We start from the raw sequence: 51,075 nt of genomic DNA on the forward strand, positions 1-51,075 counted from the left end.
AACCGTACTGGGCACGCGAGCGCAAGAGCGCCCAGGGGCTCTATCCCTACCTGATGCTGGTCGCGCGCGGCGCGCAGGTGCCCGCGAGCGAGCGCGCGAAGGAGCTCGGCGTGAGCCTGCCCGCGGCGTTCGACGCCTGGTTTTCCCGGGCCACCGCCCTCGACCCGAGCACGCGCTTCGACGGCTCGGTGACCATGGTCGCGGCGCTCGCCGACGCGTTCGACGTCAAACCCCCCGCGGCCTCGGCCCCGCCGCCCGGGACACGCGCGATCCTGCCTTCGATCGTGCTCGAACCGGCGCGCGAGCTGCCCCTCTCGCAGCCGCCGCCCGCCGACGCCGCGATCACCGCGACCGCGCCGCCCGTCTCCCCGCACGTCGCGGCGATCGAGGCGAGCGGGGCGTCGCCGCTGCCTTCGTCGCTGGAGCCCCCGAGCGAGTCGACCTCGCCCGGCGCGGATCCGTCGGCGCCCGCGCTCACGCGATCGAGCGGCGAACCGCTGAGCTCGCCGTCGGCGCCAACGAGCAAGCGGCGTTCGTCGGTGTCGCCCGTCCTCGCGCTGCTCTTGCTCGTCGTGGGCGTGGGGGCGGTCGGCGCCGCGCTCGCGATCTGGCCGAGAGGCGCCGCGCCCTTCGCGACGCTCCCCACCGCGGCGCCGGCGCCGACGCCCGCGCTGACGGCCTCGTCCCCCGCGCCCGCGGCCGTCCTCCCGGCCGCGCTCTCGAGCGCCGAGCCGATGACGCCCCCGGAGCCTGCGGCGTCCGCGTCGGCCGCGCCCGCGTCGGAGCCTGCGTCCTCGTCTTCGGCGGCGACGCCCGCCGCGTCGGCCGCGCCGACGTCCTCGGACAAACCCGTCTCTCCGCTCCCCTCGACCAGCGGGTGGAACCGCGGCAAACCCGCGGGCATCGGCACGTCGAAGACCCCACCCAAGGGGAAAAATCCGCTCGATGAATATTGAACGTCCGATCTCGGCGACGCGAAAACGAGCGTTCGCCGTTTCCGTGCTGCTCATCGTCTCGGCGTGTCCCGGGCGCGCGCTCGGTGAGGACCAACCGCGGGATCCCGCGGCGGCCGAGGCGCTTTACATGAGCGGCCGCAAGCTCGTGAACGACGGCAACTGGGACGAGGGCTGCGCGAAGTTCCAGGCGAGCATGGAGCTGAACCCCGCGGCGAGCACGCTCATCAACATCGCGAAGTGTCGCGAGCACGAGGGCAAGCTGGCGCAGGCGGTCGTCGACTACCGCCGCGCGCTGCAGCTCAACCAGGACACGCTCGGCGAGGAGCGCAAGAAGCAGCTCGAGCAGGTGGCGAAGGAGGGGATCGAGGCGATCGAGCCGCGCCTGGCGCACGTCGAGCTCGTGGTGAACACGCGGCCCGAGGGGCTCGAGGTCGAGCGCGACGGGATCCGCCTGCCGCTCGCGGCGCTCGGCGAGACGATCCCGCTCGACCCGGGCAAACACATGTTCGAGGCGAGCGCGCCGGGGTACGAGAAGATCGAGAAGCCCGTGGAGCTCGCGGAGGGCCAGAAGGCGACGGTGGAGCTCGCACTCGTGCCCGCGGCGGCGACGCCGAAGAAGGCGCCGCCCCCGGACAAACCCAAGCCGGCCCCGGCATCGGGCGGCGTGCCGGCGTGGGCGTACATCGCGGGCGGGCTCGGGCTCGCGGCGGTCGGCGGCGGCGTGTACTTCCGCTTCGATCAGATGGCGGCCGAGGAGCGGATCCAGACGAACTGTCCGGGCACGCCACCCGTTTGTGATCCAACGAAAGAGTATCGGCCCGACGAGGACAACGCGCGCAAGGACCGGAGTTTTTACCTCTTCGTGGGCCTGACGGCGGCCGGCGCGGCGGGGATCGGGGCGGCGGTGTTCGGCATCGCGCGCGGGCTCTCGCAGAAGAAACCGCAGGCGCAGAGCATGCACGTCGTGCCGTACGTCGGGCGCGGGAGCGGCGGGCTCGTGCTCCAGGGAGCGTTCTGACGATGGCGAGAGGGCACTATCAAGGGATCACGCTCGCGCTGCTCGGCGTGGCGCTCTGCGGCTGCCCGATCGAGGACGCGCAGGTCGGAGAGACGAGCTCGTCGAGCAGCGGCAGCGGCGGCATGACGGCGTCGTCGTCGAGCTCGGGCAGCGGCGGCGCAGGTGGTGTCGGCGGCGCGGGTGGAAGCGGCGGCGCAGGTGGTGTCGGCGGCGCGGGTGGAAGCGGCGGCGCAGGTGGTGTCGGCGGCGCGGGTGGAAGCGGCGGCATGGGCGGCGGTTGTCCCGTGGAACCCGGTTTGCCCGGGAGCTGCGACGCGCCTGGTTGCCCCGCGTGTCCGGCGCTCGTGATGTTCGCGATCGGGACGCAGGGCGGCATCACGAAGCGGTTCCAGTCGAAGGACGGCTGGACGATGGAGTCGACCCTGACCGAGAAGAGCACCGACGCGCCAGCGTTCGTGATCCTGCCCGGCCAGAAGGCGGGCGTCGCGCTCCTGCGCAGCAGCGAAGGCGCGACGAAGGATCGGATCCGCGCATCGACCTGGACCGAGGTGGGCGGCTTCGGCCTCGTGACGAACGTGGGGGGGGCGAGCGTGACGACGCGCGCGACGCCCGGGATCGCGGCGTCGAGCGCCATGGCGCACATCGTCTACCAGGACCTGAGCAACAACCGGTACTGGTACGCCGCGTACACGCCGGGCAGCGGGTTCTCCCCGACGAACGAAGAGGTCAAGGTCGGAGCCGACACGTACAGCCTGGGAGATGCGGCCGCGGCGATCACCGTGCTCGGCATGGATCCGGTGATCACGAACGACGGGTGGAACGATTCGAAGCTGTACACGCAGCGCCGCGCAGCAGGCACGTGGGAAGCGGTGACTCCGCACGACGTGGGGGTCGACGACAGCACGCCCGCGATCGCGGCGCTCACGTCGGCGCAGGGCCCGGAGCTCGTGATCGTCTTCTCGCGCGCGGCGGACAAGCAGCTCTCGTTCCTCACGCGCAAGGGCGGGACGTGGAGCGCGACGCCGGTCGACATCACCGACGCGAAGTCGACGGATCCCGCGCTGCTCGCGTTGCCTTCGGGAGGCGCGCTGCTCGTGTTCCGCGAGGTGGCGACGGGGAATCTCCGGTGGTCACGCTTCGACGGCGCGACCTTCACGCCCGTGGAGAACCTCGGAGCGAAGGCCCTCGGCAGGCCCGCGCTCGCGCTCGGCGCGGGCGACGCGGAGGCGGAGCTCGTCTACGTGGACACGACCGGCAGGGCGCAGCACGCGCGCCTGCAGAGCGGCGCGTTCACCACGCCCGTGCTCGTCGGCGGGACGAACCTCGTAGGCGCGGCGATCGCGACGAACCTTTGAGCTGAAAGCGTGGAGGAGGGGAGGGGGATGCGGAGCGCATCCCCCTTTCGGAGGCGGACCGTTCAGGGGACGAACGGATCGCAGCCGACGAACACGACGTCGGCCTTGCTGCGCGGCATGAGCTTGAAGTTGTTGAACGAGTAGCCGTGGACCCCGGTGATCGAGGTGAACTGCGAGCCCACCGCGCACGTGTTGTTGAGGCCCATGTTCAGCGCCGCATCGGTGATCTGGTCGTCGATGCGGAGGTTGCCGGTGACCGTGAACTCGTCGTAGTCGCTCGGCGCGTCCGAGTTCACGACCGTGATCGCCACGTTCGCCACGCGCACGAGCATCGACTCGTAGCCCTCGGCGAACATGCCGTTCGTCGCGATGGTCGCGGGCTCGGTGACGTCGATCGGGCCGAACGGCAGCGTCGTGCCCGGGTCGTCGACGGTCACGATCGCGTTCGTGATCTCGCCGAGGCCGAAGTACTCCTCGTACTTGCCCGTGACGCTGACGCGGTTGCCGAGCTGGACCTGCGGCGCCGTGCTGCCCGTGAAGACGAAGATGCCGCTGAAGGGCTTGAGCGACGTATCCTGCACGTAGAAGCCGCGGCTGTTGCCCGTGTTCGGGCGGATCGCCGTGACGTAGACGTCCTTGATCGCGACGGTCGAGCCCGCGGCCGGGTGCTCGGGGTGCGCCGGGTTCCTGATGACCTCGATGAGCGTGGGCTTGGGCGGGCAGACCGGCGTGCCGAAGTTCGGCTCGGCGCACGGATCGCAGACGTCGCCGTGGCCGTCCGCGTCCGCGTCGGCCTGATCGGCGTTTGCGGCCTCGGGGCAGTTGTCGCCGCCGTTCGGCACGCCGTCGGCGTCGATGTCGTTCGCGTCGAGCGCGGTGCAGGCGTCGTTCGCGTCGAAGGGACACGCGTCGCAGACGTCGCCGATCTTGTCGCCGTCGATGTCCGCCTGCGCGCCCTGATCGAGCGGGCGGATCGGGTTGAAGATCTTGGGGCAGTTGTCGACGTCGTTCGTGATGCCGTCGCCGTCGTCGTCCTCGGCCGTGATGCCGTTCGCGTATTCCGTGCGCCAGGGGACGCAGCTCGGCTCGAGGCTCGGCGTCTGGTCGTTGCAGTAGAAGAGCGGGTAGAACGCCTCGCCGGCCGTGCGGATCTGGTTCAGCGTGATGCCGTTCAGGTCCTTCGCGACGCACGCGCGCTTGTCCCTCCCGCAGACGGGCAAGGTCTCGCAGTCCGCGCCCCCGACGCCCGGATCGGCCACGAGCGCGTCGTCGCCGTAGAGCGCCTTGCCGCCGCGCATGACGAGCACGACGTCCTCGACGCCGGCGCCGATCACGGCGCGGTGATCCTTGCGATCCTTGCCGTCGAAGATCGTGACGTCGGCGACGTAGCCGGGCTTGAGCATGCCGACGATGTCACCGGCGCCCGCGGTGAGCGCGGCGTTCGTCGTGACCATGCGCCAGAGCTCCCAGTCGGAGAAATGGCCGTCGTAGTGGAGCGTGTTGAGCTCGTCGGCGCAGCGCAGCTCGCGCAGGAGGTTCATCGATCCCGAGGCCACCCAGTCGGTGCCGAGCGCGATCGGCACGCCGAGCGTGTCGAGCAGGGTGACGCTCGCGGTGTTGCCGTAGAGATCGATGTTCGAGCGCGGCGACCAGACGACGGTGCTGAAGTCCTTGCGCATCTCGCCGAAGTCCTCGGCGAGGAAGCCGATCGCGTGAACGATCGACGTCTGGGGCTGGACGATGTCGTTCGTGCCCGAGATCTGGCAGGTGATCTCGTTGTGCGCGGCCCGATCGATGCCCTCGCTGACGTGCGGCACGTACGCTTCCAGATCGGCGATCGACGCGGCGGACGTGGGCGAGGGGTAGTTGCAGCCCGACTCGAGCATGAGGCCGCCGCTGTCGCCGAGCGGGAACGTGTCGGAGTCCGCGGGCGGGATCGGGAGGCCTTCACTCCGGCCCTGCACGTCGAGGTTGCGGAGCAGGCCCGCCTGACCGCCGGCGCCGAGCGTCGAGGTCGCGCCGCTCATCAGGAAGCGCAGCTCCGCGAAGCGCACGACGTCACCGCTCGCGCCGCCGGCCACCGAGATCTTCGGCAGCCCCGGCGCGCCCTTCCGCCATTGATGGCGGTGCGTGTAGCGGATGCCGTCGTGCGTCTTCGGCGGGTTGTTCGCGAAGCCGATGTGATCGTGCGCGTTGATGAGCCCGGGCGAGATGACGCCGTCCGCGCACTCGATGATCGTGGGATCGGCCGCGGCGGGCGAGGCGCTGCAATCGCAGTCGACGCAGGCGATGCTGCCCGTCTTGTCGATCGCGAGCTCGCCGCGGTGGAACGTCTGATCGGGCGCGAGCACGGTGCCGCGGAAGATCGTGCCCGTGGTCCCCTGCTTCACGACCGCGCACGTGCCCGCGGCCGGCGGCGTGAGCGGCTCGCCCGGACACTCGATCACGACGCCGCTCGGCGCGCCTCCGCCGCTGCCCCCGCCGCCTTGTCCCCCTTGCCCGCCCGCGCCGCCCTGCCCGCCAACGCCGCCCTGCCCACCTGCGCCGCCCTCGCCCCCTTGCCCGCCGACGCCGCCTTGCCCACCTGCGCCGCCCGTGTTGCTGGTGCTCGTCGTGTTCGTACTGCTGTTGTCGTCGCCGCACCCGGCTGCCATCGCGGCGAGCGGGAGCGTCAGGGCCAATGTGCAAAGGAAGATCGAGGGGCGGGCGTGCGGCGGTCTCATGCATGCATCTTACGCGAAAAAAAGCCTTCCGGCTGCACGTCCGCGCGTCCTGACGAACGGTGTCACGCGTTCGTTACGCCGGATCGACGCGGCCGTCGTGGGCGGCGCGCTCACCATCGCTCCGCTATCGACGCGCCGCGCCGCGCGCGCTAAGCACCCCGGCGGAGAGCGTGCATGAAGATCTTCATCGACTCGGGTGACATCGCGGAGATCAAAGAGGCGCAGGCGATGGGCGTCATCGACGGCGTGACGACCAACCCCTCGCTCCTCTCGAAGGGGGGCAAGCCTACGAAGGTGGCGATCGCGGAGATCTGCGAGGTGGTCGATGGCCCCATCTCGGCCGAGGTCGTCGGCGTGGAGGCTCAGGAGATCCTGCGTGAAGGGCGGGAGCTCGCGAAGATCCACAAGAACGTGGTCGTGAAGGTACCGCTCATCGACGAGGGCCTGAAGGCGGTCCGGATCTTCGCGGCCGAGGGCATCAAGACGAACGTGACGCTCTGCTTCTCCGCGTCGCAGGCGCTGCTCGCCGCGAAGGCGGGCGCGACGTACATCTCGCCGTTCGTCGGCCGGATCGACGACATCTCCGGCGAGGGCATGGACCTCATCCAGCAGATCGTGCAGATCTACCGGAACTACGAGTTCAAGACCGAGGTCCTCACCGCGAGCGTGCGCCACCCCGTGCATTTCGTGCAGGCGGCGTTGATCGGCGCGCACGTGGCGACGCTGCCGCTCAAGGTGATCAAGCAGCTCCTCAAGCACCCGCTCACCGACATCGGGCTCGCGCAGTTCCTCGCGGACGCGAAGAAGATCCCGCAGTCGTAGCCGTGGCGACCAAGAAGAAGGGCAAACCCGCCCCGCCCGCGCCCGCGCCGAACGTGGTGGAGGTCGCGACGCGGGGGGGGCCGTTCGAAGGCGCCTCGCCCGTCGTGCTCCGCCGCCGCGCCGGCAAGATGCTCGATCACCTCGGGCTCTCGGGGGTCGAGCTCAGCATCGCGCTCGTCGACGACGCGACGATCCACGAGCTGAATCGTTCGTACCGGCACAAGGACAAACCTACGGACGTCCTTTCTTTTCCGCTGCACGAGCGGCCGCGCGGGTGGAAGCCGAAGGGGGCGAAGGGCGCGGAGATCGGCGCGGGATGGCCCCATGAGGGGCCCCTCGGGGACGTGATCCTGTCGATTGACACGGCGCGGCGACAGGCCGCGGATCAAGGCCGCCCGCTGCTCGCCGAGCTCACGATGCTGCTCGCGCACGGCGTTTTGCACCTCGTCGGGTACGACCACCGGACGGATGCCGAGGACCGCGAGATGACGGCGCGGACGCGGGAGCTCGAGGCGGCGGCGAGCGCGCGGGTCGCAGGTGCCCCCCGATGACGTTCGCGAGATTTTGCCTTGCGATGCCACTCTTCGCCTGTTAAACGGTCGCCCGCTCGCGTCCAGGACGTGCTCGGACAGAGCCATTTCATGCGGTCGTCACCGATATCGGGCGGCGATCCAAGAGGAGGGCAGGATGCCTCTTAGCAAGCTGACGAAAGCCCAGATCACGGCCGCTCTCGCCGAGAGCACCGGCCTCGACAAGAAGGCCGTGGGTGGCGTCCTCGACGCGCTCTCGGCGCTCGTGGCCAAGCAACTCGGATCGGATGGTCCGGGCGAAATCACGATCCCGGGGCTCGTCAAGCTCAAGGCGAAGGCGACGCCCGCCACCGCCGATCGGCAGGGTGTCAATCCGTTCACGAAGGAGCCCATGACCATCAAGGGCAAGCCCGCGAGCCGCAAGGTCCGCGCGACGCCGGTCAAGGGCCTCAAGGATCAGGTGGGCGCGTAACCGAATCTTCGGTCTACGTATCCGCTTCACCGGAACCGGCGCGAGCCTCATCGCTCGCGCCGGTTTCGTTTTTCGAATCCGACTTGCGACGTGATCGCCAAACGAACGTGGCGATCGCGGCCACGAATCCGAAGCGGAGCGGTTTGTCCCCAAACCGACCGTAGATCGTGAGGGATCCGTCACGCAGCGTGGGCGTCGCGACGAGCGTGGAGGGCGACGAGGACGCGTCCCGCGCGACGACGACGCCGCGCGCGTCGATCCACGAGAGCACGCCGAGGTTCACGGCGCGCACGAGATCCAGTCGATGCTCGATCGCGCGCAGGGCCGCGAGCCGCGCGTGGAGCTCGGGCTCCGCGGTGCCCACGAACCAGGCGTCGTTCGTGACGTTCACGAGCAGGTTCGGCTGGAGCGCGCGTGTGATGCGCAAGCCGACGCCCGGGAGCGTGTCCTCGTAGCAGTTGAGCACGCCCATGCGCACGAGGCCGTCCGCGTGGGGAAGCACGAGCGCCGTCGGCTCGGTGCCGGGCACGAGGCCGCCGCTCGCCTGGAAGATGCGGCGCAGCCAAGGGAGGTAGGCGCCGAGCGGGACGGTCTCGCCGAACCAGAGGAGCTTGAGCTTGTCGTACGAGGGCTGGAGCGAGCCGTCCGGCAGGACGAGCGTGGCGGAGTTGCGGCTGTTCGTCTCGACGATGCCGGGGCTCGTGGCCGTCGGCTTCTCCAGCATGATGAGCCCGAACAGGATCGGCCCGCGCGCGCCGTCACCGTGAATCCCGCGTGGCCCGCGCGGCGCCTGCGTCGTGCCGTGCATGAGCGGGTAGGGATAAGCCGCCTCGGGCCAGACCGTGAGGTCGACGCCGCCCGCCTCGGCGTCCTTCGTGAGGCGCCGCAAATCGCGCAGGATCCCCGCGTGGTTCTTCGGATCCCAGCGCTCCTTTGGGCCGACGGCCTGGTTGAGGAGCGCGACGCGGACCGTGCGCACCACCGAGGGCTGCGTGGAGAGAAAGCGCATGCGGAGCGCGCCATGGATCCCGAGCAGCGCGGGGATCGCGACGGCGATCGCGAGCGGCACCGTGGTCTTCCTGCCGAAGCGCGCCTTCGTCGACGTCGCGCCCTCCGCGAACATCGCCTGGAGCGCACGCGCGAGGAAGGCCGCGGAGACGGCGAAGATCACGGACACGCCGCGTTCACCGACGATGTCCGCGAGCTGCACGAGCGCAGGCCACGGGCTCACGAGGCCGGCCGGCGTCCACGCGAAGACCGAAGGAAGCGAGACCGCGACGAACACACCGACGGCAAACGCGAGGACGAACGGCGCGCGCGCGCGGCGATGGACGAGGTGCGTGGCGCCCGCGCCGATCGCCCAGATGAGGGATTGCCCCGCGGCGAGCAGGACGAGCGCGAGGTACGAATTCGCCGAGCCGAGCGACGTGAAGCGCTGGACCACGCTCGGCACGAAGCGCAGGCCCACGATGCCCGCGGCCGTCGCCCACGCGGCGCCGCGGCCGAACGCGCGCCACACCGTCGGCGCGTCCTCGAGCGACCACGCGAGCAGCGCGAGGCCGAGGAACACGGCGGGATAGAGGTCGGTCGGCGGGGAGGTGAGGGCGAAGAGGATCCCCCCGGCGATGGCCAGGAGGAGGGCCTTGGGGCGCCGCAGTCGTTGCATGGTGGAGAAGCGGCCCGGCGAGGAGAGAGGGCCGGGCCGCGTGGAGAGGATCTAGCAGCGGCGGGGGCCGCGCGCCGGGAGGCCGGCGCGCGCCGTCACCACCAGAAGGTCATGCCGCCGCGGAAGAGGCCGCCGCCGGAGGTGTTCGTCGTGCGACCCGTGTTCGGATCGACGAACTCGGCCGGGCCCGTCTCGGCGTTGTCGTCCGTCCGCTTGCGGATGAACGCGAGCGCGTCGATGTTGAGCGCGAGCCTGCGCGAGACGCGGAACTCGAGGCCGATGCCACCTTGCCCGCCGAAGTAGCTGTACTCCGCGGAGAAGTTGTTGCCCTCGGGGTTCGGCGACAAACGCGGGTCCGCGTCCTCCGACTGCACCGTCGCGCTCGACCAGTTCACGCCGCCGGTCAGGTAAAACTGCGCGCGGCTGCGCGGGTTCACGTAGAGAATGCCGTTCAACGAGAACGGGGTCTCGACGCGATCGAAGCCGTTGAAGTCGGTCCCGCCGATGATGTCGAACGAGCCCTCGATGGCAAACGCGGGCACGGGGCGATATCGCAGGCCGAGCCCGAAGCCGCCCATCCCGGCGTCGGGATGCGCGCCTTGTTGTCCGTTGTCGCGGCGGTCGTGATCGCCGCCCATCATGATGCCCTGCAGGCGCAGGTTGAGGCCCCACTCGGGCTGCCAGCGGCGCTTCGCGGGCGCCACGATCGGCGTGCGCAGGCGCGCGGGCGCGGCCATCACGCGGGCCGGCGGCGGAGGCGGCGGAGGCGGCGTGACGCGAACGGCCGGATGGTGCCGACGAACCACGTGCGTCCGGGCACCCGGCGCGACGATGATGATCTGCGTCTGCGCCGGCTGCTGCTGCACGACCTGCGGCTGCTGCGGCGCGGGTTGATAGATCACGACCGGCGGTTGCGAGCGACGAACCTGGGGCGCGGGCCGCGCGGGCGGCGGCGGAAGCGCCTCTTCTTCTTCGATCACCTCGACGGCGGGCGGCGGAGGCGGGAGCGTGTCGACTTCCGCCGGAGGCTGCGCGGGAGCTTGCGCCTCATCCGCGCAGAACCACGAGCCCGGCGGGCAGTCCGCCAACGCGACGGCGGGTTGGCTCAGTGCAGCGGCAGCCACGATGAAAGCAGGGGTCAAGCGGCGCATGGGACGACTCCTCGTTTGTGCTTGCAGCCTAGCAACCAGAGTGCCATCGGCCAGCACGCTGAGAGAGACGGTTCACGCGAGATCTCGGTGCACTCGCGTGCATCGTCCGCCACGGCGGGCTGTGATGAAAGGTTCACACAGTGGCCAAGCGACTGCCTACAGGAAAGAATACCCCAGCCCGTCGCCCATCGGTACGCCTTCCGAGGGGGGCGGCCTTCATTCGTTCGACCGGACACGCACCCGGAGCGGCACGCCCATGAACGCGCGCGCGAGATCCGCCAATGCCCCCGCCCCGAGTCCTCCGCGCCCCGAGGCGCGTAGGTCAGGGTCCCCCATCCCCGTCGTCACCCTCAAGCCGGGCCACGTGAGGCCCGTCTGGACCGGACACCCCTGGGTCTTCGCGCAGGCCATCGCCCGCATCGAAGGCGGCGCCCTCCCCGGCGACGAGGTCAAGGTCATCGACCCCCACGGCGCGACCCTGGGTCACGGCCTCTACACCCCCCGATCGGCGATCCCGGTCCGCATCTACACCCGCGACGACGCGCCCATCGACGGCGCGCTCTTCCGCCGCCGCATCGAACGCGCGATCCAGCACCGGCGCGATCTCGGCCTGCCGAACCACATCGCGGGGCACGAGACCACGGCCTACCGGCTGATCCACGCCGAGGGGGACGGGCTGCCGGGGCTCGTCGTCGACCTCCTCGGGGACGTGGCCGTGGTGCAGATCGGCACGATCGGCGTGAAGCGGCGCGAAGGTATCGTGTTCGACGCGCTCTCCGAGATGCTCTCGCCGCGCGCGATCGTCGACCGCACCTCGGTCGAGCTCGCGAAGAAAGAGGGCTTCGAGGCGTCCGCGGGGGTGGTCCGCGGAGACGCGAGCGTCGACAGGTTCTCGTTCCTGGAGCGCGGGCTTTCGTACGAGATCCCGCTCGCGCTCGGGCAAAAGACGGGCTTTTACCTCGATCAACGCGCGCTCCGGGCGCGGGTCGAGCAGCTCGCGCACGGGCGGCGCGTGCTCGACGCGTTCTCCTTCGTGGGGACGTTCGCGATGGCGGCGGCGCGCGGAGGCGCGAAGGAGGTCGTCGCGGTCGACGAGAGCGCGCTCGCGATCGAGGTCGGCGCGGAGTGCGCGCGGAAGAATGGGCTGCTCGGGCGGATCCACTTCCAGCGCGACGACGCGCGTCAGGCGCTGTCACGGGCCTCGGCCGAGGGCGGCTTCGACATCGTGCTCTGCGATCCGCCGAAGCTCTCGCCCACGCGCGGCGCGAAGGAAGGCGCGCTCGGCGTGTACAAGGCGCTCGCCTCCGCAGGCTGTCGAGCCACGAAGGCGGGCGGGATCCTCGTGCTCAGCTCGTGCTCGAGCGCGGTCTCGATCGACGACCTCACGCGCGCGCTCGCCCTCGGCGCGCGCGAGGCGCGCATGCACGCGGTCATCTTCGATCGGCACTTCCAGGGCGCGGATCACCCGGTGAGCGCGGCGTTCCCGGAGGGGCTCTACCTGAAGAGCGTGATCGCGCGGCTCGAGGCGCTGTGACGGCCGGGCCGACCTCGACTTCGCCGCTCGGGCTCGCCGCGATGCCACCGGAGGAGGCGCGCGGGCTCGCCGCGCTCGTCTTCGATCTCGATGACACGCTGCTCGATCACGGCGAGCTCACGGAGGTCGCGTATGCGTCGCTCTTCCGGCTGCGGGAGGCGGGGATGCGGCTCGTCGCGTGCACGGGGCGGCCCGGGGGATGGGCCGAGGTGCTCGTGCGGCAGTGGCCGCTCGACGCGGCGATCGCCGAGAACGGCGCGGTGGCCCTCGTCAAAGAGCGGCGCCCCGCCTCCGCGGCTCGCTTGCGCCTTGTGTTCCCGACGGAGCTCGCGGCGGCGGGATCGAGGCGCGCGGAGCTTTGGGCCCTCGCGGAGGAGCTCTGCCGTCGTTTTCCGACCGTGGCGCTCGCGGACGACAACCGCGCTCGCTTCACGGACGTGACCCTCGACATCGGCGAGCACTGCCGCGCGCCGGCCGAGGACGTCGCGGCCATGCGCGCGGAGGCCGAGAGGCGCGGCGTTCACACGCTCGCGTCGAGCGTGCACCTGCACCTCTCCTTCGATCCGGCCGACAAGGCCACGGGCACGCTTCGCCTCCTCGAAGCGGCCTTCGGGGAAGACCCTACGCGCGCGCGGGTGACCCACGCGTTCGTGGGCGACAGCGGCAACGACGCGGCGGCCTTCGCGGCGTTCACGACCACGATCGGTGTGGCGAACGTGCGCGCCTACTTGCAGACGCTGCCCGTTCCGCCGAAGTATGTGACCCAGGCCGCCATGGGACGGGGGTTCGCCGAGCTCGCGACAACCCTCGTGGATCTCCGCGTTCATCCCGGTTGAACGTGGGAGGTTGGCGCATCAATGTGAAGTTTGTCACGCGATCCGGGGGATGGAACGTGGGATGGACCAACAACGGCGCACAGGGACGAGGAGGCGGAACGAAGAGGCCCCCACTCTCTCCGAGATTCGCTATCTTGGCATCCGAAGTGGCTCTTTGCCCTGGGAGACGGGTATCGTAGCGGCTCTGCCTCGTGGCGGGGCCTTGGGCCGAACCCCGAGGCGAGACCATCTGGATCCGAGCATGTCCACCGGCTGAATGGCTTCTCGAACCCCCGCCCCCGGCGCGATCGTCGACAACAAGTACCGCCTTGCAGAGCGCATCGGCGGTGGCGGGATGGGCCACGTCTTTCGTGCGGAGAACGTGCTCGCCGGCCGTGCCGTCGCGATCAAGTTCCTCCACCCCGAGCTGTCGGAGAACACCGAGCTCGCGCAGCGCTTCTTTCAGGAGGCCCAGGCGGTCAACCGCATCCGCCACCCGAACATCGTCGACGTGATCGACGCGGGCGTGGGCGAGATGGGCCCCTACATCGTGATGGAGCACCTCGAAGGCGAGGGCGTGGGCTCCGCGCTGCAGCGCCTCGGGCGCTTCGACGTCGACGCCTCCGTCGCGACGTGCATCCCCGTCCTCGAGGCGCTCGACGCCGCCCATCGCGTGGGGATCATCCATCGTGATCTGAAGCCCGAGAACGTCTTCGTCGCGTTCGACGCGGGGCGAGGTCAAGCGGTCGTAAGGCTTCTGGATTTCGGCATCGCGAAAGTGCTCGACTCGAGCGGGCCCTCGCCGCGCACGCGCACTGGCGTGGTGTTCGGGACGCCCGACTATCTCTCGCCCGAGCAGGCCACGGGAGATGCGCCGATCGACGGACGAAGTGATCTCTTCGCCGTCGGCGTGCTGCTCTACGAGCTTCTCACGGGCACGCGGCCGTTCCGCGCGCCGACGGCCGTGGCCACGGCGTTCCGCGTGGTGCACGCCGAGGCGCCCACGCTCGCCGCGGCGGGCGTGCACGTCGAGCCGCGGCTCGAAGCCGTGGTCGCGAAGCTCCTGCAGAAGGATCCGATGAAGCGTTACGCCACCGCGGGCGAGGTGGCGCGCGAGCTCGAGCGCTTCTCGTCGGATCCGATGAAGCGCTCGATGGCGCTCGGCCGGATCATCAACCTGCCCCGGCGCGTCGCGCAGGCGAGCGTGGCGCAATCCCAAGGAGCGCCTCCGCCCCCGCCGCCGGCCACGATCCTGCCCGAGCCCGATCGCATCTCGACGCCGCTCCGGGAGCCGCCGACCGCGCCGCCGATCCGGCCGAGCGTGCGGACGAGCTACGGCGATTCGGGCGCGTCGTCGATCCCGTACGCGCCGACGCGCGTCGTGCCGAGCATGGGGAGCTCGAGCCGCACGAGTGATCCCGGGCCTCCGCCGCGCGGCGACTACATCGCTTCGCCGCGCAGCATCGAGCCGCTCGTGCCTCCCGCGATGCCCAAGCCGCTCGGCGTGGCGCGGAGCGCGGCGTCGAGCGCCTCGAGCGCGTCGGCGGGCTCTTCCAGCGCGGGCCCGCCGTCGCGCTACGTCCAGCCGCGCGCGGCGTCGCGGTTTCCCGGGATGTACCAGGTGCGCGGCGCGGTGCTGCGTGCCGTCGACAAGGCCCTCACGGAGGACGCGGGGCCGCGCGTGCGCGAGCAGGTCGTGGCGCAGCTCCCGCAGCGCTACGCCGAGGACTTCCTGAACGACTCGATCAACGCGCTCGTCGCGTACGATCTCGAAGCGCTCGACGCGTACATGGAGATCGCGACCGCGATCTCGCTGCACGAGCCTTCACGATGGCGCGCGCTCGGCCGCCTCGCGATCGGCGGCGAGCTCCACAACACGGTGCGTAGCGTGCTCCGGCCCGCGCCGGATCTGCAGATCGCGATTCGACGCGGGATCTCGATCTGGTCGCGGCTCTTCAGCTTCGGCGCGTGGAAGGTCGGCGCGAGCCAGAGCGGGAAGGTGGTCCTGCAGATCGCGGAGTTCGAGCCGGCGTCGCTCGCGCTGCGCCTGTGGGTCGTGGGGATGGTCGAGGAGACGGCGCGACGCGCCGCGAGCTTCGACGTGCGCGTGGCGATCACCGCCGGCGAGGTCGGGTTCACGCCCGAGCTCACCTGCGAGATTGCTTGACGATGGGGGGCCGCGCGGCATCGCCGCGCTTTGCCCCCCAAACCCCCCGGTGCCTGGTGGGAAACTTCAGGACGGCTTTTCAGCCTGGAAGCAAGCCCGGCAGTAGACCTTCTGGCCCTCGGCCGGCTTGAACGGGACGGTCGCCGCGACGCCGCACGCCGCGCACGTGATCGGGAAACCGCGGCCGCGCGGGCCACGCGGACCGGACGAGGTGCGCGGACCTTGCGCGCGATCGTGGCCGCCGTCGCGCGGGCCTTGGCCTCGCTGCGGGGAGCCGCCGCCGCGATGCCCTGGCGCGGCGGGGCGGCCGTACGACGGGTACATGGCGAAGTGCGGATCGGGCATCGGGCTCCGGTATTCGTTCACGTCGCCCGTGTAGCGGCCGGGGCGCGCGGCGGGCTCGTGCCTTCGACCTTCGCGTCCGTGCGGAGCGCCGCGGCTCGGGCCTTCGCTACGGCCCGCGCTCTTCGATCGCTTCTCGCGCCAGCAGGGCTTGCACAGCGTCGGCGGGGACGAAAGCCCTCGCTCGGCGCGCGCGGCCGCGTCGGTGGCGGAAAAAAGGAACGACGAGCCGCAGCTCGCGCAGTTGATCTGCTCGTCTCGATGCTGCTCCATGGACACTCCGGAAACTCTTCGCAAAGGGCGCGGGTGAAAGGACCCGTGTGCCCGCGTGGTGTGCTCGGCACGCCCCTGATTTCACGGCAAAAACGCCCGCCCTTTGCAGGACGAGCGCTCGGAGATCGTGGAGAGCAAGGTGACATGCAGCCCCTCGGGGTCAAGGCGCTCGTGCCTCGCCTCCACGCGCTGTCCGCGGTCCGCCTCGGCTGTGCGCGACGCGCGAAGACGCGAGGGGATATCACCGCGTTTTGGCCAGTGCTACAAGGGGAGCCACGACGCCATCCGCCTTCGCAACGCGCCACGCACGCGACGCTCGTTCGTTCGCGCGCGAGTCGCGGTTCCGCAGAAGAGCGCACCTCGAGCCAGAGCGATGACCCACGCCCCCTTGCACCTGACCGACAGCGATTTCGACGCCTACGCGCCGGAGAAGGCCACGTCGAACGCCTACTCGCGACCGCGCCTCGAAGTGAAGCAGCGCGCGCTCGCCTGGGCGCGCGGCGTGATCGCGCGCCTCGCGGATCTCGGAATCACGGTCGACGTGCACGGCTCGGACGAACATCCGACGCTGCGCAACAAGAAACGCGTGGAGTGCCAGTGGGTCTTCTTCTGGCGCGACGCGGCAGCGCGCGAGGAGCTCGAACGGCTGCTCGACGCGGGACGATCGATCTCGGCCGCGATCGATGATCCGAGCCCGTACGGTCGGCACGCGTTCCTCGCGCTCCGGATCGACTCGCACAGCGTCGAGGTTTGCTTCGCCGTACACCCCGAGGCGAAGGTCGACATCGACAACCTGCGCGCGCGGCTCGCGGCGAAAGATGGGACCGGACCGGCGCTCGCCGCCGAGCTGACGGCCGCGCTCCGCGCGCTCCCCGAGCAGTTCGCCGTGGGCGTCGGCGCCGATCGCGTGGCCGCGAGCGCGGCGAGCCCGGAGGCGATCGAGGCGATGCTGGAGCGCGCGGCCGAGGGGCAAGTGCCGCTCTGGATCGGCTGGGCCGTGCCGCGCGAGGTCGCGCTGGAGCACGCGGAGATCCTCGACGAGCAGCTCGAAGACGCGCTGCTCGCGCTCGCGCCGATCTACACGCTCGTCGCGTGGTCGCGGAAGAACGATCACATCGCGCTCGATCGGCGCCTCGAAGGCATCGAGCGCGAGCGCGCCCGGACGCACGCGGAGGTCTCGGCCCAGACGGAGAAGTGGCAAGCCGAGCAGGCCGCCGCGCGCGAGCGCTCGCTCGCCGAGGCGAAGGCGCGCGGCGAGGCCGAGGGGCCACGTGCTTCGGCGCTTGCGTTCGGTCATGGCGCGCGTCCGGGGTACGGCGCGCCGCGCAAGCCTTCGCTCGACACGTTGTTCAAGCCGAGCAGCAAGCCCGAGGGGGATCGCGATCGGCGCGGCGGCAGGCCGCAAGAAGCGAAGGCCCCACAAGCTCCGGCCGCGCCGCGCGAGCGCGACCGTGAGCACACGCCCGCGCCGCCTCGCGTCGCTCCTGCGCCCGCGCCTGCGGCATCGAGCAGCGCGAGCCCGGCGGCGCCGACCACGATGGAGAAGGGCGCGCGCGTGCGTGTCTTGAGCGGCCCGTTCGCGGACAAGATCGGTGTCCTCGGCGAGCTCGACGGTCGCGGCGGCGCGCGCGTTCTGCTCGGCCTGCTCTCGACGCGCATCGAAGTCACGGATCTCGCCCTCGTGCCCGAGGGGCGCGAGCGGCCCGCGATCCAGAGCTCCCACCGGCGGCCCTCGGCCCCGATGCCCCGCAAAGCGCGCTGATGCGAAAGGTCGATCCGGCCGAGTTCCCCTCGGGGCTCGGCGCTCAGTTCCGGCGCAACATCTGGCTCTATCTGAGCGGCGCGCTCCTGCTCGCGACGCAGCAGATCCTCATGGTGAAGCGCGACTTCCTCGTGAGGGACGCCGTCGACGCGGCCGAGCAGCTCCGCGCGAGCGACGCCGCGCAGGATGCCCTGCTCATGCTGGGCGCGGTCGTCGTGGCGGCCGTCGTGCGTGTCCTCTCGCGCTGGACGATGTTCACGGGCGGCAGGAACGTCGAGTACGAGCTCCGCGCGGTCCTCCTCGCGCGCCTGCACAAGCTCGGCCCCGCGTTCTTCAGGCGCATGCCCACGGGCGAGATCATGAGCCGCTCGACGAGCGACTTGCAGCAGATCCGGCTCCTCCTCGGCTTCGGCATCCTCAACGTGGTGAACTCGCTGCTCGCCTTCGCGAGCGCCCTCTACGTCATGGTGCGCGTGAGCGTGGTGCTGACGCTCGCGGCGCTGGTGACGTTCCCCGTGCTCATGCTGGTCACGCGCACCTTCTCGTCGAAGATGTTCCAGCGCATGCGCGAGAACCAGGAGGCGCTCGGCAAGATGAGTGATCGCGTCCTCGCGAGCCTCGCCGGCGTCCGCGTCGTCCGCAGCTTCGCGCTCGAGGAGGCGGAGATCGCCACGTTCGAGCGGGCGAACCGCGACTACGTCGAGAAGAACCTGATGCTCGCGCGCATCCGCGGCTCGATGCAGCCGATCATGGGCTCGATCCTGGCCGCGGGCACGATCATCGTCTTCTGGTACGGCGGCGCGCTCGTGCTCCGCGGCGACATCTCGAAGGGCGCGTTCATCTCGTTCTGGGCCGCGCTCGGCCGCCTCATCTGGCCGATGCTCGCGCTCGGCTTCGTGACCGCGATCGTGGCCCGCGGGCGGGCGAGCTACGTGCGGCTCAAGGCGATCTTCGACGCGGTCCCCGAGGTCGTGAGCGGCGCGCTCCCCGCGCCCGAGGCCGTCTCCGGCGCGCTGCGCGTCGAGGGCCTCGCGTTCGCCCACGGCGAGCGGAAGGTCCTCGAAGACGTCCGGTTCGACATCCCCGCGGGCGGCTCGCTCGCGATCGTGGGACGCACGGGCTCGGGCAAGAGCACGCTCGCCACGCTCTTGCCGCGCCTCTTGCCGACGCCGCGCGGCACGGTCTTTCTCGACGGCAAGGACATCTGCGATCTGCCGCTCGAGGTCGTGCGCGAAAGCATCGGTTACGCGCAGCAGGACGCGTTCCTCTTCTCGACGACCGTCGCGCAGAACATCGGCTACTCGCTCGAAGAGCAGGACTCGCCGGAGGCGATGCAGAAGATCCGCGCCGCCGCGGCCGAGGCCGGCGTGCTCCAGGAGATCGAGTCCTTGCCGGACGGCTTCGACACGGTCGTCGGCGAGCGCGGCGTGCAGCTCTCGGGTGGCCAGCGACAACGCGTCGCCCTCGCCCGCGCGCTCCTGCGCGAGCCGAAGATCCTCGTCCTCGACGACCCGATGTCCGCGGTCGACGCGAAGACGGAGGCGGCGATCCTCGGCGCCATCGAGCGCCAGGCCGCGCGCCGCACGCTCGTCCTGATCACCCACCGCGTCGCCGCGGCGAAGCGCTGTGATCGCATCATCGTGCTCGAGCGCGGGCGCGTCGTGGAGGAGGGCACGCACGAGGAGCTCGCTGCGGCCGGGGGCCTCTACGCGTCGTTCGCGGAGGAGCAGGAGATCGAGGAGAAGCTCGCTGCGTTCGGCGCCGAGGACCTGCCCTCCTCGATGCCCTCGCCGGAGGCCGTGCCCGCATGACGAGCTTGTCCGTGGATCCGAAGGCGAACGGCGGGAAGTCGGCTGCGCCCGAGAAAACTCGGGCCGAGAAGGCGCTCGCGCGGTTTCACGAAGAGGACCGGCTCGGCGAGGGCCTCGACGCGAACATCCTCGCGGGGCTCTGGCCGTTCATGCGGCCGCACGCGAAGTGGCTCGTCATCTCGCTCGTCCTCTTGCTCCTCGGCTCGGGCCTCGCCGTGCTCCAGCCGTGGCTCATGGGGCTCACGTTCGACGCGTTCCAGTATCCCGACGCGGCGCAGACGCTCATGAAGATGGGCGCGCTCATCCTCGTCCTGAAGCTCGTCGAGCAGTCGATCTCGTTCCCGCAGGTCTACCTCATGCAGCTCGCGGGCGCGCGCGCGTCGGGCGATCTGCGCGCGCACGTCTTCCGCTTCCTGCACACGCGCAGGCTCGGCTTCTTCGATCGCACGCCCGTCGGCCGCCTCGTCACGCGTGTCACGAACGACGTCGACGCCATCAACGAGATGTTCGCCTCGGGCACGCTGAACGCCCTCGGCGACCTCGTTCGTCTCGTCCTCATCATCGTGGTCATGCTCCGCCGCGACTGGCAGCTCGCGCTGATCACGTTCGTCGCGGTCCCGCCGGTCGCGCTCGGCGTCATGTGGACGCGGCGCCGGATCCGCGACGCGTTCCGCGAGATCCGCGTCAAGACGGCGCGCATGAACGCCTACCTGAACGAGCAGGTCTCGGGCATGGCCGTCGTGCAGGCGTACGCGCGCGAGGAGCAGAGCGCCGCCGAGTTCGACGAGATCAACGAGGCCTACCGGCAGGCGAACAACCGCTCGATCGTCTTCGATGCGGCGCTCGACGCGGCGATCGAGCTCGTGCAGAGCCTCTGCATCGCGGCCGTTCTCTGGTACGCGGGCGTTCGTTCGCTCTCGGATCGGGTTTCGTTCGGCACGCTCGTCACGTTCGTCGCGTACATCGAGATGTTCTTCGTCCCGATCCGCGATCTCTCGGCGCGCATGACGCAGCTCCAGTCGGCGATGGCCGGCGCGGAGCGCATCTTCCAGCTCCTCGAGAACAAGGAAGAGGACGCGCCGGTCCCCGCCGCAGACGGGCAGGCCGAACAGAAGAAGGACGAAGCGATCGCGTTCGAGCTCGACCACGTCGACTTCGAGTACAAGCCTGGCGTGCCCATCCTCCGCGACGTCTCGATCCAGGCGGCGAAGGGCGAGAAGATCGCGCTCGTCGGCGCGACGGGCGCGGGCAAGACGACGGTCGCATCGCTGCTCCTGCGCCTCTACGAGGCCAAACAAGGCCACGTGCGTGTCTTCGGCCGTGACGTGCGGAACGCGCCGCGGGACGAGCTTCGCAGGCGTTTTGCGGTCGTGCCTCAGGAGGTCTTCCTCTTCCCCGGGACGATCGCCAGCAACATCGCGGCCGGCGACATCGAGGTCGATCGGGCGCGTGTCGTCCGCGCGCTCGACCGCATCGGCGCGCTCGATCTCTTCGAGCGTCGCGACGGCGGGCTCGACGCGAAGGTCGAGGAGCGCGGTTCGAACTTCTCGGCGGGCGAGCGCCAGCTCATCGCGTTCGCGCGCGCGCTCTACCGCGACCCGCCGATCCTCGTGCTCGACGAGGCCACGGCGAACATCGACAGCGACACCGAGGCGCGCCTGCAAAAGGCCGTCTGGGCGGCGATGCAGGGGCGCACCGCGCTCATCATCGCGCACCGGCTCTCGACGATCCGCGCCGTCGATCGCATCGTCGTGTTCCACAAGGGGCGCGTCGTCGAGCAGGGCAGCCACGAGACGCTGCTCGCGCAGGGCGGGGCGTACGCGCGCCTTTACCAGCTCCAGTTCAGCCGGGGCGAGGCGCACGCGGCGGAGTAGGCGTTTCGCGAGGGCGGGGTGTCGTTCCGCGAGGGCGGGGTGTCGTTCCGCGAGGGCGGGGTGTCGTTCCGCGAGGGCGGGATGTCGTTCCGCGAGGGCGGGATGTCGTTCCGCGAGGGCGGGGTGTCGTTCCGCGAGGGCGGGGTGTCGTTCCGCGAGGGCGGGGTGTCGTTCCGCGAGGGCGGGGTGTCGTTCCGCGAGGGCGGGGTGTCGTTCCGCGAGGGCGGGATGTCGTTCCGCGAGGGCGGGGTGTCGTTCCGTGAGGGCGGGGTGTCGTTCCGCGAGGGCGGGGTGTCGTTCCGCGAGGGCGGGGTGTCGTTCCGCGAGGGCGGGGTGTCGTTCCGCGAGGGCGGGGTGTCGTTCCGCGAGGGCGGGGTGTCGTTCACATCCCCGCGTCGCAACTCCCGTGCGGCATCGCCGCCGGATCCTCCGGCGGATCCGGCTCTCCATCCCCGGTCCCCGCCACCACGAGCAGCCAGTAATCCACGCAGCTCCCGTTCACGAGCACGAGCTTCTTGTCGGTGACCTCGCGCAGCTCCGCCTGGTTGCCCGACGCCTGCGCGACGGTGCTGTCCTTCGTCCCGCACTTGTTGAACGACAGCCAGATGTTCACGAACCGCGGCACCTCGCCGAGCCCGTGCTCGAGCTCGTAGCGCATCCCCGCGGGGAACCAGAGCAGCTCCCCGTCCCACGGCGCGCTCATGTAGACGCCGTTGTCGATCGTGCCCTCCGTGTATCGGACCGGCGTGTTCGCCTCGGCGGAGCGGTCGCAGTTCGGGCCGATCGAGTTGATCGCGTTGCAGCCGCTCGAACCCACGAGCGCGAGCGTGGCCGCGAGGACCCCCCAGCGTGATGCGCGACCCATCAGCCGAGCCAGCGCGCCGCGTCCACGGCGTGGTACGTCAGGATGAAGTCCGCCCCCGCGCGCCGGATCGACGTGAGGAGTTCCAGCACCGCGCGCTTCTCATCGATCATCCCCGCGGCCGAGGCCGCTTTGATCATCGCGTACTCGCCGCTCACGTTGTACGCGCCGAGCGGCAGCGGCGACGCCGCGCGCACCTTCGCGATCACGTCGAGGTAGGGCAGCGCCGGCTTCACCATCAAGAGGTCCGCGCCTTCCTCCTCGTCGAGCCGCGCCTCGCGCAGCGCCTCGCGCGTGTTCGCCGGATCCATCTGGTAGCCCGCGCGATCGCCGAACTTCGGCGCGCAGTCCGCGGCCTCGCGGAACGGGCCGTAGAAGCTCGACGCGTACTTCACCGCGTACGACAGGATCGCCGTCCCCTCGTGGCCCGCGCCGTCGAGCGCGCGGCGGATCGCGCCCACACGCCCGTCCATCATGTCGCTCGGCGCCACGATGTCCGCGCCCGCCGCCGCGTGCACCACCGCCGTCTTCGCCAGCACTTCCAGCGTTGCGTCGTTGTCGACCTCGAGATCGCCGCGCGGGCCCGGCTTCAGGATCCCGCAGTGCCCGTGCTCGGTGTACTCGTCGACGCAGACGTCCGTGATCACGAGCAGCTCCGGCGCCGCGTCTTTCATGGCCGCGACCGCGCGCGGCACCGGGCCGTTTGGATCGTACGCGCTCGAACCGCTCGCGTCCTTCGTCCGGGGCAGGCCGAACAGGATGATCCCGCCGAGCCCGAGGGACTTGGCCAGCCGCGCCTGGTCGGCGGCCGCGGCGACCGGGAGCTGCGAGACGCCCGGCATCGTCGAGACGGGCCGGGCCTCGTCGAGCACCTCGTTGAAGAAGAGCGGCAGGACGAAGTCCGAGGGGGCGAGGGAGGTTTCGCGGACCAGGCTCCGGATGGCCGACGAACGGCGGAGCCTGCGGGGTCGTTCGGTGGGGAACACGGGGGGCACTCTAGCAGCGCCCTATTTCGTGCGGGGAGGGGGATTGCATTTCCAAAAAGCGGATCCATTTCGTCGTCGCCATGAGCCAAGAAGCCCCCCCGACCCCCGAAGCTCCCCCCGCCGCGTCGCCTGCCGCCGTGGAGATGCCGTTCCAGGCGGAGGTGCAGCAGGTCCTCTCGCTCGTCATCAACTCGCTCTACGCGAACCAGGAGGTCTTCCTGCGCGAGCTCGTCTCGAACGCCTCCGACGCGCTCGACAAGGCCCGCTTCCTCGCCCTCACGCGCAAGGACGTCACGGAGCAGGAAGGTGAGCCCGCGATCTCGATCAAGCTCGACGACGAGGCCCGCACGATCGTCATCGAGGACAACGGCATCGGCATGACCCGCGACGAGGTCGTCCAGAACCTCGGCACCATCGCGAAGAGCGGCTCGCTCGAGTTCTTGAAGGCGCACGCCGAAGCCCTCCGCGCGAGCCAGGACAAGGACGGCGCGGTCAAGCTCATCGGCCAGTTCGGCGTGGGCTTCTACGCTGCGTTCATGGTCGCCTCGCGGGTCGACGTGGAGACGCGCTCCATGCTCCCCGGCGCCGAGCCCGTGCTTTGGCGCTCGGCGGGAGCGGGCACGTTCACGGTCGCGACGGGCGAGCGCGAGCACCCCGGGACGAAGATCACGCTGCACCTCAAGGAGGACACGCGCGAGTACACGAAGGCCTGGCGGATCAAGGAGATCATCCGCAAGTACTCGGACTTCGTCCATTTCCCGATCTCGGTGAACGGCGAGGTCGCGAACCGCAAGGCGGCGCTCTGGTCGCTGCCCAAGTCGCAGGTGACCGAGGAGCAACACGCCGAGTTTTTCCGGCACGTGACGGGCGGCTACGAGGGCGAGAAGCCGCTCTGGCACCTGCACGTCTCGATCGACGCGCCGGTGCAGTTCCAGGCGCTGCTCTACGTGCCCGAGAAGGCGCCGCCGGACCTCTTCCAGCGGGATCGCCGCGCCATCCGCCTCTACGCGAAGCGCGTGCTCATCGTCGAGGACTGCGACAAGGTCGCGCCGATCTACCTGCGCTTTTTGCGCGGCGTGGTCGACTCCGAGGATCTCTCGCTCAACGTCTCGCGCGAGATGCTCCAGGAGGACAAGGCCCTGAAGCAGATCGAGACGCAGATCACGAAGCAGGTCTTGAAGGGCTTGAAGGAGCTCTCGGAGAGCGAGCCCGAGAAGTACGCGACGCTCTGGAAGGAGTTCGGCAAGGTCCTCAAGGAGGGCGTGTCGGTCGACTGGAAGAACAAGGACGCGATCGCGGACCTCTGCCGGTTCGGCTCGATGAACACGCCTGAAGCAGAGCTCGTCTCGCTCAAGCAGTACGTCGCGGCGATGCCCGAGTCCCAGAAGGAGATCTACTACCTGACGGGCACGAGCCGCCGCTCGCTGGAGAAGAGCCCGCACATCGAGGCCTTCAAGAAGCGCGGCTACGACGTCCTCTTCATGACGGAGCCCGTCGACGAGTGGGTCGTGCAAGGCTTGAACGAGTACGACAAGCGCCGCCTGCGCAGCATCGCGCACGGCGACATCGATCTCGGCGACAAGGACGAGAAGGCCGACGAGAAGGCCGGCGAGCAGATCAAGAGCGCGGTCTCCGCCGTGAAGGCCACGCTCGGCGATCGGGTGAAGGACGTGCGGGCCTCGCGTCGCCTCACGGACAGCGCGAGCTGCCTCGTCGCCGCCGAGGGCGATCTCGGCGTCAACATGGAGCGGATCATGCGCATGATGGGCGAGGACGCGCCCCAGGCGAAGCGGATCCTGGAGCTGAACCCCGAGAGCCCCATCGTGAAGAACCTGAGCGCGCTCGCCGAGAAGGACCCGAGCGCGGAGCCGCTCAAGCTCTGGTCCGAGCTGCTCTACGAGCAGGCGCTGCTCGCCGAGGGCGTGGTGGTCGACCCGGCCAAGCTCGTGCAGCACATCCAGGACTTGCTCGTGCAGGCTTCCAACGCGGCCGTGACGCGCTAGTTCCCGCCTTTGGTGTAGAGTCCGCCCCATGGCGGTTCGGCTGCACATCAACATCGATCACGTCGCCACCGTGCGAAACGCGCGGGGCACGCGTTACCCCGATCCGGTCTTCGGCGCCGGCCTCTGCGAAGCGGCCGGCGCCGACGGCATCACCGCGCACCTGCGCGAGGATCGGCGTCACATCACCGACGACGACGTCACGCGCCTGCGCGCCTCGGTCCACACGCTCCTCAACCTGGAGATGGCCGTGACCGAGGAGATGATCGGCATCGCGTCGCGGGTTCGTCCCGACGTGATCACGCTCGTCCCCGAGCGCCGCGAGGAGCGCACGACCGAAGGCGGGCTCGACGTGATCGGGCAACGCGCGGGCATCGAGGCCGCCGTGAAGATGGCCAAGGAGCGCGGGATCAAGGTGAGCCTGTTCATCGGCGCGGACGAGGCCATGGTCGAGGCCTCCGCGGCGCTCGGCGTCGCGCAGATCGAGCTGCACACGGGCGAGTACTGCCACGCCTCGGGAGAGCAAGCCGAGCACGAGCTCGATCGGCTGAAGCGCGCCGCCGCCCGCGGCGCGGCGCTCGGCCTCGAGATCGCCGCGGGCCACGGCTTGACCCGGCACAACGTCGGGCCCGTCGTGGCGATCCCCGATCTCGTCGAGGTCAACATCGGCCACTCGGTCATCGCCGACGCCGTCTTCTTCGGGCTCGACCGCGCCGTGCGAGACCTTCGAAGGGCGATCGATCGCGGCGTGCGAGGCCGCTCCCGATGATCCCCGTCCTCACGCGCGCGCAGATGCGCGCGTTCGACAAGTACGCGATCGAGACCTGCCACGTGCCCGGCGTCGTCCTCATGGAGAACGCCGGACGCGGCGCCGCGGACGTGCTCTCCGCGATGATCGAGGCGCGCCGCCGCCCGGACACGAAGAGCCGCGAGGCCGACGCGATCTCCGCGCGCGCCCGCTCCTTTCCGGTCCGCCACGTCCAGAGCCCCGGCCAGCCCGCCACGTACCCGCTCGAAGCGCGCGTCGTCGTCGTCTGCGGCACCGGCAACAACGGCGGCGACGGGTTCGTCGTGGCGCGCCACCTCTACGCGCGTGGCGCCGAGGTCGAGGTGTATCTCGCCGGCAAGAGCGAGAAGGTCATGGGCGACGCGCGCATCAACCACGACGCCTACATCGACCTCGGCGGCCGCTTCTTCGAGCTGCCCGAGGGAGCGGGCCTCGGCCCGCTGCACACGGCCCTCTCGCGCGCCGACTTCGTCATCGACGCCCTCTTCGGCACCGGCCTCGACAGGCCCATCACCGGCCACCTCGCCGACGTGATCGCGGTCCTCAACGACGCGGCCGCGCGCTGCGTCGCGCTCGACATCCCCTCGGGGCTCGACGCCGACAGCGGCTCGCCGCTCGGCATCGCCGTGCGCGCCGACGACACCGTCACCTTCGGCCACCTCAAGATCGGCATGCTCACGCCCGAGGGCGCGCGCCTCTCGGGCAACGTGCACGTCGTCGACCTCGGCGTCCCCGACCCGCCGATCCTCGCGCACGTCGGCGTCGTCGCCGAGGTCATCCGCCGCGAGACCGTCGGCTCGTACTTCGCGCCCCGCGAGGCGAGCGTCCACAAGCACAAGGCCGGCGACGTCCTCGTCGTCGCGGGCTCGCCCGGCAAGCTCGGCGCCTCGCTCCTCACGGCGCGGGCCGCCATGCGCGCCGGCGCCGGCCTCGTCACGATCGGCACCTGGCCCGAAGCCGCGACCTCGCTCGAGTCCCGCGTCGTCGAGGTCATGACCACGCGGATCGACCCGAACCGCATCGGCCCCTCGCTCGACGCCGCCCTCGCCGGCCGCCGGACCGTGGCCATTGGCCCTGGCTTCGGCCTCGGCGCGGAGGCGCGCGCGGCCGTCGATCACGTCGTGCTCGGCTGGGACGGCTTCAAGGTCGTCGACGCCGACGCCATCACCCACTTCGCAGGCCGCCCCGAGTCGCTCGCGCAGGCGAAGGGCCGCCTCGTCCTCACGCCGCACCCGGGCGAGCTCGGCCGCCTCCTCGGCCGCAGCGCGACCGCGATCGAGCAGGACCGCTTCGGCGCCGTCCGCGAGGCCGTCGCGCGCACGAACGCCACGGTCGTCTTGAAGGGCGCCCGCACGATCATCGCCACGCCCGAGGGCCGCCTCTTCATCTGCATGGCGGGCAACCCGGCCCTCGCCACGGCTGGCTCCGGCGACGTGCTCACGGGCCTGATCGCCGCCTTCGCGTGCAGCATGTCGGCCGATGAAGCCGCCTGCGCGGGTGTCCTCGTCCACGCCCTCGCCGGCGACCTCTGGCGGGCCCGCACAGGCTGCGATCGTGGCCTCTTCGCCGGCGAGATTCCCGACCTCGTCCCGCAGATCCTCGCGGCCCTCGCCCGCGGCGCCGATCCGCTCGCGACCTGAGCGGTGACATGGGTGAAGAACAGAGCGGGCTGAAACCCGTGCTAGACTTCACCCCGATGCTCGCTCTGAAAGCCAGCGTGCGTAATGGCCGCCTCGTGTTGGATGAGCCCACCGAGCTGCCGGAGGGAGCCGTCGTGGAGCTCGTTGCGGTCGGGGGGGATGGCCTCGACGGACTCGATGACGAGGAACGTGAAGCCCTCCACGCGGCGCTTGCCGAGGGCATCACGCAAGACGATGCCGGAGACACCGTCGACGCCGACGAGGTGATCGCTCGTCTCCGCGCTCGCGCTTCATGACGGACGTTCGTTTCGCTCGGCGGGCGCTCGGAGAGCTCGAGCGCATCGAGACGTGGTGTCAGGCGAATGCGACGGGGCTGTGGCCGAAGTTCGTCGCCGAGCTCGCGCAGGCTGTTCGTCTTCTCCGCGTCGTTCCCGAGGTCGGAGCCGAATACCAGGCCGGGCCCGTCGGAGTTCGCCGGCTCCTGCTCGAAAGAGCGCAGTTCTACGTGTACTACCGGTACCACCCGACGAAGGCGCTCGTCGTCGTCCTCGCCATCTGGAGCACGCGTCGACGGCGGTCACCGTCCCTCCGGTGACGTAGGGGCCGCGAGCGAGGACCAGCCTGTCGGGAAGGGGTCGCCAACGCCTGACGGATCCCCCGCCTTCCCACGCCAGGTTGGCGCAGGGACACGCCCCGGTGTCGATTTGACACGCCGGGGGGACACACGCCTCTTCCCGCCCCAATCGTTTCCAGCACTTAGGCGTTGCCACCCCTGGGCACCCGCCTTGCGAAAGGCGGTGGTCACCAGGAGGTCACGCCGCCATGTTCGCTCAGGCCCTCGCCACCACGCCCGTCCCCTCGAAGTCTCTTCAAGCCAACTCGATCGAGGAGCTCCGCCGAGGCGTCGCCGCGATGGCCCCCGAGCTCTTCGGCCGCGCGCTTCGCATGTCGCGCTCCAGCGCCCTCGCCGAGGACCTCGTGCAGGACACCGTCGAGCGCGCCCTCCGCTTCGAGAACCAGTATCGCCCCGGCACGAACCTGAAGGCGTGGGTCCACCAGATCCTCTTCAGCGTCTTCATCACCAAGTGTCGCCGCAATCGCCGCGAGCGCCGCGCCCTCGACGTCCTCTATTCCGACCCGAACGCGTGGACGGCCGCGCCCGCGGTCTCCGAGATGACCGCGCTCTCGCCGCCCACGCTCCGCGCCCTCGAGGCCATCCAGCCGGTGTATCGCGAGGCCCTCATCCTCGTGGACCTCCAGGAGATGTCCTACAAGGACGCCGCCGAGAAGCTCGGTGTGCCCGTGGGTACCGTCATGAGCCGCCTCCATCGCGGCAGGCGCCTGCTCGCCAAGGCCCTCGAGGCGGATCGGGACGCGTCGCTTGTGCAGTGCAACATGTTGGAGTAGTTCGCTTCTCCGGGGCGCGCGCTACGTTGCGCCCGAGCCTCCCGGAGGATGCGATGACCTTGCCCGTTCCCGTCTACATCGTCGGCGCCGCTCGCACGCCCATCGGCGCCTTCCTCGGCGCCCTCTCGGCCCTGCCCGCCCCGCGCCTCGGCGCCGCTGCCATCGAGGCCGCGCTCAGCCGCGCGAAGGTCCCGGCCGATCGCGTCGGTGAGGTCTTCATGGGCAACGTCCTCGGCGCCGGCGTCGGCCAGGCCCCCGCGCGCCAGGCCGCCATCTACGCGAACATCCCCAAGAACGTCCCGGCGACGACCGTCGGCAAGGTCTGCGGCTCGGGCATGCAGGCCGTCATCCTCGGCGCCAAGAGCATCGCGCTCGGCGACGCCGAGATCGTGGTCGCCGGCGGCATGGAGTCGATGTCGAACGTGCCGTACTACCTCACGCAGGCGCGTAACGGCTACCGCATGGGCGACAACAAGATCGTCGACGGCATGATCCACGACGGCCTGTGGGATCCCTACGGCAACTTCCACATGGGCAACGCCGGCGAGCTGTGCGCCAAGAAGTACGAGTTCTCCCGCGAGGCTCAGGACGAGTTCGCCAAGGAGAGCTTCCGCCGCGCCCTCGCCGCGCAGAAGGAGGGCCTGTTCGACGCGGAGATCGTGCCCGTCAACGTGCCGCAGAAGAAGGGCGACGCCGTGGTCGTGAAGCTCGACGAGGGCCCGCCCGCCGGCAAGCCCGACAAGATCGGCACGCTCAAGCCCGCGTTCCAGAAGGACGGCACCATCACCGCGGCGAACGCCTCCTCGATCAACGACGGCGCCTCGGCGCTCGTGCTCGCCAGCGAGAAGGCCGTGAAGGAGCTCGGCCTCGAGCCGCTCGCACGGATCGCCGGCTACGGCGGCGCCGCCCAGGAGCCCGAGTGGTTCACGACGGCGCCCGCGGCCGCCATCGAGAACACGCTCGCCCGGACCAAGCTCACGAAGGAGCAGATCGACGTCTGGGAGATCAACGAGGCCTTCGCCGTGGTCACGCTGGCCGTGAACAAGCTCGTCGGCATCGACAACGCCCGCGTCAACGTGCGCGGCGGCGCCGTCGCGCTCGGCCACCCGATCGGCGCGACGGGGGCGCGCATGCTCACCACGATGATCCACGCGATGAAGGATCGTGGCGACAAACGTGGCCTGGCGACGCTGTGCATCGGTGGCGGCGAGGCGCTCGCCGTCGTGCTCGAGCGGTAGAGACATGGGACGGCCGTGGCGCGTCATGCTGGGTGTGGAGCGTTTTCCCGCGCTCACGCCCACCTTGCCCCCCGCCACTCACACGAACAGCTACGCGCTCGGCGAGCGGGAGGTCCTGCTCGTCGAGCCCGCGACGCCGTTCGACGACGAGCGGCGCGCGTGGCTCGCGTGGGCGCGCTCCCTCGTGAGCCACGGCCGTCATCCCATCGGCATCGTCCTCACGCATCACCACGCCGATCATGTGGGCGGCGCCTGGTTCTTCGCGAACGAGCTCCGCCTGCCGCTGCTCGCGCACCGCGAGACGGCCGCGCGCCTCGCTGGGGAGGTGCGCGTCGATCGCCACATCGAGGACGGCGAGCGGCTCGTCCTCGACGGCCCGCACCCCATGCCACTGCGTGTGCTCCACACCCCGGGCCACGCGCCGGGCCACATCTGCCTCTTCGACGAGGACACGGGCACGGCGATCGTCGGCGACATGGTCGCGAGCGAGGGCACGATCCTCATCGAGCCCGTGGACGGCGACATGATCGAGTATCTCGCGCAGCTCGATCGCCTCGCGGGCCTCGGAGCCCACGTCGCGCTCCCCGCGCACGGCGAGCCCATCGACGAGCCGACCACGCTCTTCCGCCGTTACATCACGCATCGCCTCGCGCGTGAGGCCAAGGTCGTCGCGGCCTTCGCCTCGATGCCTCCGGCGGGCGCGAGCCTCGATGCCCTCTTGCCCGTCGCCTACGCCGACACGCCGCCTCTGCTCTGGCCCCTCGCGCGGATGAGCCTCGAAGCGCACCTGGTCAAACTCGTGCGCGAGGGGCGCGTCCTCAGGACCGCATCGGGCGATTACCACCTCGCCCCCGGCTCCTGACGCGTCGTCCCACTCCTGACAGGGGTTCCCCGTCGCGGCGCTTCGGCCTAAGCTCGCCGCGGGTTTTCATGCGCCGCGCCCTCGCCTTCACTGCGATCGTGGTCAGCTCGGCTGCTTCTGCGCGCGTTGCGGAGGCGCAGGTCCGGGTCGCGACCCTCGAAAAACCCGCGATCGCGCTCGATCTTTATGGGTGGGTCATGCCGCGCCTGGTGATCACGCCGCCCGGCGACTACACGGGGGAGCGAACCGACGCTCAGTTCTCCGTGCCGCAGTCACGCCTGGGGGCCGTGGCGACGCTCGGGCGCTGGGCCGAGATGCACACGGAGGTCGAGCTCGCGGGCTTCTTCACGTCCGTGTCCGTGCCGTTCGTGCTCGACGCGTACGTGACATTCACGCCCCACCGGAGCCGCTCCTTCGGCGTTGATGTGACGCTCGGCCGGTTTCGGGTGCCGATCAGCCGGCAGAACTTGCTCCAGCCTTTGGGCCTTCAGACTCCGCTGCCCATCGGGCGCCCGAGCCTGCTCCCCGACCGGCATACGGGCGGGATGCTCGGCCTCGACATCCTGGACCGGAAGATCCGGCTGCTCGCGGGGGTCTACAACGGCTGGTGGGGCTCTTTCCAGCGTCCTGGCGTGCCGATAACGGTGCCCGACGACATCGACGCGCCTTGGCTCCTTTACGCGGGGCGGCTCGAGCTCCAGCCGTTCGGCCCGGCGCCGTCGTTCGAGGGCGACGCGCGTCCGGTCGCGCGGAGGCGCAAGCCGGCCCTGGCGATCGGGGCGAGCGTGCTTCGGACGGGCGCGTCGTACGAGGTCTTCCTGCCGGGGCCGCTGGGAGATCACGAGGTGGGGGAGTTCGGGACGACCGCATGGGGCGCCGACCTCGGCTTCTGGTTCGCCGGCGCGTCGTTTTATGGGGAGTTCCTCTACATCGTGCAGAACGCGACGAGCGAGCCCACGACGGCGCCCGTGCTGCTCTTCAACCGCCGCTCCTTCACAGCGAATGCACAGCTCGGGTATTTCTTGCCGTTCGGGCCCCTGCGCGAGCACCTCGAAATCGTCGCGCGGGCGCAACTTCTGAACGATGGCGACGGGGGCGTCGAGGAGCTTTACGCCGACGCTGGAGCGAACGTCTTTTTTGATCGAGGGCACCGGCTCAAGATGCAGCTTTTCTACGGATCGGGTCCCCAATTCGACATTCACCGCGTGACGCTCCAGGCAACGGCAGGCTTTTGACGAGGGAGATGGCTTTATGAAGAACAGAATCGCTTCGTATGCATTCGGCCTCGCTGGCCTCGCCGGTCTCGCGCTCCTCGCGCCTGCCTGCGCGGACGAGCCGAACCAGAACCCGCCGCCGCCAGAGCCCAACATCGAGCGCTTCCAGCCCGAGGGCTGCGATTTCGAGGTCGCCACCCGCCCCGAATACCTCAACTTCCAGCGCGGCAGCGCCAAGGTCTCGGCCGCGCCCGACATCCGCCGCGTCCGCCTCGGCCTCGGCGGCAACGTCGAGCTCGATGCCCCGGGCCGCGCCGATCCTGCGACCTCCGCGGGATTCGGCTGGCAGACCGACATGGAGACCCTCGCCAGCGAGATCCAGTGGGGCACCACGCCCGACCCGTCGACCTGGCCCGCGGCGAATCGCAAGAATGGCGTCACGTGGGTGACGCCGGAGGGCCAGCTCGCCCCGCAAGGCGACGACCGCATGCACGAGGCCTATCTCTGCGGCCTGAGCCCCGCGACGACCTATTATTATCGCGTCGGCGGCGGTGCCGCGGGCAAGGAGGTCTGGAGCGAAGTCCATTCCTTCACGACCACGCCGAAGGATCCCAATGTCGAGGTCGTCCTCGGCGTCTCGGGCGACGCGCGCGGCCAGGACAACCAGGCCTGGCGCTTGATCCAGCGCCGCATGATGAAGGCCGGCGTCGCGGCCCAGCTCTTCTCGGGCGACATGATCAATTTCGCCACCGACCAGAGCGAATGGCACAAGTGGCTCGATCTCGCGGCGAAGGACGCCGACGATAGCCTCCTCACGCTCGGCCAGATCCTCACCCTCTCGACGCACGGCAACCACGAGAACCACACGACCCATTTCTACAGCAGCGTCGTCCTCCCCCAGGACACCACGAAATTCCCCGCCTACGCCGAGCTCTTTTATTCGGTCGACATCGGCCCGGTCCACGTCGTGGTCGTCGACGACTTCTGGATCACGTCTCCGACGGTCAACCCCGAATATGCGCCGATGCTGAAGGCGTGGCTCGAGAAGGACCTCGAGGCGGCGAACAAGAACCGCGCGAACGTGCCGTGGATCGTCGGCATGCACCATCACGCCGAGTTCTCCTCCTCGTCGCACGGCACCGACTCGGACGTGCTGCTCGGGCGTCAGTTCTTCGTGCCGATCTGGGACAAGTACCAGGTCGACCTCATGGTCCTCGGCCACGACCACAACTACGAGCGCACGAAGCCGCTCACCGGTCCTCTCGCCGAGGGCACGCTCGAGCCCGTGGTCCAGGCGCCGCCCGCGAAGGGCACGGTCTACATGGTCTGCGCCGGCGCGGGTGCCGATGCGTACGGAAGCGGTAGCAGCGTGTGGACCGACGTCAGCAGGAGCTACGACAGCAAGACCGTGTTCGGCTTCTACTCGTTCCTCAAGGCCAACAAGACCTCGCTGACGATCGAGTCGCACGAGATCCGGCCCGACGAGACCGACCCGGTCATCGACACGTACACCCTTACCAAGTGATCCAAGCCGCCCCGGGCGCTCCTCCGCGCGCAGATGCGCCGCGCGAGCGCGCTCGTTCGCCCTTGCGCTACTGCAACTGGCTTGCTACTTGATGCCCGTTGCTTTTGCGGAGGTGATTCAAGTGATGCGAATGTGCGGGATCCGTGCGCAGCTCCTCGCTCTCTCGAGCGCGGCCCTCTTCGTCGTCGGCTGCGGCGGCGAGGACGGCGCGACGGCCGAGAAAGGCTCGGCCCAGATCTTCGTCGAGGCCGAAGACACCATCCCGAACGGCCTCGCCGCCGGCATGGGCGACGAGGACATCCAGGACGGCTGGAGCGTCACCTACGACCGCTTCCTCATCGCGATCGGCAACATCCGCGCCTCCCGCTCCGACGCCACCGAGGCGCTCACTGCGCCCGACGTCTACGTCCTCGACCTCAAGAAGGTCCCCGCGGGCGGATACGTCGTGACGACGTTCGAGGACGTGAGCGCGACCCGCTGGGACCGCTTCGGCTTCGACCTGCCGAACGCCAAAGCCGGCGCCAAGGGCCTCGGGGACACGGCCGAGGCCGACGTCGCGTTGCTCGTCGAGAGCGGCTATTCCCTCTACATCGCGGGCACGCTCGACAACGGCACCACGAAGAAGACCTTCCGCTGGGGCCTCGCCGCCGGCACCTCGTACGACGACTGCGCCACGGAGGACGAGATCCCCGGCTTCGCGGTCCCGGCCGGCGGCACCGTGCCGGTCAAACCCACGATCCACGGAGATCACTGGTTCTTCAACAACATCACGGCCGGCGCCGAGGTCACGGCGCGCTACGCGCAGTACATCGCCGACGCGGACGCGGACAACGACGGCGAGACCACGCTCGACGAGCTGAAACAGACGAAAGCCGCCGACGTCTTCCCGCCCGACAAGTACAGCCTCGCCGGCGTCCCGATCGAGACCGCGTACGACTACGTGCTCGCCCAGGCGCGCACGCTCGGCGACTACCAGGGCGACGGCGAGTGCCCGACGCGCAAAGTTCTCCCCTGAACGCGCGCTCGGCCCGCGCCGAACCCTTTCCCGAACCCCCTGGGCCCTCGTCCGGATCGGTGCTATTCCGGCCCCCGTGCGCGATCCCTACGATGTGCTCGGCGTCGACCGCTCGGCGACGCAGGACGAGATCAAGAGCGCCTTCCGCAAGCTCGCCGCGCAGCACCATCCGGACAAGAACCCGGGTGACGATGGGGCGCATCAGCGCTTCAAGGAGATCAACGCGGCCTACCAGATCCTCAGTGATCCGCAGAAGCGCGCCGCGTTCGATCGCTTCGGGCCGATGGGCGTCGGCGGCGCTGGCGCGCAGCCGGGCAGCCCCTTCGGCGGCGCGGGCTACGTCGACCTGAACGACCTCAACATCGACGGCATCTTCGGCGATCTGCTCGGCGCGCTCGGCATCAAGGTCGGCGACCGCGGCAACCTGCAGAAAGAGATCCGCATCAGCTTCGAGGAAGCCGCGTTCGGCTGCACGAAGGAGATCACGTACGAGCGCGTCGAGCCCTGCGGCGACTGCGGCGGCGTCGGCGCGGCGAAGGGCACGCAGACCGAGCGCTGCGACCTCTGCCTCGGCCGCGGCCGCGTCCGCATGCAGCAGGGCGTCTTCCCGATCGCGATCGAGCGCCCGTGCACGCGCTGCCGCGGCACGGGCCGCATCGTGCTCGACCCGTGCAAGAACTGCCGCGGCGCGGGCGTCGTCGCGAAGTCGCGCACGATCGAGGTCACGATCCCCGCGGGCATCGAGAACGGCGCCACGCGCCTCGTCGAGCGCGGCGGCAACTGCACGCGCCCCGATCGCGCGCCCGGCGACCTCGAGCTCACGATCCGCGTCGCGCCGCACGAGTTTTTCCGCCGTGTCGGCGACGATGTCGTCTGCTCGCTGCCGATCTCCTTCCCGATCGCCGCGCTCGGCGGCGAGGTCGAGGTCCCGACGCTCGAAGGCAAGGGCAAGTTGCGCATCCCCGCGGGCACGCAGCCGGGCTCGGTGCTGCGCGTCAAAGGCAAGGGCATCGTGCGCCGCGTCATGGGCGGCCGGGGCGATCAGCTCGTGGAAATCGGGGTCGAAGTGCCGACGCGGCTCACGGACGAGCAGAAGGCGCTCATCACCCAGTTCGCGTCGACCCTGGGCGAGGCGCCGCAAGAGCCCGAGCGTGAGAGTTTCATGGACAAGTTGAAGAACCTTTTTGGGTAGGCTTGTCGTTCGAGCGGCGTGGCTCAAACGACCACGTCAGCGCTCCTCGATCCGACCGAGACGAAGACGAGAATGAGCAAGCCCATGTCCAAGTTCATCGACGTGCTGAGCGACTCGACGGGGGAGACTGCGGAGAAGGTCGTCCGCGCAGCGCTCCTCCAGTTCCCGCAGGCGGGCGTACAGATTCGCCTGCACACGCGCGTGCGCACGAAGGAAGTCGCGCGTCCGGTGCTCGAGCGCGCCGCGAAAGAGGGCGCCCTCCTCGTGTTCACCGTCGTCAGCCCCGAGCTGCGCGAGTTCATCCACTCGGCGACGGCGGAGCTGCGCATCGAGGCGATCGACGTGATCGGCTCGCTCATCGGCAAGCTCGGCACCTTCCTCGATCGCGAGCCGATCAACCTGCCGAGCGCGATGCTGCCGCTCAGCGACGAGTACTTCCGCCGCATCGAGGCCGTCGAGTTCGCCGTGAAGAGCGACGACGGCAAGGAGCCGCGCAACTTCCGCAAGGCCGACATCATCCTCGTCGGCGTCTCGCGCACCTCGAAGACGCCGCTCTCGACGCTGCTCGCGCAGCGCGGCCTCAAGGTCGCGAACCTCCCGCTCGTGCTCGGCGTCCCGCTCCCGCACGAGATCGAGGAGGCGCCGAGCGATCGCATCGTCGGCCTCACGATCGGCCTCGATCAGCTCTGCGAGATCCGCCAGGCGCGCCTGCGCCAGCTCGGCATGCCCCCCGAGACGAATTACGCGATGCGGGAGCACGTGCGCACGGAGCTCGACTTCGCGCACAACATCTTCCGCGCGCACCCCGACTGGCCCGTCGTCGATGTCACGGGCCGCGCGATCGAGGAGACGGCGGTCATCATCCTGGAGAGCATCCACGAGCGGAACCGCGCCGCGCACTGAACTGCTCGAAGCGCCCGATCGCCCTTGTGCCTGACACGGCGCGGGGCGGATAATCGTGCGCATGACTTCAGCCGGGCTCAAGCACACAACACTCGTTGCTTTCGCGCTTCTCCTCGTCCCGGGGGCCCTCGCGGTCTCCTGCTCCGCGACCACGGGCCGAAACGAGTTCGGCGACGGCGGCGCCGGAGGCGAAGGGCCTGGCGGGCCAGGAGGGCCGGGCAGCGGCGGCTCGGGCGGCGTCATCTTCGTCGGCTCCGGCGGCTCGGGCGGCGGCGGCCTGGGCGGCGGCGATCCCGGCGTCGATCCGACGACGTGCGACGAAGCTGCGGCGGCGCGCACGTACATCGGCTGCGACTTCTGGCCCACGGTTGTCGCGAACAACGTCTGGTCGATCTTCGACTACGCGGTCGTCGTGGCGAACGCGGGCGACCAGCCGGCGAACGTCACCGTCACGCGTGGGCCCGAGACGATCGCGACGGCGACGGTCCCGGCGAACGACCTCGCGAAGATCTACCTCCCGTGGGTCCCCGAGCTGAAGGGCCCGGACGCCGACTCGTTCGGCTCGGCCACGCCTCTCTCGAACACCGTGCGCGTGCCGAACGGCGCCTACCACCTCGTCGCGACCCGCCCCGTCACGGTCTACCAGTTCAACGCGCTCGAGTACGGCCCGCAGGGCGGACCGCCTGGCAAGGACTGGAGCTCGTGCCCCGGCGAGCTCAGCGGCATCGGCTGCTTCTCCTACTCGAACGACGCCTCGCTCCTGCTCCCGAGCACGGCCATGACCGGCAACTACCGCATCACGAGCGCGGCTGGCTGGCCCACGCCGAGCATCGGCGCCTACTTCGCGATCACGGGCACGGCGGACGGGACGAACGTGCAGGTCAAGGTCTCGGGCCTCGGCGATCTCGTCGGCGGCGGCGGCGTCCCGAGCACCGGGCCGAACGGCATTGCGAGCTTCTCGCTCAACCGCGGCGAGGTCGTCGAGGTCGTCTACTCCCCGTACGCGGACCCGGCCGGCTCGCAAGTGTACGCGGACAAACCCGTGCAGGTCATCGCGGGCTTGCCGTGCACGCAGATGCCGCTCGGCGCCACGGCTTGTGATCACATCGAGGAGTCCGTCTTCCCGGCCGAGACCCTTGGCAAGCGTTATTTCGTCACGGTCCCGACGTCGCCGGGTGGCGGCCCCGTCGGCCACGTCGTGCGCATCTTCGGCAACGTCAACGGCACGAAGCTCACGTACCCGGGCGGGGCGCCGCCAGGCGCGCCGCTCAGCATCAACGAAGGCCAGGTCGTCGACCTCGGCCAGGTCGGCCAGGACTTCGAGATCAGCGGCGACCACGAGTTCGCCGTCGCCTCCTTCCAGCTCGGCGCCTCGATCGTCGATCCGTTCGCCTTCGAGCAGGCGAAGGGCGATCCCGCGCAGAGCCTCGCCACCGCGGTCGAGCAATACCGCTTGAAGTACGTCTTCCTCGCGCCGAGCGATTACGACGAGAGTTACGTCGACGTCGTGCAGCCGGTCACGGCGAAGGTCACGCTCGATGGGCAGGAGGTCGCGCAGTCGCCGCAGCTGATCGGCTCTGGCTTCGGCATCGTGCGTGTCCCGCTCGGCCCTGGAAAGAACGGTGCCCACGTGCTCACTGCGACGGAGCCCGTCGGTATCCAGGTCATGGGGTATGGCTCGTACACGAGTTACCAGTACCCGGGTGGCCTGAACCTCGCGACGATCGCGCCGCCCCCGCCCCCGCCCAAGTGATCGTCGGGAAAATCAGTTATTCTCCGACGCACTGTGTCTTCACGCAGAGCGTTCGTCTCGAGCATAGGGCTTCTGGGGGTCGTCCTTGCAGGGCTCATCGCGTGTGAGCGTCCCAAACCTCCGCCGCCCGATGTGGATGGCGGACATGGCGGCGAGGGGGGTTGTCCCGTACGACCCCCGGAGCCGCTCTTCGTCCTCGACATCCGCGCGGAGGACGAACCCCTCCCGCCGGATCTTCGCATCGTCGTCGAGTGGAGCGCCGGGGACGAACCGCCGTTCGTCCTGTCCGACGCGACCACGTGGAAGACGCTCGACGACGGCGCCAATTTCGTTTGCAACATCGATCGAAGCAAGCCTCCGCCCACGGACCTCGCCTCGCTCGCGTGTGAGCTCTGGACGAGCGGCCCGGTGAACGTCGTCGTCACGGCCGACGGTTTCGAGCCGCACGCCGAGACGCTGCAGCCTGCGATGAGCGAGCTCTGCGGCACGCCGACGCCGATGGAGGTGGCCATCCTGCTCTCGCGTGCGAAGATGGACGCCGGCGCGACGCCCTGAAAGGAAGGCGAAGGAGCGGATGGCTTCTCGTGGCGGCGGCAGGTTGATCCCCCGCATCGTCTACGGGGTCACGGGCACGTTGTTCGGAGGCGCGGTCATCCTCGCCGGCCGGCGGCTGTATGGCGACCGCGTGATCCAGCGGCGGTGGCGCGCGCTCCTGCCTCGGCCCACCGAGGGCCGCTTCGATCCTCGCGAGCTCGACGACCTCCCCGAGCCCGTGGCCCGTTACTTCCGGCATGCGCTCGCCGAGGGAGCGCCCCTCGATCCGGCCGTGCGCCTCGCGATTCATGGCGAGATGCGCCTCTCGCCGACGGACGCGTGGCGACCGATGGAGGCCGAGGCGCTCCTCGCGCCGCCGCGTGGGTTCGTCTGGAAGGCCACGGTCGGCGCCGGGCGTGGCCGCTTCGTGGGGTACGACTGGCTCGAAGGCGAGGACGCGGGCACTGAGTTTTATGCGATCGGCGCGGTCCCCGTGGCGCATGCGCGGGGCCTCGACGTGCGCCGTTCGGCGGCGGGCCGACTCGCGCTCGAATCGATCCTCTCGCCGGCGGCGCTGCTCCCTTCGCGTGGCGTGCGCTGGGAGGTCGAGGGCCCCGACGCGATCCGCGCCACGCTTCGCATCGCGGGCGAGCCGCACACCGTGGCGATCGCGATCGACGACGCGGGCCGGGTGCGCTCGGCGAGCCTTTTGCGCTGGTCGAACCAGACCAAGGACAAGCGCTTCACGTGGATCCCGTTCGGGGTCGACGTCGACGAGGAGTCCAGCGAGGGCGGCCTCACCATTCCTTCGCGTGTCCGCGTGGCGTACTGGCACGGCACGGAGCAGCGGTTCGAGTTTTATCGTGCCGAACAGCGGATCGTCCCCCTGGGTGGATGAATATTTCCCCACCCGGTCCGTTCTTGATCCATCCCCGTATGTTGCGTCTCCTGACGTCCCGGCCCGTAACGGCGAAAAATCGCGAGGATACGGTAATTTCTCGCGACCGTTGCGGATGTGCGGCGGGCGTTGACGTCTGGCACGGGACGTGCTGAAACAGAATCACGTAGGAGGACGGTCGTCATGAAGAAAGCCCTTTCGCTCGCTGCTGTTGCTATCCTTGCTTTTGCTGGTGCCGCATTCGCGGGCGACAAGTACGACGTCAAGGTTTCGCCTGCGGCTGGCAAGTCCGGCGGCAAGGCGACGGCGGTCGTGACCGTCAAGGCGAAGGGCGCGTATCACGTCAACCTCGAGTACCCGCACAAGCTCGTTCTCAAGGCGCCGGACGGCGTGACGGTCGAGAAGGCGAAGCTCGTCGCCGCCGACGCGAAGGTCTCGAAGGAAGAGCTGAGCTTCACCGTGGTCGCGACGGCCGCCGCGCCGGGGAAGAAGACCATCGAGGCCGAGCTCAAGGGCGCGGTCTGCACGGACACGACGTGCGAGCCGTTCACCGAGACTGTCTCGATCCCCGTCGACGCGAAGTGAGGTTTCCGCGGCGCTCTCCGGAGCACGCGTGAAATGAAAAAGCGCCGCCCCCCTCGGGCGGCGCTTTCGTTTTCGAAGCTTGGAAGAAACGCGGCTCAGGCCGGCGCGATGACGAGCCCCTCGCCGCTCGGGAGCGCGGGCGCCGGTTTGCCGGCCATGATCACGCGAATCGCCTCCATGTCCGCGGCCGAGGGACGGCCCCAGCCGGGCTGATACTCGAAGACCGCGGACGCCTGGCGCGCGTGCAGCCGATCGTCGAGGATCTCCAGCTCGTCGAGCGTCACCAGCGCTGGATGCGGCACGCCGCAGGCCCGCGCGAGCTGGAGCAGCTCCTTGCGCAGGGCGGTCACGTAATTCGCGAATCGGGCCGACTTGTCCGTCGGGTCGAGCCCGCGCACGAGCCAGCGGTTTTGCGTGGCGACGCCCGTGGGGCAATGGCCCGTGTGGCACTCCTGCGCCTGGATGCAGCCAATCGAGAGCATGGCCTCGCGCGCGACGTTCACCATGTCGCAGCCGAGCGCGAACGCGAGCAGCGAGGCGTGCGGGAAGCCGAGCTTGCCCGAGCCGATGAAGACCACGTCCTCGGCGATCCCGGCCTCGGCGAAGATGCGATAGATGCGGCTCATCCCGATCTTGAAGGGCAGCGCCACGTGGTCGCTGAAGACGAGCGGAGCTGCGCCCGTGCCGCCCTCGCCGCCGTCGATGGTGATGAAATCGACGCCGCGATCACCGCGCGCCATGAGCTTCGCGAGCTCGTGCCAGAATTTCTCCTGACCGACGGCCGATTTGATCCCCACGGGCAGGCCCGACGCCTCGGCGAGCTTCTCCGCGAAATCGAGCAGCTCGTCGGCCGAGGAGAACGCCGTGTGCGCGGCGGGGCTGATGCAGGTTTCTCCGACCGGAATGCCGCGGATCTTCGCGATCTCGGGCGTCACCTTCGCGCCGGGCAGGACGCCGCCGAGGCCGGGCTTGGCGCCCTGGCTCAGCTTGATCTCGAGCGCGCGGATCGGCGCCGACGCGACCGACTCCAGGAATCGCTCCATGCTGAAGCGCCCTTTCTCGTCGCGGCAACCGAAATACCCCGTGCCGATTTGCCAGACGAGATCCCCGCCGTGCCGGTGGTGCGGCGATACGCCGCCCTCGCCGGTGTTCTGCATGCAGCCCGCGATCTTCGCGCCGCGGTTGATCGCCTCCACGGCCGCGCCCGAGAGCGAGCCGTAGCTCATCGCCGACGTGTTGATCACCGAATTCGCGCGGAATGACTTCTTCCGGTTCCGCTTGCCGCCGAGCACCTTCGCGCAGGGCACGCGGTAGCCCGGGTCGTAGCCGGGCTCGCCCGCGTGCAACTCCGGCAGCGGGAAAGCCGCGTGCTTGACGATGAGGTAGTTCGGGCTCTGTTCGAGGTCGTTGTCCGTACCGAACCCGAAGTAGTTGTTCTCTTTTTTGGCCGACGAGTAAATCCAGCGGCGCTGGTCGCGGCTGAAGGGGCGCTCCTCGTCGTTGTTCGTGACGATGTATTGCCGGAGCTCCGGCCCCACCGCTTCGAGCAGGTAGCGGAAATGCCCGATGATCGGGAAATTACGCAGGATCGCGTGTTTCGTTTGCGTCACGTCGTAGATCGCGACGGCGAGGACGAGGACGGCGAGGACGGCCAGGATGATCCACACGGGCGGGCTACCTCCGGGGCTCGGGCCAGGCTAACGCTTCTCGGGAGACGGTGTCGACGCCTTCCGCGCGAGCTCGCCCTCGATCTTCACGAGCGCCTCGTCGATCCAGCGCTCCACCGTGCGCGGGAAAGGCCACATCCAGCCATAATCCGGCCCCGTGAAGCGCCGCACGATCTCCGCCCGCAGCGCGGGGGCGCGCGCCGCGGCGAGGCCCTCGATCTCGGCGACCGCGCGCAGCGTCTCCTCGTAGGCCTCCCACTCGAGGCGCGCGCGGAACCAGGACAGGCCCATCGGCAAGGGCAGGATGCCGTAGAAGAGGACCATGAGGATCCAGCCGTATCGCTCGAATTGCGCGACGTGCACGGCCTCGTGGCGGAGGATTTCGAGCGAGCGCGTGGGCACCCAGTCGTCGAAATCGTCGGGCACGTAGATCGTGTGGCCGAGCGTGGTCACGTAATGGGTGAGGTACTTGTTCTGGCCGCCGAACGTCACGGCCCAGAGCGCCGCGCCGGCGGCCCGCTGGTGCCAGTATTCGGATTTTTTGACGACCTGGATCGGGCGGGGCCTTCCGGCGAATCGTTCGAGCAGGCGCGCGAGCTCCTCGCGGGCCCTTCGGTCTGCGATGTGCGCCGGCTTCACGCGCCTCCTTTCGGCAGCTTCACGTCGAGCTTGCCGAGGCGCGCGAGCAGCGGGCCCCGCTCGTCCATGGCCGTGCCGAGCAGCGCCCGCGCGGCCTCCTCGTCGAGCGCCGGGACGGGTTTCGCCGCGAAGCGCGATTCTTCCGCCGCCGGGATCTTGAAAATCAGGTGATAGACGCCGCTATTGGAAACCGCGAGCATGCTGGGTTTGTCCTCGACGCCCAGCAAGCGAAGGATCGCCGCGGCCAGAAATCCCCCGGCCGCGCGGGCGAACGCGCCGCCGCGGTAGGAGAGCGAGATGTGGTGCTCGTGGCCGTCCTTTTCGTCTGCCTTCGCGACCGTGTACGCGACTGCGATGTCGGCGGACGTGATGAACGCATTGCCCTCGGCGAACGGATCCGCGGGCGGCCCTTTCCCCGCGCCCGCGAGCGCGGCCTCCTTGGCGCGGCCGAGCCCGCGCGAGATCTCCATCAGGTGATCCGGGGAGAACAGCCGATCGTAGCGCGGCCGCTTCTGCGCGAGCCGGTAGATCAGGAACACCACGAGCCCGATGAGCAGCCATTTCAGCATCGGGGCTTGCGCCTCCGCGCCCATGCGCCGAGACAAACGATTGCGCCCGCGGCGAGCGGGAGCGCCGGGGACTCGCCCGTCGTGTCGAGATCAACCGAGCACATGCCGCCGCGGCGGCGGCCCGGGGCGCTCACGCCGGAGGTCGTCTTCGCCATGCACGTGCCCACGATTTCCTGCGTCGAGCCCGGGGTGAGGCAGCCTTTGTCCTCGTTCACGTGGCTCACGGCCTCGCGAAAGCTGCGCCCCGATCCCGGCGTGCGGATGACGCCCGGCGCGACGCACGCCCGCACCTCGACGCACTCCTGTCCCGGCGCGCAGGGGTTTCGGTCGCGGGCGTTGCACACCTCCATCAAGCAGCAAGGCCGGCCGCCGGCGCAGACGCCGCCTTCCGACCCGATGACGGGGCAGTGGTCGGGCGCGCAGCCCGTCCCGGCGTGCCCCGTGATGCCATGCGTTTCGGGGGGACAGGAGGTCGGCGCGGGCGGGACGGCGTCCGCGAGCGCCCGCGAGGGCAGGGCGAGCGCCGCGACGAGCGCGAGGAGGGCCGCCGATCGCACCTTCGTTCGTTCCATCGCGAGGCATCGTGCGGGTCCTCGACGGATTCGTCAACGCGCGCGGGGGCCTCGTACGTCGAAGGCTCCATGGCTGCACCTCCGCGCTCCTCGCTCCTCCTTCGCGTGGCCACGCTGATGCTCTCCGTGGGCGTCCTCGGCGTCCTCGTGACGCAGGCCTCGCTCTCGACCGGTTGTTCTCGCAGCGAGCCTCCCGCGCCCTCGGCCGTCCCCGAACCGCGCGCCGCCGTCCCGCCGCCCGCTCCGTCCGCTACACCGGGGCCCATGCCCGGAAGCCCCACCGCCGCGCCCGCTTCCACTGGCTCGCTCGACGTGGGCGACGAGATGTTCGGCACGACGAAATCGGGGCGGATGTTCCGGCCGAGCTCCCAGGGCTCCGCGGCCCCGAAGGGCGAGTCGGGCATTCTTCAAAACGCGCCGCCCTCGAACAACGCAGCTCCCTCGAAGGCCCATGCTCCGCAGTGAACTCCTGCAAGCGCTCGACGCGCTCTGGGCCGCGCTCGCGAGCCTCGCCGTGCTCACGGTGATGTTCGTCCCGCTGGAACGGGTTTTTCCGGCCAGACACCAGCGGATCCTCCGGCCTGCCCTCGGGCTCGACCTCTGCTTCTTCTTCGGGCAATACCTCGTCTGGAATGCCCTCGCGATTTTCATTGCGCGCACGGCCTCGGCCTGGATCGGCGGCCACCTGCCGGAAGGACCCCGCGCGTTTTTCGCGGCGCAACCCTTCTTCGTCCAGGCCATCCTCGTGGTCCTGCTCGGCGATCTCTGCGTCTACTGGTACCACCGTGCTTGCCACGGCTTCGATTTCCTCTGGCGCTTCCACGCCGTGCATCACACGAGCGAGCACCTCGACTGGGTCGCGGCGCATCGCGAGCACCCGGTCGACGGCGTCCTCACGCAACTCGCGACGAACTTGCCGGCGCTCTTGCTCGGCTTCTCGCCGCGGGCGCTCGCGGGGTTCATCGTCTTCCGGGGCGCGTGGGCCATCTTCATCCATTCCAACGTGCGCCTGCCCCTCGGCCCGCTGAAATGGCTTCTCGGCGCGCCCGAGCTCCACCACTTCCACCACGCTCGCCTCGAACGCACATCGCACAACTTCGCGAACGTCGCGCCTCTGCTCGACGTGATCTTCGGGACGCACCATTGCCCCAAAGAGGACGAGACGTACGACCTCGGCGTCCCGTTCGCCGCGCCGAAGAGTTATCTCGGGCTCCTGCTCGCGCCGTTCTTGCCGGCTAGCGAGTCGGCTTCCGCAGAAACATCGTCTGCGTCGCGTACGCCGTGAGCTTTCCGTCGGCGCCCCACACCTCCGCCTCCGCCGTCGCATATCCGGCCCGCGCTCTCCGCGCCCACACGCTCACGAGTTGCCATTCGCTCGCCGTGGGGTCGAGGAAATGCACCGTGAGGTCCAGGCTCGGCGCGTGGAAATGGGGGCCCTCCGGGCCGAGCTTCTGGCGCAGGGCCGGCGGCATGAGGTCCGCGATCGGCGGGATCGCGAACGGATCGAGCGTGCCGTCCGCGAGGCGCTGCGGGATCTTGTAACGCATCCACCGCCCATAACGAGCAGCGCCCGCGGGCCAGTCCGGCTTCCACCAGACGTGCCCGAGCGCGAGGCGCGAGTCGAAATTGTCGAGGAACGGGTAATGGTTCCGGCCAAGGGCCGAGCGGCGCGGCTCCACGATGAGCGGCGCGTCTTCCGGATCCGGCACGCGCGGCATCGCCGTGTCGATGAGCTCGAATCCCGGCCGCTCGCGCGCGAACGTCGCGCTCACCTCGAGGTCCGTGCCCGGGGACGCCTGCGCGCGGAGCGAGGCGCGCGCCTGCACGGCCGCATTGCCGCGCCGGAGGATCTCGACGCGGACGTCGAGCGGACCGGCCGGGACGGGATTGCAAAAGAGCGTCGTCGCCGAGACCGGGCGAAAGGTCCCATCGGCGATCGTGTGTTCGATCGCGCGGAGCGCCACGGTCATGAGCACGCCGCCCGAGGGCAGGTTCCAGCTCCAGGCGTCGGGCAGATTCGTCGTGTAATGGCCGGGCGAATCGGGGACGGGCGTGACGGCGGTGTCGAGGGCGAGATCGGAGGGCATCGGTGGGTTCAGCTCGAAGCGGAGGTATAATGGCCGATCGCGCGTGTCCAGACGAACCGCGCGGCCACGGCGAGCAAAGCCGCGCCGCAGATCGAGGCCACGGCGGTCTGCGTGGCGAGCGCGCCGAGCAGCGCTTCGGCCGGATACGTCGTCATGATGCCGAGCGGGATGACGAACGTGAAGATGATCTTCCAGACCCCCTTGAACACGGACACGGGCCAGCGAGCGAAATCGAAGAGGGAATCGAAGAGATAAGCGAGGTTGTCGACGCGAACGACCCAGAAGGCCGCGGCGATGACGAGGATCCAGATCGAATAAAGGACCACGGTGGCCGCGGCGAGCATGGCGAGGGCGGTGAGGATGCCGCCCGCGGTCGGGACGCGGCCGAGGCGCACGAAAGCGAAGGTGACGAGCGAGAGCCCGGCGATCGCGTCGAACATGCGGAAGACTTCGAACTTCGTGGTCGACACGAGGAACTGCGCGTCGGCGGGCTTGAGCAGCACGAAATCGAGCGTGCCTTCGCGGATCTGCTGCACGACCGACAGGAGCGAGGGGTTCACCGCGCCGTCGAGCACGCCCCGGAGCAGCGTGAAAAAGCCGACGACCACGAGCGCGTTTTCGTACGTCCAGCCTCCGACGGGCGGCCGGTCGTGGAACGCCACGTGGAACGGCACCAGGCCCGCGGCCGTCCAGAGCAGGGCGAGGGCCCCGCTGACCACGAAATCCCAGCGATATTGCATCGCGAGGGTCACGGACTTGCGAAGCTGGAGGCCGAGCAGGGAGAGATACCGCATCTCGCGTTCGCGCGGAGGGTAGCACGCCGCACGCGGAACGAGGGTATACTCGCGCCCGACCGTGCCCCCGCGCCTCGAAGCCCGCAGCAGCGACACGAGTACCCACGCGATCAGCCCCTACCGCGCGGCTCCGCTCAGGCTCGGCCCGCCTCTCGCGACGTATCGCCCGAGCAAGCTGCGCCGCGCGTCGTCGTTGTTCGTCGGCGTGACCACGGGCCTGGCCGCGCTCGCGTGTCTCCTCGGGGCGCTCTCGGGCGGCTCGGATTGGGGCGCCACGGTGGCCAGGCTCCTCTACACGGGCATGTTCGGCACCGTCGCGGCCGTGTCGCTGCGTGGCTTCTTGCGCGACATGCGGGCGCACGTGACGGTGCACGACGAGGGGCTCGTTGTAACCAAGTATACGGGGAAACATACGTTCTTCTGGGAGGACGTGACCGGGATCTGGGCGCGATTCTACGAGCCCGTACGTTCGCCCGAGTTCATCGTGCGCCTCGGATCGCGCGACGGCCTGGTGATCCGGCTCCCGGCGGAGATCGAGAACGCGCGGGACCTGGCCACGCGGGTGCAAAACGAGACGGCCGTGCGGGTGCTCGCCGATACGCAGGCTGCGCTCGACGCGGGAGAACGGCTCTGGTTTGGCCCGCTCAGGGTCGACGCGTCCGGCATTCATTACGGGAATCGCAACTCGCGGGAGTACGACGTCGACGCCATGCAGCTCTCGTTTCGCTGGCTCGAAGTGCGGCTCACCTCGGGCAAGCGGATCTTGCTCCCGACCGAGGACGTGCAGAACGTGGGCACCCTGCTCGCCGTGGCGGCGCGGTTCGGCGTCGGCCGATTGGCGGGAGGCCCGGCCTAGCAGGATGCCGATGAACTTGCTGCGCGCCCTCGATCGTCGGTCGTCGTCCTCGGAATACGCTTGTATTTAGACGTCGCAAGGCTGGCCCGTGCGGGACGGACCCTGCTCCTCGCCACGCACACGATGCAGGGGTACACGGAGCGCGGCCCGGCGCTGCTCGTGGATGAGCGGCGCCACGCGCGCAAGGTGCCGGTCTGGGGACAAACGAAGGGGGAGACGCCGGGGGACACCAAACACATGACCCTGCGCGCGGTGGTGATCGAGGGCCGGATCGTGGGCGTGTGGGAGTACGAGCCAAGATCGTCACGAAGGTGATCGCGCCGCTCGCCGCAGGCGTTTTTCCCGCCAGGCGCCTCCGCTACGGTGTTCCCTTCCGGCACGTGCGCCGGCTCCCGACGGGGCCTGAAGGAGGCAAGAGCAGTGGAGGGGGCCGCGTGATGCCGTGGTCGCATCGCTCAAAAGCGGTTTGCTCGCCGTGCTCCTTTCTTTGACAATCGGTTTGTGATATGTGTTGCGGGCCGCGATGACGTCGGGGGACCGTCTGGCGCGGCTCTACAAGGGGGTTACATGAAGCTTCGCGCTCACCTTGCGTCGGTGGCGATTCTCGTTCTTGGCACGGGCGCAGCGTATGCATGGATCGATAGGCTCGAGGCGTATCCGTTCGAGTTCGATCCCGCGAACACGTTCCTCGTCCAGGCGGAATGGCTCGCCGGTATTGGTTGCCCCACGGGCGCACGTATTTCGCACGACGGCAGCACCACGACGGAGTCGTTCTCCGATCCGGCCTGTGCGACGGGGGACCCGAGAGATCGTCGCAATGAGGGGCTCCTGCTCGTCAAGACGGGACCGACCGCCAATTTCGCGGCCGCGGTCGTGGAGATCAAGGGCGCGAGAGGCGAGATCGTGACGGAGGTCGGCTACGACATCTGGAAGCCGGATTCGCTGGGCGAGCCGGCCGGATCCCACTGTAGCAATGGGGCGCCGCGGTTCGACATCACCCCTTTCGGGGGCGGCGCGGCCACGTCCATCGGCTGCAGCTCGCCGCCGCCGGTCGTCGAGGCTTCTGGCGATGGCTGGCTCAGGCTCAGGTGGATGATCCCCGCGATAAAAGTCGAGAGTCTCTCGATTGTCTTCGACGAGGGGCAAGACACCGGTCCCGACAACTTCGGCCTCGCCGTTCTGGACAACATCGACGTGAATGACACGCTGGTCGGCGCAGGCCCCGTCTCGGGTACGGGGCTTCCTCCGGGCGATGTCGAGCCCATCTGGAAGGAGGTGTGGTAGGCGCCTGCAAGTCGTGCTCGGTCATTTCAATGCCAGGCCGTCACGGCGCATTCGGCCCCTGGATCACGGGCCCAGCCATGGCGACGCTCGTCCCGCGCATCACCCACGCGGTCATGCGAGGCGGGTTTTGGGCCTGCCATACCAAATCCATCACTCCGTCGCCATTCAAGTCCCCGGCCGTCGCGACGCTCCAATCATCGTCTTCCGGCCCCGCGACGAGCGGTCCCTGCCCGAGAAGCGACGTCCCGCCCATCAGCCAAACCGTGAACAGGCTTGGCGGGTCCGTGGTCCAGACAAGATCGGCCATACCATCGAAATTGATGTCGCCCGCGGTCGTGACCAAGGTCCAATCGATGCCGAGTGGCCCCGAGACCGAAGGCCCCCGCGCGAGGAGCGCCGTGCCGTTCATCAGCCAAATCGCCATCCGATCGTTCGTCGCATCGCCCCAGACGATGTCACTCATGCCGTCACCATTGAAATCCGCTGTCGTGGACACGCTCCATTCGTCTCCGATCGGGCCGTACAGCGCCGGTCCCCGCGCGAGCACGGTCGCGCCGTTCATGAGCCACACGGAAAACAGGTTCGTCTTCGCCTGGTGGAAGACCACGTCGGACCAGCCGTCGAGGTTGAAGTCGGACACGCTCGGCACGAGCGTCCAGTCGTCCCCGATGGGCCCCGGAATTTCGGGGCCGACGGTGAGCACCGACGCTCCGTTCATGAGCCATACGGCGAAACGATTTCTCTTCGCATTGCTCCAGAGCACGTCCGCCATGCCATCTCGATTGAAATCCCCTGCGGTCGGCACCGACCAGCCATCGCCCGGTGGTCCGGCGATGACCGGCCCGGGCGCTCGCGGACCCGTCCCCTCCATCAACCAGATGGAGAAGAGGTTGTCGCGCGTGTCGTTCCAAAGCACGTCCGCCATCCCGTCGAAATCGAAGTCCGCGGCCTGGACGATCTTCCACCCGTCATCGCCGCCGTCCTGGGTCACCTCGCCGAACGCCATCATCGCGCCCAGGACTATCATCGATGCCGCCGACGATTTCATGACTCCTCCTTCACGAGCGCTCGTCTCCGCGCCGTCTCCTGCGGAAGGAAGCCGATGGAAGCGGCGAAACGAGTGCGCCGCGCACGCGTGAGATGCGCCTTCGCGCTCGCTGCATAGTGCAATTCCGATCATTACGCCAAGGCTCCCGTTACGGGGTGACGAGCCTTAGGTGTCGCATGTGGAACGCTTGTCCTCGCGTTTTACGGAGCGCATACGATGTCAGCATTCAACCTAATGCGAAATTCGATTCCAGTGGTGATGGCATTCCACGCTTTCGGATGTGCAGGCGACCCATCGGCGGCCCCGGATGACGATGCGGAGGTCGCCGAGGCCGTAGGCGAGGTTTGCCGCGGTCGGATCCTCATCGAGGACGTCACCTTCCTTCCGGATACGGTTCATTGGGAGGATCCCGCGCACCTGATCAGCGCGTCGGAAGGAGTGGGGCCCCGAACACTCTCCCTGTCCTTCGCGTCGAGCGTCGCGGCGGAGGTATCGGTGACGACCACCAGGACGCCGGCGGACTCGGAGATCTCCAAGGCGGTCGGGTTCAACGTGAGCCAGGAGTTCACGCTCGAGGCGAACTCTACCATCCTCGTCCCGGCGTTCGGGTATGCTCGGCTGGAGGCGTATCCCCTCTATCAGCCGATTGTGTGGAACATCGTGTGCGGACGCCACGGACTTACCTTCGGCTCCGGCATCGTGTACAAGCCGATCGGGGTGTATTTCGCGACGTCGAGCGTCGAGTGCGTCCCCGGCGGCCCCGTCTGTTCGCTCGACGCGGGGGCCGGCGGGGCCGGCGGCGCGGGCGGAAACGGCGGGGCCGGCGGCGCGGGCGGAAACGGCGGGGCCGGCGGCGCGGGCGGAAACGGCGGGGCCGGCGGCGCGGG

General features: G+C 69.6%; 48 protein-coding genes (1 of these 48 running past the window's edge). 35 read left to right on the top strand and 13 right to left on the bottom strand.

The window, feature by feature from the left end; all coding sequences use genetic code 11:
- The 3 genes in view from QHF83_RS05275 to QHF83_RS05285 are tightly spaced (at most 2 nt apart) and all read left to right on the top strand, a layout consistent with a single transcriptional unit that may run on beyond the window.
- On the top strand, nucleotides 1-956 hold the 3' portion of the coding sequence (locus QHF83_RS05275; RefSeq protein WP_282416662.1) for a protein kinase. Its footprint begins 673 nt before the window's first position; only the last 956 of its 1,629 coding nucleotides appear in the window; its start codon lies beyond the left edge, outside the window; it ends in the stop codon at nucleotides 954-956.
- Entirely contained in the window at nucleotides 946-1,974 is a 1,029-nt protein-coding gene (locus QHF83_RS05280) for a PEGA domain-containing protein (RefSeq protein ID WP_282416663.1), read from the top strand. The genes QHF83_RS05275 and QHF83_RS05280 overlap by 11 nt, the downstream gene beginning before the upstream one ends.
- Before the next feature lie 2 nt (nucleotides 1,975-1,976).
- Nucleotides 1,977-3,329, top strand: a complete 1,353-nt coding sequence (locus QHF83_RS05285; protein ID WP_282416664.1) for a hypothetical protein — start codon at nucleotides 1,977-1,979, stop codon at nucleotides 3,327-3,329.
- A gap of 62 nt (nucleotides 3,330-3,391) precedes the next feature.
- On the opposite strand, the gene QHF83_RS05290 is transcribed toward QHF83_RS05285, so the two are convergent.
- Entirely contained in the window at nucleotides 3,392-6,052 is a 2,661-nt protein-coding gene (locus tag QHF83_RS05290; protein WP_282416665.1) for a thrombospondin type 3 repeat-containing protein, read from the bottom strand.
- A gap of 174 nt (nucleotides 6,053-6,226) precedes the next feature.
- On the opposite strand from QHF83_RS05290, the gene fsa reads away from it, so the two are divergent.
- From fsa to QHF83_RS05305, 3 genes are all read left to right on the top strand, one after another.
- Nucleotides 6,227-6,874: a fructose-6-phosphate aldolase gene (gene fsa, locus QHF83_RS05295; protein ID WP_282416666.1), complete on the top strand. Its 648-nt coding sequence runs from the start codon at nucleotides 6,227-6,229 to the stop codon at nucleotides 6,872-6,874.
- A 2-nt stretch (nucleotides 6,875-6,876) separates the two neighbouring features.
- The gene (ybeY, locus tag QHF83_RS05300; protein WP_282416667.1) at nucleotides 6,877-7,425 is read left to right on the top strand and encodes an rRNA maturation RNase YbeY; all 549 of its coding nucleotides are present in this window, start codon (nucleotides 6,877-6,879) and stop codon (nucleotides 7,423-7,425) included.
- 136 nt (nucleotides 7,426-7,561) lie between these two features.
- Nucleotides 7,562-7,876: an HU family DNA-binding protein gene (locus tag QHF83_RS05305; RefSeq protein ID WP_153822102.1), complete on the top strand. Its 315-nt coding sequence runs from the start codon at nucleotides 7,562-7,564 to the stop codon at nucleotides 7,874-7,876.
- Nucleotides 7,877-7,889: 13 nt separating this feature from the next.
- On the opposite strand, the gene lnt is transcribed toward QHF83_RS05305, so the two are convergent.
- Together lnt and QHF83_RS05315 are read right to left on the bottom strand one after the other, a co-directional pair.
- A complete protein-coding gene (gene lnt, locus QHF83_RS05310; RefSeq protein WP_282416668.1) occupies nucleotides 7,890-9,542 on the bottom strand; it encodes an apolipoprotein N-acyltransferase in 1,653 nt (550 codons plus the stop codon).
- Nucleotides 9,543-9,637: 95 nt separating this feature from the next.
- Nucleotides 9,638-10,693: an outer membrane beta-barrel protein gene (locus QHF83_RS05315; protein WP_282416669.1), complete on the bottom strand. Its 1,056-nt coding sequence runs from the start codon at nucleotides 10,691-10,693 to the stop codon at nucleotides 9,638-9,640.
- Nucleotides 10,694-10,949: 256 nt separating this feature from the next.
- Between QHF83_RS05315 and QHF83_RS05320 the strand changes: the two genes are divergently transcribed.
- From QHF83_RS05320 to QHF83_RS05330, 3 genes are all read left to right on the top strand, one after another.
- Complete coding sequence (locus QHF83_RS05320) at nucleotides 10,950-12,227, top strand: class I SAM-dependent rRNA methyltransferase (RefSeq protein ID WP_282416670.1); 1,278 nt, start codon at nucleotides 10,950-10,952, stop codon at nucleotides 12,225-12,227.
- Nucleotides 12,224-13,063 carry an HAD-IIB family hydrolase gene (locus QHF83_RS05325; RefSeq protein ID WP_282416671.1) on the top strand — a complete coding sequence of 280 codons (840 nt, stop codon included), beginning with the start codon at nucleotides 12,224-12,226 and terminating at the stop codon, nucleotides 13,061-13,063. Before QHF83_RS05320 ends, QHF83_RS05325 begins: the two co-directional genes overlap by 4 nt.
- Nucleotides 13,064-13,319: 256 nt before the next feature.
- On the top strand, nucleotides 13,320-15,209 hold the full coding sequence (locus tag QHF83_RS05330) for a serine/threonine-protein kinase (protein ID WP_282416672.1): 1,890 nt from the start codon (nucleotides 13,320-13,322) through the stop codon (nucleotides 15,207-15,209).
- Between the two features lie 66 nt (nucleotides 15,210-15,275).
- Here QHF83_RS05330 and QHF83_RS05335 read toward each other — a convergent pair whose 3' ends face one another.
- Nucleotides 15,276-15,824 carry a CxxC-x17-CxxC domain-containing protein gene (locus QHF83_RS05335; protein ID WP_282416673.1) on the bottom strand — a complete coding sequence of 183 codons (549 nt, stop codon included), beginning with the start codon at nucleotides 15,822-15,824 and terminating at the stop codon, nucleotides 15,276-15,278.
- A 373-nt stretch (nucleotides 15,825-16,197) separates the two neighbouring features.
- Here QHF83_RS05335 and QHF83_RS05340 point away from each other — a divergent pair, with 373 nt between their 5' ends.
- The 3 genes from QHF83_RS05340 to QHF83_RS05350 are packed head-to-tail and all read left to right on the top strand — an operon-like array spanning nucleotide 16,198 to nucleotide 21,271.
- Nucleotides 16,198-17,586, top strand: a complete 1,389-nt coding sequence (locus tag QHF83_RS05340; RefSeq protein WP_282416674.1) for a hypothetical protein — start codon at nucleotides 16,198-16,200, stop codon at nucleotides 17,584-17,586.
- Nucleotides 17,586-19,397 (top strand): ABC transporter ATP-binding protein, encoded by a 1,812-nt coding sequence (locus QHF83_RS05345; protein WP_282416675.1) that lies wholly within the window; start codon nucleotides 17,586-17,588, stop codon nucleotides 19,395-19,397. Before QHF83_RS05340 ends, QHF83_RS05345 begins: the two co-directional genes overlap by 1 nt.
- Nucleotides 19,394-21,271, top strand: coding sequence for an ABC transporter ATP-binding protein (locus tag QHF83_RS05350; RefSeq protein ID WP_282416676.1), 1,878 nt, complete (start codon nucleotides 19,394-19,396; stop codon nucleotides 21,269-21,271). The genes QHF83_RS05345 and QHF83_RS05350 overlap by 4 nt, the downstream gene beginning before the upstream one ends.
- Nucleotides 21,272-21,653: 382 nt before the next feature.
- Here QHF83_RS05350 and QHF83_RS05355 read toward each other — a convergent pair whose 3' ends face one another.
- Nucleotides 21,654-22,136, bottom strand: coding sequence for a hypothetical protein (locus QHF83_RS05355; RefSeq protein WP_282416677.1), 483 nt, complete (start codon nucleotides 22,134-22,136; stop codon nucleotides 21,654-21,656).
- On the bottom strand, nucleotides 22,136-23,119 hold the full coding sequence (gene hemB, locus QHF83_RS05360; protein WP_282416678.1) for a porphobilinogen synthase: 984 nt from the start codon (nucleotides 23,117-23,119) through the stop codon (nucleotides 22,136-22,138). Before hemB ends, QHF83_RS05355 begins: the two co-directional genes overlap by 1 nt.
- A gap of 80 nt (nucleotides 23,120-23,199) precedes the next feature.
- Between hemB and htpG the strand changes: the two genes are divergently transcribed.
- The 17 genes from htpG (at nucleotide 23,200) to QHF83_RS05445 (ending at nucleotide 40,672) form a co-directional block, all read left to right on the top strand.
- Nucleotides 23,200-25,122 (top strand): molecular chaperone HtpG, encoded by a 1,923-nt coding sequence (gene htpG, locus QHF83_RS05365; protein ID WP_282416679.1) that lies wholly within the window; start codon nucleotides 23,200-23,202, stop codon nucleotides 25,120-25,122.
- 28 nt (nucleotides 25,123-25,150) lie between these two features.
- Nucleotides 25,151-25,888: a pyridoxine 5'-phosphate synthase gene (locus tag QHF83_RS05370; protein WP_282416680.1), complete on the top strand. Its 738-nt coding sequence runs from the start codon at nucleotides 25,151-25,153 to the stop codon at nucleotides 25,886-25,888.
- Entirely contained in the window at nucleotides 25,885-27,546 is a 1,662-nt protein-coding gene (locus tag QHF83_RS05375; protein WP_282416681.1) for an NAD(P)H-hydrate dehydratase, read from the top strand. The genes QHF83_RS05370 and QHF83_RS05375 overlap by 4 nt, the downstream gene beginning before the upstream one ends.
- A gap of 8 nt (nucleotides 27,547-27,554) precedes the next feature.
- Nucleotides 27,555-27,842, top strand: coding sequence for a hypothetical protein (locus QHF83_RS05380; RefSeq protein WP_282416682.1), 288 nt, complete (start codon nucleotides 27,555-27,557; stop codon nucleotides 27,840-27,842).
- A complete protein-coding gene (locus QHF83_RS05385) occupies nucleotides 27,839-28,141 on the top strand; it encodes a type II toxin-antitoxin system RelE/ParE family toxin (protein ID WP_282416683.1) in 303 nt (100 codons plus the stop codon). Before QHF83_RS05380 ends, QHF83_RS05385 begins: the two co-directional genes overlap by 4 nt.
- Nucleotides 28,142-28,368: 227 nt before the next feature.
- Nucleotides 28,369-28,953, top strand: a complete 585-nt coding sequence (locus QHF83_RS05390; protein ID WP_281313499.1) for an RNA polymerase sigma factor — start codon at nucleotides 28,369-28,371, stop codon at nucleotides 28,951-28,953.
- Nucleotides 28,954-29,006: 53 nt separating this feature from the next.
- Nucleotides 29,007-30,191 (top strand): thiolase family protein, encoded by a 1,185-nt coding sequence (locus tag QHF83_RS05395; RefSeq protein WP_272419944.1) that lies wholly within the window; start codon nucleotides 29,007-29,009, stop codon nucleotides 30,189-30,191.
- A gap of 4 nt (nucleotides 30,192-30,195) precedes the next feature.
- The gene (locus QHF83_RS05400) at nucleotides 30,196-31,053 is read left to right on the top strand and encodes an MBL fold metallo-hydrolase (RefSeq protein ID WP_282416684.1); all 858 of its coding nucleotides are present in this window, start codon (nucleotides 30,196-30,198) and stop codon (nucleotides 31,051-31,053) included.
- 68 nt (nucleotides 31,054-31,121) lie between these two features.
- Nucleotides 31,122-32,288 (top strand): hypothetical protein, encoded by a 1,167-nt coding sequence (locus QHF83_RS05405; RefSeq protein ID WP_282416685.1) that lies wholly within the window; start codon nucleotides 31,122-31,124, stop codon nucleotides 32,286-32,288.
- 16 nt (nucleotides 32,289-32,304) lie between these two features.
- Entirely contained in the window at nucleotides 32,305-33,792 is a 1,488-nt protein-coding gene (locus tag QHF83_RS05410) for a metallophosphoesterase family protein (RefSeq protein WP_282416686.1), read from the top strand.
- A gap of 130 nt (nucleotides 33,793-33,922) precedes the next feature.
- Nucleotides 33,923-34,807, top strand: coding sequence for a hypothetical protein (locus tag QHF83_RS05415; RefSeq protein ID WP_282416687.1), 885 nt, complete (start codon nucleotides 33,923-33,925; stop codon nucleotides 34,805-34,807).
- A 64-nt stretch (nucleotides 34,808-34,871) separates the two neighbouring features.
- Nucleotides 34,872-35,999: a molecular chaperone DnaJ gene (gene dnaJ / locus QHF83_RS05420; protein WP_348980426.1), complete on the top strand. Its 1,128-nt coding sequence runs from the start codon at nucleotides 34,872-34,874 to the stop codon at nucleotides 35,997-35,999.
- Between the two features lie 84 nt (nucleotides 36,000-36,083).
- Nucleotides 36,084-36,902 (top strand): pyruvate, water dikinase regulatory protein, encoded by an 819-nt coding sequence (locus tag QHF83_RS05425; RefSeq protein WP_282416689.1) that lies wholly within the window; start codon nucleotides 36,084-36,086, stop codon nucleotides 36,900-36,902.
- Nucleotides 36,903-36,963: 61 nt separating this feature from the next.
- A complete protein-coding gene (locus tag QHF83_RS05430; RefSeq protein WP_282416690.1) occupies nucleotides 36,964-38,655 on the top strand; it encodes an IgGFc-binding protein in 1,692 nt (563 codons plus the stop codon).
- Nucleotides 38,656-38,688: 33 nt separating this feature from the next.
- Nucleotides 38,689-39,210: a hypothetical protein gene (locus tag QHF83_RS05435; RefSeq protein WP_282416691.1), complete on the top strand. Its 522-nt coding sequence runs from the start codon at nucleotides 38,689-38,691 to the stop codon at nucleotides 39,208-39,210.
- Between the two features lie 19 nt (nucleotides 39,211-39,229).
- Complete coding sequence (locus QHF83_RS05440) at nucleotides 39,230-40,087, top strand: DUF6544 family protein (RefSeq protein ID WP_282416692.1); 858 nt, start codon at nucleotides 39,230-39,232, stop codon at nucleotides 40,085-40,087.
- Nucleotides 40,088-40,270: 183 nt separating this feature from the next.
- Nucleotides 40,271-40,672 (top strand): hypothetical protein, encoded by a 402-nt coding sequence (locus QHF83_RS05445; RefSeq protein WP_282416693.1) that lies wholly within the window; start codon nucleotides 40,271-40,273, stop codon nucleotides 40,670-40,672.
- A gap of 95 nt (nucleotides 40,673-40,767) precedes the next feature.
- Here the strand turns inward: QHF83_RS05445 and QHF83_RS05450 are convergent, their stop codons facing one another.
- Genes QHF83_RS05450 through QHF83_RS05465 form a run of 4 tightly spaced genes read right to left on the bottom strand, consistent with a single transcriptional unit; the run spans nucleotide 40,768 to nucleotide 44,119 of the window.
- Nucleotides 40,768-42,339 carry an FMN-binding glutamate synthase family protein gene (locus tag QHF83_RS05450; RefSeq protein WP_282416694.1) on the bottom strand — a complete coding sequence of 524 codons (1,572 nt, stop codon included), beginning with the start codon at nucleotides 42,337-42,339 and terminating at the stop codon, nucleotides 40,768-40,770.
- A gap of 30 nt (nucleotides 42,340-42,369) precedes the next feature.
- Nucleotides 42,370-42,978, bottom strand: a complete 609-nt coding sequence (locus QHF83_RS05455) for a hypothetical protein (RefSeq protein WP_282416695.1) — start codon at nucleotides 42,976-42,978, stop codon at nucleotides 42,370-42,372.
- Complete coding sequence (locus tag QHF83_RS05460) at nucleotides 42,975-43,547, bottom strand: hypothetical protein (protein WP_282416696.1); 573 nt, start codon at nucleotides 43,545-43,547, stop codon at nucleotides 42,975-42,977. Before QHF83_RS05460 ends, QHF83_RS05455 begins: the two co-directional genes overlap by 4 nt.
- Nucleotides 43,541-44,119 carry a hypothetical protein gene (locus QHF83_RS05465; RefSeq protein WP_282416697.1) on the bottom strand — a complete coding sequence of 193 codons (579 nt, stop codon included), beginning with the start codon at nucleotides 44,117-44,119 and terminating at the stop codon, nucleotides 43,541-43,543. The genes QHF83_RS05460 and QHF83_RS05465 overlap by 7 nt, the downstream gene beginning before the upstream one ends.
- Nucleotides 44,120-44,188: 69 nt before the next feature.
- On the opposite strand from QHF83_RS05465, the gene QHF83_RS05470 reads away from it, so the two are divergent.
- Entirely contained in the window at nucleotides 44,189-44,584 is a 396-nt protein-coding gene (locus QHF83_RS05470) for a hypothetical protein (protein ID WP_282416698.1), read from the top strand.
- On the top strand, nucleotides 44,571-45,404 hold the full coding sequence (locus tag QHF83_RS05475) for a sterol desaturase family protein (RefSeq protein WP_282416699.1): 834 nt from the start codon (nucleotides 44,571-44,573) through the stop codon (nucleotides 45,402-45,404). The genes QHF83_RS05470 and QHF83_RS05475 overlap by 14 nt, the downstream gene beginning before the upstream one ends.
- Here QHF83_RS05475 and QHF83_RS05480 read toward each other — a convergent pair.
- Nucleotides 45,355-46,206, bottom strand: coding sequence for a thioesterase family protein (locus QHF83_RS05480; RefSeq protein WP_282416700.1), 852 nt, complete (start codon nucleotides 46,204-46,206; stop codon nucleotides 45,355-45,357). The genes QHF83_RS05475 and QHF83_RS05480 overlap by 50 nt on opposite strands.
- 8 nt (nucleotides 46,207-46,214) lie before the next feature.
- A complete protein-coding gene (locus QHF83_RS05485) occupies nucleotides 46,215-47,000 on the bottom strand; it encodes an ABC-2 family transporter protein (RefSeq protein ID WP_282416701.1) in 786 nt (261 codons plus the stop codon).
- Nucleotides 47,001-47,061: 61 nt separating this feature from the next.
- Here QHF83_RS05485 and QHF83_RS05490 point away from each other — a divergent pair, with 61 nt between their 5' ends.
- The 3 genes from QHF83_RS05490 (at nucleotide 47,062) to QHF83_RS05500 (ending at nucleotide 49,140) form a co-directional block, all read left to right on the top strand.
- Nucleotides 47,062-47,856 (top strand): DUF6585 family protein, encoded by a 795-nt coding sequence (locus tag QHF83_RS05490; RefSeq protein WP_282416702.1) that lies wholly within the window; start codon nucleotides 47,062-47,064, stop codon nucleotides 47,854-47,856.
- Nucleotides 47,857-47,979: 123 nt separating this feature from the next.
- Nucleotides 47,980-48,171 (top strand): hypothetical protein, encoded by a 192-nt coding sequence (locus QHF83_RS05495; RefSeq protein ID WP_282416703.1) that lies wholly within the window; start codon nucleotides 47,980-47,982, stop codon nucleotides 48,169-48,171.
- Between the two features lie 252 nt (nucleotides 48,172-48,423).
- A complete protein-coding gene (locus QHF83_RS05500) occupies nucleotides 48,424-49,140 on the top strand; it encodes a hypothetical protein (RefSeq protein ID WP_282416704.1) in 717 nt (238 codons plus the stop codon).
- 40 nt (nucleotides 49,141-49,180) lie between these two features.
- Here the strand turns inward: QHF83_RS05500 and QHF83_RS05505 are convergent, their stop codons facing one another.
- On the bottom strand, nucleotides 49,181-50,188 hold the full coding sequence (locus tag QHF83_RS05505; protein ID WP_282416705.1) for a VCBS repeat-containing protein: 1,008 nt from the start codon (nucleotides 50,186-50,188) through the stop codon (nucleotides 49,181-49,183).
- A gap of 495 nt (nucleotides 50,189-50,683) precedes the next feature.
- On the opposite strand from QHF83_RS05505, the gene QHF83_RS05510 reads away from it, so the two are divergent.
- A partial coding sequence (locus QHF83_RS05510) for a hypothetical protein (RefSeq protein WP_282416706.1) occupies nucleotides 50,684-51,075 on the top strand: 392 nt, incomplete at its 3' end.

The sequence above is a fragment of the Polyangium sp. 15x6 genome (assembly GCF_029960785.1).
GTDB lineage: Bacteria > Myxococcota_A > Polyangia > Polyangiales > Polyangiaceae > Polyangium.

Bases quoted from the DNA above. Each gene is read 5' to 3' on its own strand.
- QHF83_RS05280 (WP_282416663.1), top strand. From the start codon at position 946: ATGAATATTGAACGTCCGATCTCGGCGACGCGAAAACGAGCGTTCGCC.
- QHF83_RS05285 (WP_282416664.1), top strand. From the start codon at position 1,977: ATGGCGAGAGGGCACTATCAAGGGATCACGCTCGCGCTGCTCGGCGTG.
- QHF83_RS05290 (WP_282416665.1), bottom strand. From the start codon at position 6,052: ATGAGACCGCCGCACGCCCGCCCCTCGATCTTCCTTTGCACATTGGCC.
- fsa (WP_282416666.1), top strand. From the start codon at position 6,227: ATGAAGATCTTCATCGACTCGGGTGACATCGCGGAGATCAAAGAGGCG.
- QHF83_RS05305 (WP_153822102.1), top strand. From the start codon at position 7,562: ATGCCTCTTAGCAAGCTGACGAAAGCCCAGATCACGGCCGCTCTCGCC.
- lnt (WP_282416668.1), bottom strand. From the start codon at position 9,542: ATGCAACGACTGCGGCGCCCCAAGGCCCTCCTCCTGGCCATCGCCGGG.
- QHF83_RS05315 (WP_282416669.1), bottom strand. From the start codon at position 10,693: ATGCGCCGCTTGACCCCTGCTTTCATCGTGGCTGCCGCTGCACTGAGC.
- QHF83_RS05320 (WP_282416670.1), top strand. From the start codon at position 10,950: ATGAACGCGCGCGCGAGATCCGCCAATGCCCCCGCCCCGAGTCCTCCG.
- QHF83_RS05330 (WP_282416672.1), top strand. From the start codon at position 13,320: ATGGCTTCTCGAACCCCCGCCCCCGGCGCGATCGTCGACAACAAGTAC.
- QHF83_RS05335 (WP_282416673.1), bottom strand. From the start codon at position 15,824: ATGGAGCAGCATCGAGACGAGCAGATCAACTGCGCGAGCTGCGGCTCG.
- QHF83_RS05340 (WP_282416674.1), top strand. From the start codon at position 16,198: ATGACCCACGCCCCCTTGCACCTGACCGACAGCGATTTCGACGCCTAC.
- QHF83_RS05345 (WP_282416675.1), top strand. From the start codon at position 17,586: ATGCGAAAGGTCGATCCGGCCGAGTTCCCCTCGGGGCTCGGCGCTCAG.
- QHF83_RS05350 (WP_282416676.1), top strand. From the start codon at position 19,394: ATGACGAGCTTGTCCGTGGATCCGAAGGCGAACGGCGGGAAGTCGGCT.
- QHF83_RS05355 (WP_282416677.1), bottom strand. From the start codon at position 22,136: ATGGGTCGCGCATCACGCTGGGGGGTCCTCGCGGCCACGCTCGCGCTC.
- htpG (WP_282416679.1), top strand. From the start codon at position 23,200: ATGAGCCAAGAAGCCCCCCCGACCCCCGAAGCTCCCCCCGCCGCGTCG.
- QHF83_RS05370 (WP_282416680.1), top strand. From the start codon at position 25,151: ATGGCGGTTCGGCTGCACATCAACATCGATCACGTCGCCACCGTGCGA.
- QHF83_RS05375 (WP_282416681.1), top strand. From the start codon at position 25,885: ATGATCCCCGTCCTCACGCGCGCGCAGATGCGCGCGTTCGACAAGTAC.
- QHF83_RS05380 (WP_282416682.1), top strand. From the start codon at position 27,555: ATGGGTGAAGAACAGAGCGGGCTGAAACCCGTGCTAGACTTCACCCCG.
- QHF83_RS05385 (WP_282416683.1), top strand. From the start codon at position 27,839: ATGACGGACGTTCGTTTCGCTCGGCGGGCGCTCGGAGAGCTCGAGCGC.
- QHF83_RS05390 (WP_281313499.1), top strand. From the start codon at position 28,369: ATGTTCGCTCAGGCCCTCGCCACCACGCCCGTCCCCTCGAAGTCTCTT.
- QHF83_RS05395 (WP_272419944.1), top strand. From the start codon at position 29,007: ATGACCTTGCCCGTTCCCGTCTACATCGTCGGCGCCGCTCGCACGCCC.
- QHF83_RS05400 (WP_282416684.1), top strand. From the start codon at position 30,196: ATGGGACGGCCGTGGCGCGTCATGCTGGGTGTGGAGCGTTTTCCCGCG.
- QHF83_RS05405 (WP_282416685.1), top strand. From the start codon at position 31,122: ATGCGCCGCGCCCTCGCCTTCACTGCGATCGTGGTCAGCTCGGCTGCT.
- QHF83_RS05410 (WP_282416686.1), top strand. From the start codon at position 32,305: ATGAAGAACAGAATCGCTTCGTATGCATTCGGCCTCGCTGGCCTCGCC.
- QHF83_RS05415 (WP_282416687.1), top strand. From the start codon at position 33,923: ATGTGCGGGATCCGTGCGCAGCTCCTCGCTCTCTCGAGCGCGGCCCTC.
- QHF83_RS05425 (WP_282416689.1), top strand. From the start codon at position 36,084: ATGTCCAAGTTCATCGACGTGCTGAGCGACTCGACGGGGGAGACTGCG.
- QHF83_RS05430 (WP_282416690.1), top strand. From the start codon at position 36,964: ATGACTTCAGCCGGGCTCAAGCACACAACACTCGTTGCTTTCGCGCTT.
- QHF83_RS05440 (WP_282416692.1), top strand. From the start codon at position 39,230: ATGGCTTCTCGTGGCGGCGGCAGGTTGATCCCCCGCATCGTCTACGGG.
- QHF83_RS05445 (WP_282416693.1), top strand. From the start codon at position 40,271: ATGAAGAAAGCCCTTTCGCTCGCTGCTGTTGCTATCCTTGCTTTTGCT.
- QHF83_RS05460 (WP_282416696.1), bottom strand. From the start codon at position 43,547: ATGCTGAAATGGCTGCTCATCGGGCTCGTGGTGTTCCTGATCTACCGG.
- QHF83_RS05465 (WP_282416697.1), bottom strand. From the start codon at position 44,119: ATGGAACGAACGAAGGTGCGATCGGCGGCCCTCCTCGCGCTCGTCGCG.
- QHF83_RS05470 (WP_282416698.1), top strand. From the start codon at position 44,189: ATGGCTGCACCTCCGCGCTCCTCGCTCCTCCTTCGCGTGGCCACGCTG.
- QHF83_RS05475 (WP_282416699.1), top strand. From the start codon at position 44,571: ATGCTCCGCAGTGAACTCCTGCAAGCGCTCGACGCGCTCTGGGCCGCG.
- QHF83_RS05480 (WP_282416700.1), bottom strand. From the start codon at position 46,206: ATGCCCTCCGATCTCGCCCTCGACACCGCCGTCACGCCCGTCCCCGAT.
- QHF83_RS05485 (WP_282416701.1), bottom strand. From the start codon at position 47,000: ATGCGGTATCTCTCCCTGCTCGGCCTCCAGCTTCGCAAGTCCGTGACC.
- QHF83_RS05495 (WP_282416703.1), top strand. From the start codon at position 47,980: ATGCAGGGGTACACGGAGCGCGGCCCGGCGCTGCTCGTGGATGAGCGG.
- QHF83_RS05500 (WP_282416704.1), top strand. From the start codon at position 48,424: ATGAAGCTTCGCGCTCACCTTGCGTCGGTGGCGATTCTCGTTCTTGGC.
- QHF83_RS05505 (WP_282416705.1), bottom strand. From the start codon at position 50,188: ATGAAATCGTCGGCGGCATCGATGATAGTCCTGGGCGCGATGATGGCG.